This window comes from Actinopolymorpha alba DSM 45243 (assembly GCF_000373925.1).
GTDB classification, from domain to species: Bacteria; Actinomycetota; Actinomycetes; order Propionibacteriales; family Actinopolymorphaceae; genus Actinopolymorpha; species Actinopolymorpha alba.
Window position 1 is genome coordinate 1 of the sequence record NZ_KB892744.1, and the last position, 55881, is coordinate 55881.

56 protein-coding genes and 4 pseudogenes are annotated in these 55881 nt (G+C 66.1%); 31 read left to right on the forward strand and 29 right to left on the reverse strand.

What is annotated here, in order from left to right:
- Window positions 1-141: 141 nt before the first annotated feature.
- Together B141_RS0110180 and B141_RS0110185 are read left to right on the forward strand one after the other, a co-directional pair.
- Window positions 142-321 carry a hypothetical protein gene (locus B141_RS0110180; protein WP_020575057.1) on the forward strand — a complete coding sequence of 60 codons (180 nt, stop codon included), beginning with the start codon at window positions 142-144 and terminating at the stop codon, window positions 319-321.
- Between the two features lie 36 nt (window positions 322-357).
- Entirely contained in the window at window positions 358-969 is a 612-nt protein-coding gene (locus B141_RS0110185) for a hypothetical protein (RefSeq protein ID WP_020575058.1), read from the forward strand.
- Window positions 970-1085: 116 nt separating this feature from the next.
- Here B141_RS0110185 and B141_RS0110190 read toward each other — a convergent pair whose 3' ends face one another.
- A complete protein-coding gene (locus B141_RS0110190) occupies window positions 1086-1685 on the reverse strand; it encodes a TetR/AcrR family transcriptional regulator (RefSeq protein ID WP_020575059.1) in 600 nt (199 codons plus the stop codon).
- A gap of 138 nt (window positions 1686-1823) precedes the next feature.
- Window positions 1824-2705 (reverse strand): class I SAM-dependent methyltransferase, encoded by an 882-nt coding sequence (locus B141_RS0110200; protein ID WP_020575061.1) that lies wholly within the window; start codon window positions 2703-2705, stop codon window positions 1824-1826.
- A gap of 191 nt (window positions 2706-2896) precedes the next feature.
- Between B141_RS0110200 and B141_RS0110205 the strand changes: the two genes are divergently transcribed.
- Entirely contained in the window at window positions 2897-3610 is a 714-nt protein-coding gene (locus B141_RS0110205) for an aspartate/glutamate racemase family protein (RefSeq protein ID WP_020575062.1), read from the forward strand.
- A 382-nt stretch (window positions 3611-3992) separates the two neighbouring features.
- Window positions 3993-5132: an AbrB family transcriptional regulator gene (locus B141_RS39925; protein WP_063828587.1), complete on the forward strand. Its 1140-nt coding sequence runs from the start codon at window positions 3993-3995 to the stop codon at window positions 5130-5132.
- A gap of 58 nt (window positions 5133-5190) precedes the next feature.
- On the opposite strand, the gene B141_RS39930 is transcribed toward B141_RS39925, so the two are convergent.
- The 3 genes from B141_RS39930 to B141_RS0110225 form a co-directional block, all read right to left on the reverse strand.
- Entirely contained in the window at window positions 5191-6717 is a 1527-nt protein-coding gene (locus tag B141_RS39930; protein ID WP_020575064.1) for a sensor histidine kinase, read from the reverse strand.
- 97 nt (window positions 6718-6814) lie between these two features.
- Window positions 6815-7303, reverse strand: coding sequence for a pyridoxamine 5'-phosphate oxidase family protein (locus tag B141_RS0110220; RefSeq protein ID WP_020575065.1), 489 nt, complete (start codon window positions 7301-7303; stop codon window positions 6815-6817).
- The gene (locus tag B141_RS0110225; RefSeq protein ID WP_020575066.1) at window positions 7300-9126 is read right to left on the reverse strand and encodes a glycoside hydrolase family 13 protein; all 1827 of its coding nucleotides are present in this window, start codon (window positions 9124-9126) and stop codon (window positions 7300-7302) included. Before B141_RS0110225 ends, B141_RS0110220 begins: the two co-directional genes overlap by 4 nt.
- A gap of 435 nt (window positions 9127-9561) precedes the next feature.
- On the opposite strand from B141_RS0110225, the gene B141_RS0110230 reads away from it, so the two are divergent.
- Window positions 9562-10287, forward strand: coding sequence for a response regulator (locus B141_RS0110230; protein ID WP_020575067.1), 726 nt, complete (start codon window positions 9562-9564; stop codon window positions 10285-10287).
- Between the two features lie 26 nt (window positions 10288-10313).
- On the opposite strand, the gene B141_RS0110235 is transcribed toward B141_RS0110230, so the two are convergent.
- Together B141_RS0110235 and B141_RS52730 are read right to left on the reverse strand one after the other, a co-directional pair.
- On the reverse strand, window positions 10314-10745 hold the full coding sequence (locus tag B141_RS0110235; protein ID WP_237742669.1) for a LytR/AlgR family response regulator transcription factor: 432 nt from the start codon (window positions 10743-10745) through the stop codon (window positions 10314-10316).
- A 473-nt stretch (window positions 10746-11218) separates the two neighbouring features.
- Window positions 11219-11733, reverse strand: a pseudogene (locus B141_RS52730) (DDE-type integrase/transposase/recombinase); the annotation flags it as partial.
- A 488-nt stretch (window positions 11734-12221) separates the two neighbouring features.
- Here B141_RS52730 and B141_RS0110250 point away from each other — a divergent pair.
- Together B141_RS0110250 and B141_RS0110260 are read left to right on the forward strand one after the other, a co-directional pair.
- A complete protein-coding gene (locus B141_RS0110250; RefSeq protein WP_020575072.1) occupies window positions 12222-13961 on the forward strand; it encodes a hypothetical protein in 1740 nt (579 codons plus the stop codon).
- Between the two features lie 600 nt (window positions 13962-14561).
- On the forward strand, window positions 14562-14885 hold the full coding sequence (locus B141_RS0110260; RefSeq protein WP_026257080.1) for a hypothetical protein: 324 nt from the start codon (window positions 14562-14564) through the stop codon (window positions 14883-14885).
- Window positions 14886-14951: 66 nt separating this feature from the next.
- On the opposite strand, the gene B141_RS51365 is transcribed toward B141_RS0110260, so the two are convergent.
- The 3 genes and pseudogenes from B141_RS51365 to B141_RS52735 all read right to left on the reverse strand — a co-directional run.
- Window positions 14952-15938: a phosphoribosylaminoimidazolesuccinocarboxamide synthase gene (locus B141_RS51365; RefSeq protein WP_026257081.1), complete on the reverse strand. Its 987-nt coding sequence runs from the start codon at window positions 15936-15938 to the stop codon at window positions 14952-14954.
- A gap of 172 nt (window positions 15939-16110) precedes the next feature.
- Complete coding sequence (locus B141_RS51370; protein ID WP_020575076.1) at window positions 16111-16392, reverse strand: sulfotransferase family protein; 282 nt, start codon at window positions 16390-16392, stop codon at window positions 16111-16113.
- Between the two features lie 53 nt (window positions 16393-16445).
- A pseudogene (locus tag B141_RS52735) lies at window positions 16446-16712 on the reverse strand (histidine phosphatase family protein); the annotation flags it as partial.
- A 21-nt stretch (window positions 16713-16733) separates the two neighbouring features.
- Between B141_RS52735 and B141_RS49130 the strand changes: the two are divergent.
- From B141_RS49130 to B141_RS47220, 3 genes are all read left to right on the forward strand, one after another.
- Complete coding sequence (locus tag B141_RS49130) at window positions 16734-17111, forward strand: group II intron maturase-specific domain-containing protein (RefSeq protein WP_020575077.1); 378 nt, start codon at window positions 16734-16736, stop codon at window positions 17109-17111.
- Window positions 17112-17441: 330 nt separating this feature from the next.
- A complete protein-coding gene (locus B141_RS0110280) occupies window positions 17442-18284 on the forward strand; it encodes an alpha/beta fold hydrolase (RefSeq protein WP_020575078.1) in 843 nt (280 codons plus the stop codon).
- Window positions 18285-18336: 52 nt separating this feature from the next.
- Entirely contained in the window at window positions 18337-18504 is a 168-nt protein-coding gene (locus B141_RS47220; RefSeq protein WP_020575079.1) for a helix-turn-helix domain-containing protein, read from the forward strand.
- Between the two features lie 316 nt (window positions 18505-18820).
- Here the strand turns inward: B141_RS47220 and B141_RS52740 are convergent, their stop codons facing one another.
- The gene (locus tag B141_RS52740) at window positions 18821-18988 is read right to left on the reverse strand and encodes an ArsR family transcriptional regulator (protein ID WP_020575081.1); all 168 of its coding nucleotides are present in this window, start codon (window positions 18986-18988) and stop codon (window positions 18821-18823) included.
- A 72-nt stretch (window positions 18989-19060) separates the two neighbouring features.
- Here B141_RS52740 and B141_RS0110300 point away from each other — a divergent pair, with 72 nt between their 5' ends.
- Entirely contained in the window at window positions 19061-19978 is a 918-nt protein-coding gene (locus B141_RS0110300) for an ABC transporter substrate-binding protein (protein WP_420313584.1), read from the forward strand.
- Between the two features lie 127 nt (window positions 19979-20105).
- On the opposite strand, the gene B141_RS0110305 is transcribed toward B141_RS0110300, so the two are convergent.
- From B141_RS0110305 to B141_RS0110315, 3 genes are all read right to left on the reverse strand, one after another.
- On the reverse strand, window positions 20106-21206 hold the full coding sequence (locus B141_RS0110305; RefSeq protein WP_237742671.1) for an NAD(P)-binding domain-containing protein: 1101 nt from the start codon (window positions 21204-21206) through the stop codon (window positions 20106-20108).
- A 171-nt stretch (window positions 21207-21377) separates the two neighbouring features.
- Window positions 21378-22334, reverse strand: a complete 957-nt coding sequence (locus B141_RS0110310) for an NmrA/HSCARG family protein (RefSeq protein ID WP_020575084.1) — start codon at window positions 22332-22334, stop codon at window positions 21378-21380.
- Between the two features lie 52 nt (window positions 22335-22386).
- On the reverse strand, window positions 22387-22872 hold the full coding sequence (locus tag B141_RS0110315) for a MarR family winged helix-turn-helix transcriptional regulator (RefSeq protein ID WP_020575085.1): 486 nt from the start codon (window positions 22870-22872) through the stop codon (window positions 22387-22389).
- Between the two features lie 143 nt (window positions 22873-23015).
- On the opposite strand from B141_RS0110315, the gene B141_RS0110320 reads away from it, so the two are divergent.
- The 8 genes from B141_RS0110320 to B141_RS0110350 all read left to right on the forward strand — a co-directional run bounded on the left by B141_RS0110320 (window position 23016) and on the right by B141_RS0110350 (window position 29783).
- Window positions 23016-24086, forward strand: a complete 1071-nt coding sequence (locus B141_RS0110320) for an LLM class flavin-dependent oxidoreductase (RefSeq protein WP_020575086.1) — start codon at window positions 23016-23018, stop codon at window positions 24084-24086.
- A complete protein-coding gene (locus B141_RS0110325; RefSeq protein ID WP_026257082.1) occupies window positions 24083-24754 on the forward strand; it encodes an NADPH-dependent F420 reductase in 672 nt (223 codons plus the stop codon). Before B141_RS0110320 ends, B141_RS0110325 begins: the two co-directional genes overlap by 4 nt.
- Window positions 24751-25143 (forward strand): GNAT family N-acetyltransferase, encoded by a 393-nt coding sequence (locus B141_RS0110330; RefSeq protein WP_020575088.1) that lies wholly within the window; start codon window positions 24751-24753, stop codon window positions 25141-25143. The genes B141_RS0110325 and B141_RS0110330 overlap by 4 nt, the downstream gene beginning before the upstream one ends.
- Window positions 25144-25277: 134 nt before the next feature.
- Window positions 25278-26606 carry a glutaminase gene (locus tag B141_RS0110335; RefSeq protein WP_020575089.1) on the forward strand — a complete coding sequence of 443 codons (1329 nt, stop codon included), beginning with the start codon at window positions 25278-25280 and terminating at the stop codon, window positions 26604-26606.
- Between the two features lie 125 nt (window positions 26607-26731).
- Window positions 26732-27982 (forward strand): DUF2252 domain-containing protein, encoded by a 1251-nt coding sequence (locus tag B141_RS0110340; protein WP_020575090.1) that lies wholly within the window; start codon window positions 26732-26734, stop codon window positions 27980-27982.
- A gap of 66 nt (window positions 27983-28048) precedes the next feature.
- Window positions 28049-28303: a MerR family DNA-binding transcriptional regulator gene (locus B141_RS50585; protein ID WP_202805721.1), complete on the forward strand. Its 255-nt coding sequence runs from the start codon at window positions 28049-28051 to the stop codon at window positions 28301-28303.
- Complete coding sequence (locus tag B141_RS39945) at window positions 28300-28815, forward strand: hypothetical protein (RefSeq protein WP_202805722.1); 516 nt, start codon at window positions 28300-28302, stop codon at window positions 28813-28815. The genes B141_RS50585 and B141_RS39945 overlap by 4 nt, the downstream gene beginning before the upstream one ends.
- 212 nt (window positions 28816-29027) lie before the next feature.
- Window positions 29028-29783 carry a GOLPH3/VPS74 family protein gene (locus tag B141_RS0110350; RefSeq protein ID WP_084678214.1) on the forward strand — a complete coding sequence of 252 codons (756 nt, stop codon included), beginning with the start codon at window positions 29028-29030 and terminating at the stop codon, window positions 29781-29783.
- On the opposite strand, the gene B141_RS0110355 is transcribed toward B141_RS0110350, so the two are convergent.
- The gene (locus B141_RS0110355) at window positions 29780-30577 is read right to left on the reverse strand and encodes an SDR family oxidoreductase (RefSeq protein ID WP_202805723.1); all 798 of its coding nucleotides are present in this window, start codon (window positions 30575-30577) and stop codon (window positions 29780-29782) included. The genes B141_RS0110350 and B141_RS0110355 overlap by 4 nt on opposite strands.
- Window positions 30578-31244: 667 nt before the next feature.
- On the opposite strand from B141_RS0110355, the gene B141_RS0110360 reads away from it, so the two are divergent.
- Both B141_RS0110360 and B141_RS49140 read left to right on the forward strand, forming a co-directional pair.
- A complete protein-coding gene (locus B141_RS0110360; protein WP_020575093.1) occupies window positions 31245-34973 on the forward strand; it encodes an endo-1,4-beta-xylanase in 3729 nt (1242 codons plus the stop codon).
- A gap of 970 nt (window positions 34974-35943) precedes the next feature.
- Window positions 35944-36114, forward strand: a pseudogene (locus B141_RS49140) (IS481 family transposase); the annotation flags it as partial.
- On the opposite strand, the gene B141_RS39955 reads toward B141_RS49140, so the two are convergent.
- The 4 genes from B141_RS39955 to B141_RS0110385 form a co-directional block, all read right to left on the reverse strand.
- The gene (locus tag B141_RS39955; RefSeq protein WP_084678223.1) at window positions 36111-37124 is read right to left on the reverse strand and encodes a dienelactone hydrolase family protein; all 1014 of its coding nucleotides are present in this window, start codon (window positions 37122-37124) and stop codon (window positions 36111-36113) included. The pseudogene B141_RS49140 and the gene B141_RS39955 overlap by 4 nt on opposite strands.
- Window positions 37125-37191: 67 nt before the next feature.
- Window positions 37192-38088: a carbohydrate ABC transporter permease gene (locus tag B141_RS0110375; RefSeq protein WP_020575096.1), complete on the reverse strand. Its 897-nt coding sequence runs from the start codon at window positions 38086-38088 to the stop codon at window positions 37192-37194.
- Window positions 38088-39017 (reverse strand): carbohydrate ABC transporter permease, encoded by a 930-nt coding sequence (locus B141_RS0110380; RefSeq protein WP_020575097.1) that lies wholly within the window; start codon window positions 39015-39017, stop codon window positions 38088-38090. The genes B141_RS0110375 and B141_RS0110380 overlap by 1 nt, the downstream gene beginning before the upstream one ends.
- 75 nt (window positions 39018-39092) lie before the next feature.
- Window positions 39093-40583 carry an ABC transporter substrate-binding protein gene (locus B141_RS0110385; RefSeq protein WP_020575098.1) on the reverse strand — a complete coding sequence of 497 codons (1491 nt, stop codon included), beginning with the start codon at window positions 40581-40583 and terminating at the stop codon, window positions 39093-39095.
- Window positions 40584-40889: 306 nt separating this feature from the next.
- Here B141_RS0110385 and B141_RS39960 point away from each other — a divergent pair, with 306 nt between their 5' ends.
- From B141_RS39960 to B141_RS45435, 6 genes are all read left to right on the forward strand, one after another.
- The gene (locus tag B141_RS39960) at window positions 40890-41690 is read left to right on the forward strand and encodes a GntR family transcriptional regulator (RefSeq protein ID WP_020575099.1); all 801 of its coding nucleotides are present in this window, start codon (window positions 40890-40892) and stop codon (window positions 41688-41690) included.
- A gap of 291 nt (window positions 41691-41981) precedes the next feature.
- A complete protein-coding gene (locus B141_RS50590) occupies window positions 41982-42290 on the forward strand; it encodes a hypothetical protein (protein ID WP_020575100.1) in 309 nt (102 codons plus the stop codon).
- Window positions 42287-42961, forward strand: coding sequence for a sugar isomerase domain-containing protein (locus tag B141_RS39965; protein WP_020575101.1), 675 nt, complete (start codon window positions 42287-42289; stop codon window positions 42959-42961). Before B141_RS50590 ends, B141_RS39965 begins: the two co-directional genes overlap by 4 nt.
- Window positions 42958-44085 (forward strand): hypothetical protein, encoded by a 1128-nt coding sequence (locus tag B141_RS0110405; RefSeq protein ID WP_020575102.1) that lies wholly within the window; start codon window positions 42958-42960, stop codon window positions 44083-44085. Before B141_RS39965 ends, B141_RS0110405 begins: the two co-directional genes overlap by 4 nt.
- A 99-nt stretch (window positions 44086-44184) precedes the next feature.
- A complete protein-coding gene (locus tag B141_RS49150) occupies window positions 44185-44322 on the forward strand; it encodes a hypothetical protein (protein WP_020575103.1) in 138 nt (45 codons plus the stop codon).
- Between the two features lie 207 nt (window positions 44323-44529).
- Entirely contained in the window at window positions 44530-45486 is a 957-nt protein-coding gene (locus B141_RS45435; protein WP_020575105.1) for a BadF/BadG/BcrA/BcrD ATPase family protein, read from the forward strand.
- A gap of 444 nt (window positions 45487-45930) precedes the next feature.
- On the opposite strand, the gene B141_RS49155 is transcribed toward B141_RS45435, so the two are convergent.
- Genes B141_RS49155 through B141_RS0110435 form a run of 3 tightly spaced genes read right to left on the reverse strand, consistent with a single transcriptional unit; the run spans window position 45931 to window position 46883 of the window.
- The gene (locus B141_RS49155; protein WP_157180930.1) at window positions 45931-46308 is read right to left on the reverse strand and encodes a hypothetical protein; all 378 of its coding nucleotides are present in this window, start codon (window positions 46306-46308) and stop codon (window positions 45931-45933) included.
- On the reverse strand, window positions 46284-46673 hold the full coding sequence (locus B141_RS0110430; RefSeq protein WP_020575107.1) for a VOC family protein: 390 nt from the start codon (window positions 46671-46673) through the stop codon (window positions 46284-46286). Before B141_RS0110430 ends, B141_RS49155 begins: the two co-directional genes overlap by 25 nt.
- A 24-nt stretch (window positions 46674-46697) precedes the next feature.
- Window positions 46698-46883, reverse strand: coding sequence for a hypothetical protein (locus tag B141_RS0110435; protein WP_020575108.1), 186 nt, complete (start codon window positions 46881-46883; stop codon window positions 46698-46700).
- A 114-nt stretch (window positions 46884-46997) separates the two neighbouring features.
- On the opposite strand from B141_RS0110435, the gene B141_RS52215 reads away from it, so the two are divergent.
- Window positions 46998-47645: a TetR/AcrR family transcriptional regulator gene (locus B141_RS52215; RefSeq protein ID WP_020575109.1), complete on the forward strand. Its 648-nt coding sequence runs from the start codon at window positions 46998-47000 to the stop codon at window positions 47643-47645.
- 555 nt (window positions 47646-48200) lie between these two features.
- Here the strand turns inward: B141_RS52215 and B141_RS0110445 are convergent.
- Window positions 48201-48428 (reverse strand): hypothetical protein, encoded by a 228-nt coding sequence (locus B141_RS0110445; RefSeq protein ID WP_157180931.1) that lies wholly within the window; start codon window positions 48426-48428, stop codon window positions 48201-48203.
- 464 nt (window positions 48429-48892) lie between these two features.
- On the opposite strand from B141_RS0110445, the gene B141_RS52220 reads away from it, so the two are divergent.
- Window positions 48893-49027, forward strand: coding sequence for a hypothetical protein (locus B141_RS52220; protein WP_020575111.1), 135 nt, complete (start codon window positions 48893-48895; stop codon window positions 49025-49027).
- A 148-nt stretch (window positions 49028-49175) separates the two neighbouring features.
- Here B141_RS52220 and B141_RS0110455 read toward each other — a convergent pair whose 3' ends face one another.
- The 5 genes from B141_RS0110455 to B141_RS50595 form a co-directional block, all read right to left on the reverse strand.
- On the reverse strand, window positions 49176-50225 hold the full coding sequence (locus B141_RS0110455; RefSeq protein WP_020575112.1) for a LacI family DNA-binding transcriptional regulator: 1050 nt from the start codon (window positions 50223-50225) through the stop codon (window positions 49176-49178).
- A gap of 49 nt (window positions 50226-50274) precedes the next feature.
- A complete protein-coding gene (locus B141_RS0110460; protein ID WP_020575113.1) occupies window positions 50275-51195 on the reverse strand; it encodes a carbohydrate ABC transporter permease in 921 nt (306 codons plus the stop codon).
- Complete coding sequence (locus tag B141_RS0110465; protein ID WP_020575114.1) at window positions 51192-52181, reverse strand: carbohydrate ABC transporter permease; 990 nt, start codon at window positions 52179-52181, stop codon at window positions 51192-51194. Before B141_RS0110465 ends, B141_RS0110460 begins: the two co-directional genes overlap by 4 nt.
- Before the next feature lie 93 nt (window positions 52182-52274).
- Window positions 52275-53627 carry an ABC transporter substrate-binding protein gene (locus B141_RS0110470; RefSeq protein WP_020575115.1) on the reverse strand — a complete coding sequence of 451 codons (1353 nt, stop codon included), beginning with the start codon at window positions 53625-53627 and terminating at the stop codon, window positions 52275-52277.
- Window positions 53628-54015: 388 nt separating this feature from the next.
- Window positions 54016-54330 carry a VOC family protein gene (locus B141_RS50595; protein WP_020575116.1) on the reverse strand — a complete coding sequence of 105 codons (315 nt, stop codon included), beginning with the start codon at window positions 54328-54330 and terminating at the stop codon, window positions 54016-54018.
- Between the two features lie 32 nt (window positions 54331-54362).
- On the opposite strand from B141_RS50595, the gene B141_RS50600 reads away from it, so the two are divergent.
- Window positions 54363-54551, forward strand: coding sequence for a DnaB-like helicase C-terminal domain-containing protein (locus B141_RS50600; RefSeq protein ID WP_020575117.1), 189 nt, complete (start codon window positions 54363-54365; stop codon window positions 54549-54551).
- Between the two features lie 168 nt (window positions 54552-54719).
- Window positions 54720-54887, forward strand: a pseudogene (locus B141_RS52745) (IS30 family transposase); the annotation flags it as partial.
- Between the two features lie 28 nt (window positions 54888-54915).
- On the opposite strand, the gene B141_RS0110480 reads toward B141_RS52745, so the two are convergent.
- Window positions 54916-55257, reverse strand: a complete 342-nt coding sequence (locus B141_RS0110480; RefSeq protein WP_026257087.1) for a DUF3024 domain-containing protein — start codon at window positions 55255-55257, stop codon at window positions 54916-54918.
- Window positions 55258-55881 lie beyond the last annotated feature (624 nt).

Consider the following 55881-nt stretch of genomic DNA (forward strand, 5'->3'; position numbering starts at 1 on the left):
CCCCGCCAGCCGACACGCCCCCAACCGCCACCACCACAAAAAGCAACAGGCTCCAGGGCACGGAAAAGTCTCCACTGCCTCGCCGGATAAGCCTGCGGCCCCGGCGAGCCGGTCCGGGTCGGATGCCCAGGATCGCGAGAGGTGCAGCTCGACGTCGACGAACGCGTGCCCGCGTGGGGTGGCCAGGATCGCGAACACCACGAACGCGCACCGCGTCTGCGGCGGCTCGAACCAGCGACCAACCCGACACGTCAGCACGTCCAGTTCCCTCTCCCACCCGCCAACCACTACGCCGAGCGCCCATCGATCGGCGCCGACTGATCGCGGTGCCGACGCCATTGGGCCAGAATGCCTAGCATGGGCACTGACATCCACGGCGTTATCGAGTGCCGTCCCGAGTTCACGTTCGGCCCTGACGAGGACGACGCGTGGGAATGGGCCATCGATCTGAGTCTGCTGTACACAGGGCGGGACTATGACCTGTTCGGCTGCCTCTTCGGCGTTCAGAACTTTGCTGGATTCGTTCCAGTGGCCGCCGGACGAGGGCTCCCGACTGACGTCGCACCCCGTACACGCGATGCTGTTGAACAGTTCGGCAACGAAGCCCACTCCGCGAGTTGGCTGAATGGGAACGACCTGGCAGCCATTGACTGGAGCGAGTCCGCCATACGAGCCGACTCCAGGATCCACAGGTACGTACGCGCCACCGAAGACACGTGGGTGTACGACTCGAAGGCCGGCCAGGACCGTGAATGGGCCGATGCGACAGGTCATCGCCTGGATCAAGACGGTTCAGAATTCCCCGAGGGCACGGAGTGGCTTGTCGATGATCGTCTGTATCGAGTGGAACGCCTTTGCCGTCGTGACGCGATCGGCGACGAGTGGTTGCCCGTGTTCGAGGTCATGCGGGTTCTCGTCAGGCTGCATGGGTCAAACAACGTTCGGCTCGTCGTTTGGTTCGACGCCTAATCGCCCGACCGGATCTGCCGCGATGAGTGCTTCCCTCTGTCGCGGTTCACTGCCCTGGCTGCTGCCCTTGCGGGCGGCGCAGGGGCGCCGTCCTCGGGCCCGCCGGGCCGGTTAGATCAGCCGTCAGCCGCGGTGAGCGCGGACAGGACAGTCGCGGTCACAGTGTCACCGGCCCGGCGGGCGGACAGGCGGCCGGCGTTGACCTCTTCGGCTGCCTGATGCATGAGCCCGTAGATGGTCGCGATGAGCCACGTCTGCGGCAGGTCGGTACGGAACACACCCTCGTCCTGGCCGCGCGCGACGAGCTTCCTCATCTGGCCGAACAACGGCGCGTGCAGCGTGCGCAGCCGGGCCGGGGGCAGACTGGTTGCTGCGAACGTGTACAGCGTGCGGTAGCGGTCGAGCGTCCGCCACTGGGAGCGCACCAGCCTCGCCATGGCCTCTTTGGCCGTACCGTCATGCAGTTCGAGGTCTGCCATCAACAGCCTGGACTCCGCGATGCAACGCTCGACGACCGCCTCGAGCAACGCCTCGCGGGTCGGGAAGTGGGTGTAGAGGGTGACACGGCTGACGCCGGCCGCCCGGGCGAGGGCAGCCAGGTTGACCTCGCCGCCACGGAGGATCCGTTCCGTGGCGGCGTCGAGAATGGCGGCGACGTTGCGTTCGGCATCGGCCCTCAGACGGCGACGCGCTGCCGTGTCCGGCTCGCGAGTCATGCCGCGAGGATACGGCCGGGCGCGGAACCCTCCTCGACGGGGCCCAAACCGGCGAAGTAGCCGACGGTTAGCGCCACGACGAGGTCGAGGATGCCGCTCAGGCTCGCGAGGGTCATGGCCTAGATGTAGCCGGGTAGATCAGAAATGGCGGCCTCCAGAAGGACTCGTTCCGAGGGTGTCCCCGAGCGGGCGGGAGGCGGCGACCAGCCAGAAGCTGCCCGGCATCCGCACCCCTCCAGGTACCTCGTACGGACGAAGGGCCGCCGTGACCGCCGAGCGGACGCCCTCCGCGGGCCGGCCGGTCTGGTCGAGGTAGAAGCGGACGGGACCCATGCCGAGGACGAACTCAGCGGCGTCGGCGGCGTCGCTGCCGTACGTCATGTACACATCGATCCCGGTGGCGGTCACGGTCTCGAATCCGGCCCGACTCAGCAGGTCGTGGAGATGGTCGTGGTCGGCGAGCGAGAACATCCCGGGCTCTCGGGGTCCTGCCGGGCCGGGCGGTCGTCCAAGTAGGGCTGTCATGGGGGCGACGAACCAGTCCTGCCGATGGACGTCGCGGGGGCAGACGAAGACGAGACGGCCGCCGGGCCGCAGTGCCCGGCCGATGTTGGCGAAGGCGGTGACCGGATCGGAGAAAAACATGATCCCACCCCGGCTGATCGCGACGTCGAAACCCCCGGCCTCGAACGGATACACCTGCGCGTCGCCGTGTTCGAACCGAACGTTTGAGACGCCTTCGGCCGCAGCCGTCGCCCGTGCTTGGGCGAGCATCGGTGCGGAGAGGTCGACCCCTAAAGCGTGTCCTCGGTGTGCCCGCGCGGCCGCGAGTCTTGTGGACTGGCCGTTGCCGCAGCCGATGTCCAGCACGTGGTCCTGTTCACCGATCGCCGCCGCAGTGAGCAGGTGATGGTTCAACTCCTGGCTCACCGCGTCCCAACGCTGTTGGTGGGCAGCCCAGTGCTCGCCCTCGTAGCCGTTCCACGCCTCTGCCTGGTGGGTGTTCACGATGTGACCCATGGCTCTACCTTTCGTTTCCCGATCTACGTTCGTCCGAGCCAGCCGCCCTCCGCCGCCTGACGGACATCGAACTTACCTGAACGCTAGTGTAAAGGTTAGGAGAGGCGAGCAAGCAACTGAAACGACGACCTATCTGAACGCATATGTTAAGTTTCTTGACACAGTCACACGTGTGCTGAGAGGGACCGCGGATGCGAACGATCGGACTGATCGGTGGGATGAGCTGGGAGTCGTCCGCCGAGTACTACCGGATGATCAACGAGGAGACTCGCCACCGGTTGGGCGGCCACCACTGCGCGCCGAGTCTGCTGCTCACGCTCGACTTCGCCGAGATCGAGGCAATGCAACGTGCAGGCGACTGGGACGCGGCCGGCGCCCGGCTGGCGGCCGCCGCGCGCACCCTCGAGGCGGCCGGCGCCGACCTCGTCCTGCTCTGCACGAACACGATGCACCTGGTGGCCGACGCGATCACCAGTGCCGTGGGCATCGAGTTCGTCCACATCGTCGACGCGACCGCGGAACGCGTCGTCGAGGCCGGACACCGGCGGGTCGGGCTACTGGCCACCCGCTACACGATGGAGCACGGCTTCTACCACGACCGGATGCGCGCCCACGGCATCGAGGTGATCGTTCCGGACGAGCCCGATCGCACCCTCGTGCACGACGTGATCTACAAGGAACTCACGAGGAACCGGATCGAGAACTCCTCACGCCTCGCCTACCAGAAGGTCATGGCCCAGCTTGCCGAGCGCGGAGCCGAGGCGCTCGTCCTGGGCTGCACCGAGATCACGTTGCTGGTCAGCCAGGACGACTGCCCGGTTCCGATGTACGACACCACCCGCATCCACGTCGAGGCCGCCGTCGACCTCGCGCTCACGCCCGAGACTTTGCCAGTCGGGCCGTAGCCCCACGATCGCGCCGTATAGCTGGCTGACCTGGCCTTCCTTTGTTGCGCTTGCGAGCGATGTCCATTGCGCTTTCCATGAGTACGCCTCATCCATGCCACGCAAAGCGGACGAACGCCCTGGCCGCGTGCATCAGTACGCAAGGATGACGTGGACAGGCCGGTCGCATTGCCGCGCACTGCGCGGTATGTCTGGTCCTGTCGGCCTGGTGCCGGAGCCCGTTGGCGACCAGCCGCCCCATTCGCTACGTTCGTTGAGCTCAGCCCCTTCAGCAGCTGCGATCTCGGCTGGCCTGTGTCGCACTCAGCGCACCCGACACCTTCGAGCTAGAGGGGCCTGAGAGGGAGGTGGCGGTCGAGACCTCTCCGCGTACCCTGGGCGGGTGCGTCACCTCCGCCGCGCGGCAGTTCGAGCGTTCTCTGCGTCACGTTGGCGCTGGGCGACGTGGTTGGCTGTCACGGTGGTGGGTTGTGCGGCCGGAGAGGCCGCCGAACCAGTCGTACCCGCCGCGCACTTGCTGGTACCACTGATCGCTGGGGTCGCCGCGGCCGGCACCGGATTAGTCACCGCACAGGTCCCGCGCCGCATCAACCGGAGTAGCCAGGCGGTGCTCGGAGTGTTGATGGGGAGCTACCTCAGCCCGTTGGCCCTGCACCAGGCGGCCGGTGCGATGCTGCCGTTGGTCGCGGTGACCGCCGCGACCATCGTCCTCAGCCTGGGGGTGGCTGCCGGATTGAGCCGGGTGATCCGCATGGACGGAGCCACGGCCACCCTCGGTATGCTCCCGGGCGGCTCAGCCGCTGTGGTGTCGTGCGCGGAGGATCTGAACGCCGACTCGCGAACTGTCGCCTTGATGCAGTACATGCGGGTCGCCTCGGTTGCCATGACCGCGCCGATCCTGGTCCAGTGGCTGGTCACGTCCGGGGCACCCGTACCACATCCCCTCGCCGCAGCTCCTGCTCCCTGGCACCTGGTGACTGGTGCCGATCAGGACACTGGGCTCGTCCTGCTCGCGGTCGTCGCCCTCGGCGGCGCCTGGCTCGGCCGACGAATTCGGTTACCCAGCCCCGCACTGTTCGGCCCCATGCTTGCAACGGCTGCGTTGAGCTTCAGCCTGCCCGTCCACAGCATGGCCCCGACCGGAATACTCCGCGGCGCGATGTTCACCATCGTTGGTCTGGACGTCGGCCTCCGCTTCAACCGTTCGACCGTCGCCCGCCTGGGCCGCCTCCTCCCACTGATCATGGCCTGCACCCTTGCCGTGTGTGCCGCGTGCGCCGCCCTGGCCTGGCTCCTGTCCGGCCTGATCCACATTCCTCTGTCGGACGCCTACCTCGCCACCACCCCTGGGGGCATCAACGCCGTCTTGGCGATCGCCGTGACCACTCATGCCAACGTGTCCCTCATCTCGAGTGCGCAGAGTCTGCGTCTGCTCGCCATGGTGGTGCTCGCACCGCTCCTGATCCGGCTGATCACAGCGTTGCGTCCACAGCGGATGCGAGACGATCAGCAAGTGGAATGATCGAACCGCGACCGCTGCTTCGCATGTCGTCCGGCTTTCAGGGATCCATGTCCGGCCTCTACGGGGAGCTTGCCCCGACTGCCGGCACAGGCGGCGGCCCGCCGTCCGTCTGCTCGAGTGGTAGTGATACCTGGATCCTCGTGCCGTGGCCGGTAGGGCTGACGACGTCGATCGATCCTCCGAGAGCCTCAACCCTGTCGTACAACCCAATCAGACCCGAGCCACGCTGCGGTACTGCCCCACCGACACCGTCATCGCAGATGCGCAGCCGCAGTGTGCTGTCTCGCTCCTCGACGAAAACGGCCGCATGCGAGGCGTTGGCGTGCTTGATCGTGTTGGTGAGAGCCTCGGAAACGACGTAGTACGCCGCCACCTCCACCGGCGGCGAATACCGGGAGTCGGCATCGAGGCTGAGCTCGACCGGGACGGCCGAGCGCCGGGCAAGCGTCCGCAATGCCGGGCCGAGACCGCCCTGAGAGAGAATCGCCGGGTGAATACCCCGCGTTGTCTCGCGGAGTTCATCCAACACCTCGGTGATCTCGTCAGCGACCTGGCCGATGTCGCCCCGCAGTGCCGGCAACTCTGCCGGCACCGTTTCCTGGGTAAAGCGTAGTTCGAGTCCCAGCGAAACGAGCCGCTGTTGCACGCCGTCGTGCAGGTCCCGCTCGAGACGTCGCCGCATGTCATCTCCGGCTGCGACCACGCGTGCACGCGACGCAGCGAGCTGTTCACGGCTCTCGGCGTTCGCGATCGCGGTAGCGACGATCTCGGTGAACCTCGCGATCTGTGCCTCCGTGTCCGGCGGGAAGGGTTCGGCGTTCCTCGTCGACGCAGCGATCACCCCCCACAAGCTTCCGGCCACGACGATCGGGCAACCGACCGACGAGCGGATACCCAGTGCGCGCGATTCCTCCGCGATCGCACCCGTTGCGCCGACAAAGCTCTCGATCCGAACCGGGTCTCCGGTTTGTCGGACCTCGCGGGCGATGCTCAACCCTTCGAGCTCGAACCGCGTGCCGAGGGCCTGCTGCGCCGGCCCGCTGCTCCAGACGGCCACGCCGGTCACGGTCCCGTCCTCCTCGTAGCGCTCCAGACGGGCGAGATCGGCATTGCATTGCCGGCCGACCTCCCGGGCGACGGCTTCGAAGACCGCCGACGGCGAGACCGACTTCGCAGCCAGTGTCGCCACCCGGCGCAACGCGGACTGCTCCTCGGCCAGGCGTGCCGACTCCTCTGCCGCCCGCCGCATCCGGCCCGCCAACTGCCCCACGACGACGGCCGTGATGACGAAAACGATCAACACGACAAGGGTAAGCGGGTCACGAATCGTCAACGTGTGGATCGGAGGAACGAAAAGGTACTCATAGACCAGAGCGCTCAGGACTGCGGCCACTACCGCGAGCCCCGTGCCCCAAATGGTGGCGGCAGCCAAGATCACGAGTATGTAGAGTGCTTCGAGACCAACCCCCGGTAGGTATGGATCGAAGAACACGATCAAGCTAGCGAACGCAGCCACCAGCGCCGCGCTGACCAACAGCCCGCTCAACCAATGCAGGACGGGCAAACTCGCCGCGTACCGTGCCATCTCGTCGCATCCCCTTTAATGCAACGGTAACAGCAGTGGTTGCCAGGGGCTCCTGGAGCCGTCGGACCTCGAAGTGGGCGTCTCTCAGGCGTTGGTCTCAGACGGCCACGAACGGACCCGCGGGTGCCGTGAGGCTGAGGTAACGGCCCTCGATCGTGGTGAGCGGGACGCGAACGAACGTGACGGCATCGGGGCTCCGCCGTTGTATACCCAATCGTGACAGCCGGGCGATCTCGTTTGGTTCCTCCACGATCCTGGCTTGGCCGACGGCCGCGACATACCACCCGTGGTCGCCTTGGTCGATGTGGTCGACTTCGAGCGCCACAACCGAATTGCCGAGGGCGATGCCAAGCCTGGAATCCGAAGCGATCAGGAATACGGCAGCGTCCCTGTCGAGCCGGAAGTCCACGGGTTCGACCGCGGGGACCGCATTGTCGGTGAACACGATACGGCCGAGGCGCGCGTTCTCGAGCAGGCGTAGGCATTCGAGCAGCGGAATTCTCTCCGACGCCTCAACCCCATCCATGCGCTCGACGTCTGCCGTTGTCCAGGCCACGTCCCCCGCGGTGATGTGAGCGGTCTTCATCGGAGTTCCTCGTTGGTCCCGTCACTCGTAACCAGCCACCAGGCGGCGGTGTTGGCAGGCATCTTCTCGCCAACATCGGAGTCGCTGCGAAGTATCAGTTCGCCGTCGATGGGGGAGGCGATCGGCCGGTCGGAGCAGTTGACCACGCAGGCGAGGTCGCCGTGGGTGAATGCCAGAACGCCGGGCTCGCTCGGCAGCCACCGCAGCTCGCCAGCTGATTCGGGGGAATCATGCCGCGCGGCCGAGAGCTGGCGACGCAGGGCGATCGCTTTGCGATACAGCCGCAGTGTCGAGTCGCCGTCGCGCAGCTGCTCGTCCACGGAAAGGTCGGCGAACCAGGCGGGCTGCGGCAGCCACGGGGTGCTGGAAGCCGAGTCCGGGGAGAACCCGAGCGAGCCCTTACCAGAGGTCCACGGCAACGGGACCCGGCAGCCGTCCCGGCCGCGCCGTGCACCGCCGGAGCGGTGGAACATCGGGTCGGTCAGCAACTCGACCGGCAGGTCCACGACCTCGGGCAGGCCCAGCTCCTCACCCTGATACAAGTACGCCGACCCCGGTAGCGCGAGCATCAGCAGCGCGGCAGCCCGTGCGCGGGCCTTGCCAAGCTCGACATCGCCCGCATCAGCACCGGGAGCGCCACCGGCGTACCGCGTAACCGAACGCGGCATGTCGTGGTTGTTGAGCACCCAGGTCACCACCGAATCAGATGCGGCAACGGTGCCCAGCCCGCGATCGATCACCTTCGACAGCGACTGTTCGTTCCAGGCGGCGTGCAGGAAGTCGAAGAAGAACGTCTGGTGCAACTCGTCAGGCCGCTGGTACTGCGCCAGCTGCTCCGGGTCACGCAGACCAACCTCGCCGATCAGCGCCCGTTCCCTGCCGGTCCGTTCGGTGTACTCGTCGGCGATCGCCCGCCACCGGCGCCACACCTCGTGCACCTCCGCCTGGTTCCAGGCGTAAGGGTTGACCGGATCGCCGGTCAGCTCGTCGTCGATGGCCCTCTCGTGGTCCGGCAGCCCGTCCCGCTTGTGCAATCCGTGCGCGACATCGATCCGCAGACCGTCCACACCCCGGTCGAGCCAGAACCGCAGCACCCGCTCGAAGTAGGCAGAGACGTCGAGGTTCCGCCAGTTGAAGTCCGGCTGATCCTTGGAGAACGTGTGCAGATACCACTGACCCGGGGAACCGTCCGGCTCGCTCACCCGCTGCCAGGCCGACCCACCGAAGATCGAACGCCAGTTGTTCGGCGGCAGTTCACCATGTTCACCCCGACCGTCGGCGAAGTGGAAGCGGGTACGCTCCGGGCTTCCCGGCCCCGCAGCCAGCGCCGCGGCAAACCACGGATGCTCAACCGAGCAGTGATTCGGCACCACATCGATGATCACCCGCATGTGCAGCCGGTGAGCCTCACGCACCAGCCGGTCGAAAGACTCGAGGGTGCCGTAATCGGGATCCACCGCGCAGTAGTCGGCCACGTCATAACCGTGATCGCGCTGCGGCGAAGCGTAGAACGGGTTCAGCCAGAGCCCGTCGACTCCCAGATCCCGCAGGTAGGGAAGCTTCGCCCGTACACCGTACAGATCGCCGACACCGTCGCCGTCGGCATCATGAAAGCTGCGCACGTACACCTGGTAGATCACAGCGTTCCGCCACCAGCCCAGGTGGCGATCCACATCCTGAGGGCGACCCCGGACCGCCGTCACGTCGTCGGGGAAGTTGATGGAGCGCGGCCCGAATTCCGGAGAGCCGTCCTGGATCCAGGCGCGGCGATCCTCTAGCCAGCGTCGACGAGACGTGCGGCGCGATTTCGCTTGGAGAGTCATCGGGGACCGTCCTTTGGTCATCGGGACTCCGGACCTTCGGTGGGCGGGCCATTGGTCTACCCAATGAGAGCCTCTCGACTCAGCGGCACCGTGTCATCAGGGCAAGCCACCATCTGCGGTGGTGGCCTGCCGGGATCGCGGAGTACCTGCTGGCTGGAATGCGCCGGCGCGGCACCCGCGGAACGGCAGGGCCTGAAAGGCGCAAGGCGGGAGAGAAGCCCTGAATCCGGGAACCCCGAAGGACGGACAAAGGCAGGTAGCGCGGCGGAGCCGAGCCTCGTAACCGGGCAGTCGACTGACGGTACGCTGAACGCGTACGACGCACGGAGACTCACGGCGGCCGGGACGTCAGACCCTGCGGCCGACAGGGCAAAGGTCCCCAGCGTTCACTAAAAACGTCGCACTCCCGCCTGCCCTCTGTTCGCCGGTCGAGGCATGGCCGAGGTGACTGCCGGGATGACCATGGAAGGTCCAAACCACCCGAAGAGAAATGGCGACGGTCCGGTCGCGAGCCGGGGCCGTGTGGTCCTGGCCGACGACGATCTCCTGCTCCGCGAGGGTGTGGCAAGCCTGCTCGTCCGGTCAGGCTTCGAGGTGGTTGGACAGGTTGGCGATGGTTCGAGTCTCGTCGCCTTGGTTCGCGAAATGCGCCCAGACCTGGTCATTGTCGATATTCGGATGCCTCCCACCCACAGCTCCGAAGGGCTGGATGCGGCCCGTGTGATCCGGGGCGAACTCCCGGAGATCGGCATTCTGGTTCTCTCCGCCTACGTCGAGACCGACCACGCGATGGAGCTGCTGGGCAGCGGGCGCAGGGTCGGATACCTGCTGAAAAGTCGCGTCACCGACGTGCAGGAGTTCCTCGAAACTCTCGACCGGATCACCAAGGGCGGCTCGGTCGTCGACCCCGCGCTGGTGAACGAGCTCGTCGCGGCCCGGCGGAGGGACGATCCGCTGGCGGTCCTGAGCGTACGCGAGCGTGAGGTGCTGCACCTGATGGCGGAGGGGCGCTCGAATGCTGGCATTGCCCGCCAGCTGTGGGTGACCGAAGGCACCGTCGAGAAGCACGTCCAACACATTCTCACAAAGCTCGACCTGCCTGAGACCAGTGACGACCACCGCCGCGTGCTTGCGGTCATCACCTTCCTCGAGGGCCGCTAGGCCGTAGCGCGTGCTTCGGGACTGCCTTAGAGCCTGCCGTTCGTACACCCACTGCTTGGGCGGAGCAGATCGCGGATGGCCGTGGCAGAAAGTTCTGTTTTGTCCAGGAACCCCACAGCAGGGCTTGCCTCGATGAGGTCCTCGAAGTCCTCCTGGGCATGACCCGAGATAAAGATGATCTCCGGCCGACCGCCGTCCGCCACTGCTCCTTCGTCGACGCGCCGCGCAAGCTCGAAGCCGCTCTCACTGCCCAGGTTGATATCGAGCAGCAGAACGTCCGGTCGAAGCTCCTCGGTTCGGTGAAGCGCTTCGGCGCTTGTCGTGGCGACGCCGACGACGGCGATTCCCTGGCGTTCGAGCAAGGCACGTGCGACCTTGAGGAAGCGGGCGTCGTCATCGACGAGAAGGCACCGCATGTCCATGTCATCTACGATCCCAAGCTGTCCGCTGGAGCGCATTCCCGCTAGCCCGAACTTCTGTACGTGATCGCGGAGGCGTAGATCCCTTCGGGCCTGGCCCGCGTGGCCCGACGGAGATCAATACGTTGTGCTCGCGAGGCGGGCGTTCGCGGTCGGCAGCGCCACGACCTCTTCGACAAGATCGGCCGGCAGGTGGCGGCGTCGATCCTTTCTCTGTCGGACTGTTGTGAGATCTGGGGTAGATGAACTCTTTTGAAGTGAAGTAGGGCGAGTTGGGGCGTCTTGACTGTGACGATGACCCTTGCCGACCGGGCCGCGATGTCGATCGGCAGGGTCAGTGCGTGTGCGATCCTCGGGCGATCCCGGGCCACGTTGCACCGGCACCGCAATCCCGCGCCGCCCCGCCTGGGGCCGCGCCGCCCGTTCTGTCACCCGGCCGAACTGTCCCAGCCCGAGCTCGAGCAGGTGTTGGCCGTGCTGGACTCGCCCCGGTTCGCCGACAAGTCACCGGGCCAGGTGATCGAGGTGTACTGGGCGGATTCGTTGTGGTGCACAAGGCCGGACAGGTCGGCCTGGCCGTCCTTTGTGCGCCTCCAGATCGCCATCTCCAGCGCGTCCAGGACGAGTTGGGTCTTCTTGGTGGTGGCGGCTCGCCAGCCCAGGATGCCGCGGGAGAAGACGTCGAACACGAACGCCACGTAGACCATGCCGGTCCAGGTGGGCACGTAGGTGAAGTCGGCCACCCACAGCCGGTTCGGCGCCGGCGCGGTGAAGTTCGCCGCTCGCCAGCCACATCTTCCGGGCACCGAACACAGCCGTGAACCGTTGCCGCTCCCGCGTCTGCCCGATCAGTTCCTTCACCCGCTCATCGCGCTGTTCTCTCTTACTGGGTTGACGTCTCACCGCCTCGTAGTAGGTGGACGGGTCGGCGCCGCTCAGCGTTCTCCCGCTTCAGCCGCTTGATCACCGCATGCTCCTCGCTGCTCACCCCCGGCCGCTGCCCAGCATCGATCTCGGCCCGACGGACCATCCTGAGCCGCCATGACGCCGAGAATCGACAACATCGTGATCGCATGTTCCGACCCCGAGGCGCTCGTCGGGGTACAACATCGAACTGCTCGAGATGCAGCCCCTGCACCGACCACCTGACTGGATGGTGCTCGGACGCGAGTGCGGATATCCACGGTTAGCGTTCGATCTGGTCGAGGAACTCCACCCGCCCGCGATCTGAAGGGTGCCCTGCACCAACAAACCAGGCCGCACGCGACCACGCCCGGCCAGAACCCAGATGAAATCTCCGGCTGCCGCAACCACATGAATGGTTACTACCGGGCAAGACCGAAAGCGGTCGAGATGCGATCCGGAGGGGAGGCGACGGTCGCTGTGTCGCCTATCGTCGGCCACCGAAGCTCAAGGTGATCGGTACCTCGATGCCGCGAGCAAATTCCAGCCTGGTGGGTCCCGCACTCGCCCGCCTCTGAGCGGTCAGATAACTGACCTCACGAAGGAGGAGCCATGCACACCCCTATCTCAGGGGTTCCGGACGGGACCCACCCATCGCGCGTCGAAGGTGCTGGCGCACGCAGCCAGACCGGTGACGTGTCGCGACGGAAGCTCCTCTCTAACGCTGGCCTGGTCACGCTCGGCGGGATGATGATGTCCGCGGCCGGCAGCACGAGCCGGGCCCGTGCCGGCTCGGCCAACTCCGCTGGCGAGCCGGTCACCCTGATCGTGGATGCCGGGGCCCGGGGGCGGGCGATTCCCCGCGACTTCGCTGGCCTGAGTTTCGAGGTAGGTCCGCTGAGGTCCGGCAACGCCGGCGTACCTGGATACTTCTTCAGCGCGGCGAACACCGAGCTGGTCACCCTCTTCCGCAACGCGGGCATCAACAACCTCCGGGTCGGCGGCGGTTCAGTTGACCAGCAGATTCCGGTCGGCACCGGCAGCGACGGTTACACCGGCGTCGACCACCTGTTTGAGTTCGCCGCCGCGGCCGGGGCGAACGTGATCTACTCCGTACGCCTTCACAACCCGTCCAGCAAGCCCCTCCCGACCCTCATGTCGGACAACGCCAAAGCGGTCCAGTACATCTCCCAGCGCTACGACCGCCTGGTCAGCTCGTATTCGATCGGCAACGAACCCGACTGGCACTCGTTCCACATCGGCGACCCCGCGATCTACGAGACGACCCCGGACGTGCCAGGCACGGCGTACCCGTCTTACCTCACCCAATGGCGGCGGTTTGCCGACGCCATTCAGGAACTGGTGCCCGACGCCAGGTTCTCCGGACCGGACACCGGCAACTACGGCACTCGGGGCGGTGTGCCGTACGTGACGTACACCCCGGATGCTGCCACGGGTGTGTCCTGGACCGAACAATTCGCCGTCGACGACGGTGGCTCCGGCCGCATCAAGGACACCACCCAGCACCACTACGTCGGCGGCAGCCCCTTGAGTACGACCGCCGAGCAGGCGATTGACAACATGCTGTCGGCTGAATGGGTCGAGGACACCGACCTTGGGACGCAACCCGCCGGGGCCGAGTCCGCGACCTACGTGCCGTACCCCTGGTTCTACACGCACATCGTCGCGCCGACGCTGGCGGCTGGCCTGCCGTGCCGGCTGACCGAGGCCAACGACTACCTCACCGGGATTCCGGGTGCCAGCGACGCGTTCGCGTCCGCGCTGTGGACGCTGGACTATCTGCACTGGTGGGCGGCGCGCGGGGTGAGCGGGGTGAACTTCCACAACAAGCAGTGGCTCTACACCGACACGATCACCCCGGCGCTCGGAAGCTATACCCCGGAGCCCTCCTCGTGCCGAGCGCCCGGATGTGGCAACTACCGGGTCAGCCCGAAGGGGTACGGCATCAAGGCGTTCGACCTTGGTGCGCGCGGCGAGGTCAAGCCGGTGCGCGTGGCCAAACCGCCCGCCGTCAACGTCACCGCGTACGCGGTCGGTCGTGGCCGCGACCTCTACGTCACGCTGATCAACAAGACCTACGGAGCCGGTGCCGCGAATGTCCGGGCGACGATCGTGACGGGCGAGTTCCGGCCGTCCGAGGCCGCGTCCATCACGCTCACAGCGGGCGAGCCCGGAGACCCGTCGTCGCAGTCCGCGACAGTCGGCGGGGCCCCTATCACCAACGACGCGCCATGGCAGGGAAGGTGGACCCCGCTGAGCCTGGACGGTCAAGGCCGCATCGCGGTGACCGTCCAGGCCACCACCGCCACCGTCGTACGAATTCACCGGTAGCTACCAGTTGGGGGCCCCGTCACCCTCGAGGGCGAGCGGTGAGCGAGACTTGGTCCTGGACCCACGCATCCGTGCCATCGCCCCAGAGGCCAGCGAAGACCACCACGCTGGTGGCGTTTCCGGGGTTGAAGTCCACGCTCACCTTGGTCCCCTTGGCGTGGTACCGAAGGTACGACGACCTCGTCGCATAACCCCGGAATCTCCCGGTCCCGGGCGCCTGCGATTGTGGGGATCCTCGCGGTCAGGCCAAGGTCGCCTCGTGGCGCTACGCGCCTGCCTGGCGGCAGCACTGGACCTGTCCGCTGCTACCCACGGGATCAGCTTTGCGATTGGTACGTCGCCGATGGCTGGCTTGATGAGGCGCTCGGCGTACTCCCGGTACTTGTTCAGCGTTACCGGATCGGCTTCGTGTACCTCGAGCCACGCGTCCAGTGTGTAGCCGAGCGTCGCTCTGGTGGAGGCGTTGCGTTGTCGGTCGACCTTGGCGAGCAGTCTTGACCGGATCTTCTCGGCTTCACGCCGGTCTCGTGCTGACGATCGACGCCTGCGTAGACCCTGAGCTCATAGGAACCGCCACGTTTCCGGATGGATCGAGGTGGCGTGACGTTCCCAGATCACGGGCTCATCAACTACATCCAGGACAGCGTCTGCAACGAAGGGCGCGAACACATCGTCTTCCACATGAGAACCTCGCCCGAAGAATGCAAGAGAAGGCTGAAGAACAGGTTCCCCGGCCGCATCGAGGAGAAGGGGGTCGAGTTCCACAGAATGGTGTTCGACCGATACCTGACGTTGCTGCGGACAGATGAACTCCTGAACCAGTTCTGTGAGAGCAACGACATCTACTATGCGAACCTGGACGTCTTCTCTCCCGATGGGATGGAAGGGCTGATGTCCGTCATGAAAAATGGTCCACGACGTTGAATCATGCCGGCCGGTGCCTGGAAAGACCCGCCGGCTGAGAACCCCTGAGACGAGAGCCGTTCCCGTTTAGAAGTACTCAGGCAACTCCTTGGCCAGCGCGTCGTGGATACGAGCGCGCACGGAGACCGTTGGGTCCGGCTTCTCGAACTCCAGGCCGGTCAGGCGTTCGAACAAGGCGACATACTTGTTGCTGAACTCGATCAACGTCTCGGCGGGGATGTCCGGGATCGGGTCCTGGTAGGGGTCGCACTGGCTCACGATCCACAGCCGCAGGAATTCCTTGTCCAGACTGTCCGGCTCCTCGCCGACATCAAACCTGTCCTGATAGGTGTCGGCGATCCAGAATCGGCTGGAGTCCGGAGTGTGGATCTCATCGGCGACAACGATCATCCCGTCTTCATCAAGGCCGAACTCATACTTGGTGTCCACCAGGATGAGGCCCTTCTCGGCCGCCAGTTCCTGTCCACGGGCGAACAGAGCCAGGCTTCTCTCCGCCAGCTCGTGCCATTGCTCGGCCGTCACCAGCTGGGTCTCGAGGATCTCCGACTCGATGATCGGCGTGTCGTGCCCACCGTGGACCGGCTTCGTAGTCGGTGTGATGATAGGTCGAGCCAGCTTCTGGTTCTTCTTCATGCCATCGGGAAATTCGTGGCCATACAGCACCCTCTCGCCTCGGTCATACATGGGCCAAAGGCTGGTGTTGGTCGAACCGGTGAGGTAGGACCGCACGACGAGCTCGATCGGGAGCATGTCGAGATCTTTGACCATGACCACGTTCGAGTCTAGGTAAGAGATCACATGGTTTGGACAGACACCTGCGGTTTCATCGAACCAGTAGCGTGCTGTCTGGGTCAGCACCTGGCCCTTGTAAGGTACGGCGGCCAAGATGCGGTCGAACGCAGATTGACGGTCAGTCGAGATCAAAAGCCGTCGTCGATCCGACAACTGATAGGAATCCCGCACCTTGTTACGTTGGTAACCAGGAAGCTCGCTATATTCTGCGTCGATGAGACAATTGCCCATGAGTTTAAAATCGTTGGCCGGTCGGCTCATAAACTCGACACCTCGTGGATGGTCTTCGGTGCAGTCGTCCGTATCGTACCGGCTGCGCCGGAGGTCGCAGTAGCGACAGTCCGCCGTGGTCGCCACGGCCGGGCGGGGTCCGACTGCCGGAGGCACTCCCGACCGATGCCTACAGCCAGCGACGCAGGCGGTGCTCGCAGCGCTAGAGCTCCGGGTAGCCGTAGGTGCGCAGCACATCTCCGTAGAGGCGCCCGAACGTCCGCGTCTGCTCAGCGCTGAACACGTCACGCCACGCTCCGGCCTGGCCGCGGAAGAAGGTTCGAGCCGATGGGTCGAAGAGGCGGAGGTCCTGGTCTCTGGGCGCACTTCCCAAGAATTTACCGATGCGACGAACCGTCGCGCGTTGCTGGCTCTCGGTCCCGCCGCCATCCGTGCCCACGAGCTCCTCGAACGACACGTTCGCCACGGAAGGGTGGAACAGCATCCAGTTGTTTCGCCACCCTGGGGGAACGGTTTGCCGATGAAGTCGAGGTAGTCCCGCTTGCCGATATCGAAGTTCATGCCGGTGTACTGCGGACCGTTGTCGATCTGACGAAGGCGTTCGTCGACCACGATGGGGATCGACGTGGCGCTGAAGAGCATCTCGCACGTCTCCTTCTGACGTCGCATGGAGGATGTGTAGGCCGCCGCAGACGTGCCGCTCGTCCGGATCAAGCCGTTCACCAGAAGGACAAGGTCCCGTGTCTGCGTCCTGACCCAGAACCCGCCGACGATTCTGTCCTCGTCGCGGGCGAACGCCGCCATGCTGAGCAGCTGCGAGATCAGGTGGCCGAGGTACTGGCAACGCTTGGGCTTCGGCTGTCTGAGGAGAAGACCCGCGTGGTCCACACTGATGAGGGTTTCGACTTTCTCAGCTTTCACATCCGGCGGATGCGTAAGCGAGGAACCACGAAACGCTTCGTCTATACCAAGCCATCGACGAAGGCGATCGCTTCCGTCAAGGACAAGGTGAAAACCAAGACGCACAGATCAACCCTGCACATGGGCCTGGACGAGCTGCTGACCGGCTTGAACCAGGCTATGCGCGGGTGGGCGAACTACTACCGGCATGCGGTGTCCAAGAAGACCTTCAACAGCGTGGACTACTACGCCTGGCAGCGGGTCGCCGCTTGGATACACCGCAAGCATGGCCGGATGAGGTGACCCGCTACCGCTACCGCGGGGCAAGCATCCCGACCCCGTGGCCACCACCCAGACCGGCAGATACCCCAAGCTGACCAGATCGGCAACGGCACGTGGAGAGCCCGGTGCGTTGACCCCACCACAACCGGTGGCACATCGAACACTGGAGCCGATACCGCCGACGCCACCAGCACCGAGCCAAACTCTGCCACCACCGCCGACGAAACCAAATCACGATCTACGACTGTAGTACTAGGGAATACTTCTGCGTGGAGAACGTTCCTTCTCAAGGATGGGCAGTGAAGTGGGAGAACGGTCGTTCTCTACGCTGCGCAAAGGATGGGAATGATTATGAGCTATCTCACCGTCGGCGAAGAGAACTCGAACTCCGTCGAGCTGTACTACGAGGATCACGGCGCCGGTCAGCCGGTCGTCCTGATTCACGGATATCCCCTCAATGGAGACAGCTGGGAGTTGCAGTCGCGCGAGCTGCTCTCGGCCGGCTACCGCGTTATCACCTACGACAGGCGCGGCTTCGGACGCTCATCGAAGGTGGGCACGGGATACGACTACGACACCTTCGCCGCCGACCTGAACGCGGTGCTCGAGACCCTCGATCTGCAGGATGTGATCCTGGTCGGTTTCTCCATGGGCACCGGCGAGCTGGCACGGTACGTGCGCTCCTATGGTTCGGCCCGGGTCGCAAAGCTGGCGTTCCTCGCATCTCTCGAGCCGTTCCTCGTGCAGCGCGACGACAACCCCGAAGGCGTGCCGCAGCAGGTCTTCGACGGGATCGTCGAGGCCGCCCGCCGCGACCGCTACGCCTGGTACACGCAGTTCTACGAGAACTTCTACAACCTCGAGGAGACGCTCGGTGAACGGATCAGCGAGGAGGTGGTCCGCGCCAACTGGATCACCGCTGTCGGCAGCGCACCCGTCGCGGCGTACGCCGTTGTCCCGGCCTGGATCGAGGACTTCCGCCCGGACGTCGACGCCGTCCGCGAGGCGGGCCTGCCGACGCTGATCCTTCACGGGACGGCGGACAACATCCTGCCGATCGATGCCACAGGGCGACGCTTCCGCGAGCTGGTGCCCGCGGCCGAGTACGTCGAGATCGACGGCGCCCCGCACGGCCTGCTCTGGACTCACGCGGCCCAGGTAAACGAGACGCTGCTGCACTTCGTGAAGTCCTGAGAACGAAGGGTGTGCCCGCGCGGAGAGTTCTCCGCGCGGGCACCTTGGTGAGATGACCGAGAGAGACGTACGCACCCGCATCGTGGAGGCCGCGGACCGGCTGTTCTACGGTCGTGGCATCGGTCGGGTGGGCATGGACGCGGTGCGCGACGAGGCTGGCGCCTCGCTCAAGGCGATCTGCCGCGAGTTCCCGTCCAAAGAGGGTGGGGCCCTTCGTTGACATGGACTCGCGTATCGCAACCGACATCGCACGGGCCCGCGATCCTCGTGGGCGGGGCGTGGCAGCCGCTACTGCGCCGGTTGCCGTCCAGTCTGACTTGCCAACAGGGTGACTGCACGCATCGGTGTTAATCGCGACGCGAGAGGTCAATTCTCCGTCGAATCGGTTTGGTGGTCGTCGAGAAGCTTGATGATGCGTGCGCTGATGTTGCCGAGAGCAACGGTGCCAAGTTCGCCGAGGCCGTTGAAAAGCGGGTCGCGGATCTCGTGACGTTGAGAGCGAAGCACTCGGCCGACGAGCAGCCGCCCCTCGTTGGTCAGTGTGGCTTCGGATGCGCGACGCCCGCCGGTCGTGGGGCGGCTGTGACGAGCCCTTGGCGTTCGAGCGCGGTGAGAGCGTGGCTGATGCGGCTCTGGGAGAAGCGGAGGCTGTCGGCGAGGCTCTTCAGCGCCAGGGTCTGGTTGTCGGCGGCGCTGAGGAGCACAAGGAGCTTGAAGTGGCCGTGCGGGATTCCTCCGTCACGTTGCGCCTGCCGTTCGAGGGCGGCCTCGAGAAGGTGCCGATCGTCGCCGAACGCAACCGATATTTCGTGGGACTTATGGGACTCGGCGTTAACACAGAGCGGCAATACCCGAACTACTTCGCGATGATACCCACCGGACCAAACCCCAGCTCTGCGCTCACAGAAGGTTTCTTCGAACTCGCCGCCCGGCAGGTACCGCGTCCCTGCACCGTGGCCTTCGTTTCAGCGGACGCGGAATTCGCCTACAACCCCATCATCGGTGCTGCGGAGAACGCCAGAAAGTACGGATTCACCGTCGTCGACGAGGAAACCTATCAGCTGTCGACCAGCGAGTTCACTCCGATCATCGACTCCGTGGCCAGCAAGGACCCGGACCTGCTGCTGCTGTGCTCCTACCTCGACGACTCGATCGGCCTGGTCCAGGCGCTGCGCAGCAGCGACTGGACACCGAAGATGGTCGGCGGGGCCATGATCGGCCCTCAATCGACAGCGGTGAAAAGCGCACTCGGGCCGCTTCTGAACGGGCTGGTGAACTACGAGTACTGGCTACCCGTACCAAGCATGATGTTCACCGGCGTGGAGTCTCTCATGAAGACCTACCAGCTTCGGGCGCCAGCCGAGAACGCTGATCTGATCGGTTCCTACATGGCTCCCCAGGCGTACGCACAGATGCAGGTCATCGAACAAGCCGTCACCGCAACCGGAGGCCTGGACGATCAGGTGTTGGCGCAATACACCCGAAGGGAGTCGTTCGACACCGTTGTCGGTGCGGTCAAATTTGGGATAGGGGGCGAGTGGGAGCATCCCCGCGTCATCCAGGTGCAGTTTCAGAACGTCACCGACGCCGACTCGGAACAATTCAAGCACTCATACACGCAGGTCGTCGTCGCCCCAGCCGAATACACATCAGGCGAATTCCACTACCCCTATCCCGCAGGTGTTGCCGAATAGTGTTGTTCAAAGTAGAAGCAGGCGCCTCGCCGGCATGAGGCCATAGCTCGGACTTCGATCGGTAAAGGACGCAAAGGCGGAGCGGTGCGTACGAGTCATCGCTGCCGGCGCCGCCGGTCGATGGTGTTCAGCTGCTGACAATGGCCGGATGGAGATGTTTTGTCAGAGAGCGGACGGCGTCCCGGCCCGCACGGTTAGCGCCGACAGTGGATTGTGAGGGGCCGAACCCGATGAGATGTACCCGGGGGTCGGCAGCGACCTGGGTGCCTCGCATCTCGATCCCACCGCGCTCGTTGCGCAACGTCAGTGGGTCGAGGTGCCCGAGTGCCGCTCTGAATCCAGTCGCCCAGAGGATCGTGTCGACGGGGGTGAGTGTTCCATCCGCGTTTCGGACTCCCTCAGGTTCGATCTGTGTGAACATCGGTCGTCGGACGAGCGCGCCACGTTTCTTCGCGGCGAGTGCGTAGGGGGTCCAGGAGAGATGCGTGTAGGAGACGACGCTGCCGGTCAGGTTGCCTGCTTCGACGTCCGCGGTGACCTTGGAGATCACGTCACGCCCTTCGACCTCCGGGGCGAAGCCGCCGTCGCGGAAGATCGGTTCCCGGCGCGTGTACCAAAACACTTCCGCTACCTGGGAGATTTCTTCGAGTTGCTGGACGGCTGAGATTCCCCCACCTACGAGGGCGACCCGCTGCCCGGTGAACTCGTCTAGCGAGGTGTAGTCCTTGGTGTGGAGCTGACGCCCGGCGAAGCTCTCCTGCCCGGGATAGGCGGGCACCGTCGGGTTGGTCCATGTCCCGGTTGCGTTGATGACCGCTCGTGCCGCCCAGGTGCCGCTGTCGGAGTCGATCAGGAGTTCACCGTCGGGCTCGTCGTCGGCGCGGGTTGCCGATGTGACGGTGACGGGCCGCAGGATCGGCAACCGCATCTGCTGCTCGAACGCTGCGAAGTACGCGGGCACCGCCTGACGTGCCGGCGCGGCCGGATCAACGGGCGTCTGCCGAAACCCCGGCAGGTCGAAGATGCCGTTGACAGTCGCCATCGTGAGGGACTCCCACCGGTGCAGCCAAGCTCCACCGGGCCTGTCTTCGGCATCGAGTATCACGAAGCTGCGGTCGGCGCCGGGCTCGGCGAGCGCGCTGGCGAATCCGCGCCGGTTCAGGTGGTAGCCGGCTGACAGCCCCGCTTGTCCGGCACCGATCACAACCACGGTTGCTCGGCGGCTCACGCCGCATTCCGCTGCTGTGCCCATGCCGCTGGGCCGGAGCTCGGCATGGCCGGCATATCGGTCCCGCCTGGGCGACTCGTGACCAGAAGGCATGTCGGTGGCCGGGTCCGGGCAATGGGTCCGACAGCGAAGGTGCCGAACTGCATGGCTTGCTACCTCCCGTACGGTCCGTCAGCCGATCGCGGCCTTCAGCGCGTCGGCGTTCTCGGTCGCCCACGTACGGAAGTCCCGCAGGGCGGGGTTGAGGCGGCGGAGCTCGTCGAGGTCGCGGGCGCCGGTGAACTGGGCGTCGAAGTCGCCGTAGTACTGGAACATATTCGCGACCTCTAGCGCAGCGGGGATCGGGAACGTGCGGAACGTGTCATACGGGACGGCATCGAACCGGACGGTCTCGCCGATGACCTCGCCGAGGATGTCCGCGTACTCGGCGCCGGTGAGGTGGTCGCCGGCCAGGCTCACGGTCCGCCCGACATAGGTGTCTCCAGCGGCGAGGATGGCGAACGCGGTACGGCCGATGTCGTTGACGTCAACGCCGGCGAGGCGCTTGCCGGACTCGAGCGGGAGCGTGAGCGCGAGCACGCCGTCCTCCCCGCGGCGAGGCCCGACGCCGTCGATGAAGCCCTGGTAGAAGAACGTAGTGTTCAGGAATGTCGTGGGCACCCCGGCGTCGGTGAAGAAGCGGTTCCCTTCACCCTTGGCATCGAAATGGGGCACGTTGTAGGCGTCCTGCAGGACGGGCATGCGAGGGTCGCTGACCGGCAGCAGATCGCGGGTGTCCTCGAGAGTGGACCACACCACGTGGGAGAGCTTCGTGGATGCCGAGGCCGCGGCGAGGTTCGCGATCTCCTGCGTCTCCTGTGCGGCTGAACCGTGCGCCCAGAAGTTGGTGACGAAGAACGCCCCGTGGGCACCCGCGAACGCTGTCTCGAGAGTGGCTGGGTGGGTGAAGTCGGCGCGGACGACCGCCGCGCCGCGGGCGGCGAGTGCCAATGCGGCCGGGGACTGCGGATCGCGGGTGAGGGCGCGTACGGCGAAGCGCTGCTGCGGGTCCTCCAAGAGCGCGGTGATCGCACCCCCGCCCTGGGATCCGGTGGCACCGGCGACGACGATGATCGGCTTGCTGGTCATGAGGGCTCTCCTTGTCGAAGAGGTCGAACGATTGGACGACGAACGGGTGCGTTCAGGGCTGATCAGGGGCCGCGTCGAGGTTCAGGTGGCTGCGCATGGCCGCTGCGGCCTCGCCCAGATGGGCGAGTTGCTGAGGCGTGAACGCGTCGACGAAGACGTCCTTGATTGCCCGAAGGTGGGGGCGGGTGCTCGCGCGGAAGGCGCGGGAACCCTCCTCGGTGAGGACGACGCGCGCGCCGCGGGCGTCCTCCGCGCAGGGTTCGCGGCGCACCAGGCCTCGTTTCTCCATTCGGCCGAGCTGGCCGGACAGGCGGCTGCGTTCCCACTCGATGTGCGCGGCGAGCTCCGATGACCGCAACGCTTTCCCCTTCGCCTCATTCAGCGCGAGGAGCACCCTGTAGTCCCCACTCGACAGCTGCGAGTCCTGCTGCAGCCGGGACTCGATGCGGGCGCGAACGATCTCGAACGTCTCGATGTGTGCCCGCCAGATCGCGAGTTCTTCGCTCGTGGGGAGCCGTCGACTCGGCGCTGTGCCCATCGCCCCTCCTCGGTAGTTGACATGTGAACAATATGGCTACATGATTCACGTGTCAACTAGATGTGGAGGGTGTCGATCGCGCGGCATTCGCTCGGATTGATCGCCGAGACCGAGACTCAACGAAGACTTTGAAGGTGCACAAGATGGATGTTTCGCAGATCGAGTTCGGTATCGACAGCTTCGGAGACCGGCCCCGTGACGACCGGGGGGAGATCGTCTCGCACGCGCAGGCGATCCGCGCGGCGGTGACCGAGGCGATCCTGGCCGATCAGATCGGCATCGACGTGGTCGCGTTGGGCGAGCACCACCGGCCGGAGTATGCGATCTCAAGCCCGGAAACGGTGCTGGCAGGCATCGCGACCGCCACGAAGCGCATCCGGCTCGCCTCGGGGGTGACGGTGCTGTCTTCGGACGACCCGGTGCGCGTGTTCCAACGATTCGCGACCGTGGACGCGCTTTCCAGTGGCCGTGCCGAGGTGATCCTCGGACGGGGCTCGTTCACCGAGTCGTTCCCGCTGTTCGGGTACGACCTGAAGGACTACGAGGTTCTGTTCGAGGAGAAGATCCACCTGTTCCACCGACTCCTGGACGAGACGCCGGTCACCTGGGAAGGCACCACCCGTGCCGCTCTGCGCGATGCGGACGTGTACCCGAAGACCGATTCTGGACGTCTCAGTACCTGGGTGGGAGTCGGCGGGTCACCGCAGTCGGTGGTCCGCACCGCCCACTACGGGTTCCGGCTCATGCTCGCCATCATCGGCGGCGCTCCCGATCGGTTCGCTCCCTACGTTGACCTGTACCGGCGGGCGAGCGAGCAGCTTGGCACCACCGCACAGCCGGTCGGGATGCACTCGCCCGGCTTCGTCGCCGCCACCGACGATGAAGCCAAGGAGCTGTTCTACCCCGGGTACAGGGAGATCCGTGACCGGATCGGGGCGCTGCGCGGCTGGCCGCCGATCCATCGGCCAGAATTCGACGCCGAGGTGGAACGCGGTTCGCTGTATGTCGGCTCGGTCGAGACTGTCGCGGCGAAGATCGCCCACGCGATCCAGGTGCTGGATGCGGGCCGGTTCGACATGATCTACTCCGCCGTCGGCACCGTTTCCGCCAGCGCACGACTGCGTTCGGTCGAGTTGTACGGCACCCAGGTCATTCCCCGGGTCCGCGAGCTTCTGGCCGAACAGTCCGTCGTCGCGGCAGAGGCGACACGATGACCACCCCCGTGGCCACCATCGGGATCCTGGGGGCCGGAAAGGTCGGCACCGTCCTGGCGCGCCTGGCGGTCGCCGCCGGCTATCGGGTGCTCGTTTCCGGATCCGGTGACCCCGCCAAGATCGCGCTGACCATCGAGGTCCTCACCCCGGGCGCGACCGCCGTGTGGCCGGCCGAGGCCGCGGACGCTGCCGACGTGGTGATCCTCGCGCTCCCGCTCAGTAAGCACCGCAATCTCCCGGTCCCGGAGCTGCGAGGGAAGCTGGTCGTGGATGCGATGAACCACTGGTGGGAGATCGATGGTCCTCGCGACACGGTCGTTCCGCCGGGGATCTCCTCGAGCGAACTCGTACAGAAGTTTCTGACGGGCGCGCGAGTTGTCAAAGCGCTCAACCATATGGGCTACCACGATCTTGAGGATGAGGCTCACCACGGAGGCAGCCCTGGGCGTAAGGCGATCGCAATTGCCGGTGACTCGCCCGAGGATCTCGCTGTCGTGTCGGAGCTGATCGACGCGCTCGGGTTCAACGCGCTCCCCATCGGCGACCTCGCTGCGGGCGCTCGGCTCGAGCCCGGCACCCCTGCATTCGGAGCCAATGTCGACGCCGCCCAGCTTCGCGCTCTCACCAGCATCCCTGCTCCGGCGTCTTACGAAAGGACAGTGAGATGACTCAAGGATTGATCGACAACACCGGCGCCTCCGTTACGGTCAAGCTCGATATCGCTAGCCCGATCAGCTCCTACACCGTGAGCCTCACCAATGAATCACCTGTCGGCAGGGCCGACTTCGTCGACTCTCCCGATGTGGACGAAGACCGGATCTTCTTCCACACCGAGGTGAATCAGGAGTTTGGGGGACGAGGTCTGGCCGAGCTGCTGGTGCGTGAGGCCCTCGCAGACAGCATTCGCAAGAAGCTCACCGTCGTGCCCGTGTGCCCGCTGTTTGCTCGCCATCTGAGGATGCATGGCGATGAATTCGTCGCGAATGGCGGCGTGTTCCGCCAGCCGACACCTGCCGACATCGCACTGGTCACGCGCGCTGCACGGAGTGGGTCATGAGATCCAATCGCTCGCGCACATCGTCGTTGTGATCTGGTGGGGCGTCTACAGGCGCCAGGAAGGTACACGTAGGACGACGGCCGCAGCGCTGATGTCACAGCGCGGAGGTTGCACATCTGTATGGAGGAGGACGAATGCGGTCAGTCATTCCCGACTATCTGACCGAGGTACTCGGAGATGTAGAGACGGACACCTCCGGAGATCCAGCGGGGTACATCCCCGAGCTCGCAGCAGCGGATCCCGAGCGCCTCGGCGCGGTCTTCGCCACTGTTGACGGCGAGGTCTACGGCGCCGGTGACATCGATACCGAGTTCACGATCCAATCGATCTCCAAGCCGTTCACGTATGCATTGGCACTGTCTGATCGCGGATTCGATCCTGTGCTCGCCAAAGTCGGGGTTGAGCCATCGGGAGAGGCGTTCAACCAGATCTCCCTCGAAAGCGATACGGGGCGCCCCCTCAATCCAATGATCAACGCCGGTGCGATCACCGCTCACTCGCTGGCGGGCTCGGAGGACCTGAATCCGACAGAGCGCGTGGAGCGCGTGGTCCACGGCCTCTCGGCGTTCGCTGGTCGTCGGCTGACGATAGATGAGGTGGTGTGCGCGTCGGAACTGGAGCACGCGCACCGCAACCTCGCCATCGCACACATGCTCCGCAGCTACAACATCCTCACCGAGGACCCGAGGGCCATCGTCGACGGTTACATTCGCCAGTGCTCCGTGCTCGTCACGGCGCGAGATCTGGCCATAATGGCCGCGACGTTGGCCAACCGCGGGGTGAACCCTCTCTCGGGTGAGCAGGTGATACGCGAACCGGTGGTGCGTCAGGTGCTGAGCGTCATGGCCACCTGCGGAATGTATGACGCGGCCGGTGACTGGGCGACCCAGGTCGGCATTCCGGCGAAGAGCGGCGTGGCTGGGGGCCTGATCGGCGCGCTCCCCGGCCAGATCGGCATCGCAACGTTCTCACCACGACTGGATCCCCACGGGAACAGCGTTCGAGGAGTGTCGCTGTTCGAACGATTCTCCTCCGATATGGGTCTGCATGTGATGGAGGTCCCGGCCGCTGCGCGTGCGGTCGTACGATCCAACCACGTCGTCGGCAGCGGACCGAACGCGATCCGGGTCCTCCAACTGCAAGGTGGGATCCGCTTTGCCGGAGCCGAGAGAATCGTTCGAGAGACCGTGGAGACCGCGCCCGCGGAAGCCAGGGTCGTGCTGGACCTCACGATGGTCTATTCGATCGATGACGTGTCACGACGCATGTTGCTGGAGGTCGCGCGTCGGCTCACGCTGGACGGCCACGAGGTCTACCTCGTCGACCCGGAATCGATCATCCCCGACCCCGATCCCGGTGATGGCGGCCGAGTCACGGTCGTCAGCGACGTGGAACATGTCGTGAGTCCGCCGCACAAGGCGGCCCAGCGCAGCAGCCAGCCCGGAAGAGAGGCCGACGCATGAGCGGCGAGCCAGTCGCACGCGTTCGCGCATCAGGGAACGTCGCCGCGACCGCCCGCGACGGTCGTCGTGCGCGGAAGCAGGCACCGCGTCGAGCCGCGGCGCATTGGGACCCCAGCGTCCGTCACATGAGAGCCATCGACCGGCTGCGCGCACAAGAGGCCGTTCGCGACCCCGAGCTCCTGCCGTTGCGGTATGCCCGGATGGCGTTCTCGCCATGGACCTACTTGCGCGGTGCGGCCGCCGTCATGGCAGCCGATCTCGCTGCGGCACCGCACTCAGGATTGACGGTTCAGATGTGCGGCGACGCGCACATCCTCAATTTCGGGCTATGGGCCTCTCCTGAGCGACAACTGCTCTTCGACGCCCGCGACTTCGACGAAACCCTCCCGGGGCCCTTCGAGTGGGATCTGAAGCGTTTCGCGACCAGCATCTATGTGCTCGCAGACTCGGAACAGCTCCAGGGCTCGTGTGGCGAAGACGCAGCCGCCGCAGCGGTCGAAGGCTACCGCAAGGCGATGCGAAGGTACGCCCGGATGGGGGAGCTGGATGTCTGGTACGACCTGATCACGTCAGATGTGCCGTTGAGAGGTCTGACCTCAGAGTTCGCCGAAGCCGCCTCTCGCGCCATTGAGAAGCAGTCGAGGAAGCGGACACATCACGGGGTGGCACAGCAACTCGTCTCCGAAGAGAACGGGCGGCACCGCATCATCTTGGATCCGATGAAGCGCATAGACGAAGGTCTGAGCCACGAGCAGCGGGTCCGGGCCTATGAACAGGTCTACGACACATACCTTGCCTCGATTCCGCCCCACCTGCGTCGACTCGTCGATCGATTCAAACGCGTCGATTCCGTACGGCAGATCGTGGGCGTGGGCAGCGTCGGTATGCGCGTCTGGCTACACCTGCTGGAAGGCGATAGCGGCCTACAGCCGTTGTTCTCCCAGGCCAAGCAGGCAACAGCATCGGTCTACGAGGAGTTCCTGGGTCCCAGCGAGTTCACGAACCACGGCGAGCGCGTCGTCGTCGGCCAACGCCTCATGCAGTCAGCAAGCGACATCTTCCTCGGCCATATGCGCGTTGACGGCAAGGACTACTACGTACGCCAGTTTCGCGACATGAAGATCATCCCCAGCGGAAAGCAGATATCGGGATACCTACCCCAGTTCGCTGCGGCTTGCGGCCACGCGTTGGCAAAGTCGCATGCTCGCAGCGGCGACCCCGAAGCGATCGCCGGCTACATCGGCAAAGGGAATGCTTTCGCTGACGGCATCCTCCGCTATGCCCGCGCCTACGCCGAGCAGACCCACACGGATCACGCTGATCTACTCACCGCTATCGCGAACAACGAGGTGAGGGCCGCTGAACGCGGATGGTAGAGCGTGTGCGGCATTCCGGTGAGCACTCATAGGCGCTCTGCCTCTGCGAGCGCAGGAGGATACGACATGTCGTGGAGCACGCGCGAGCTCGCTGATCTGGCGGGCACGACGGTGAATACCGTTCGCCACTACCACCGTCTCGGTCTGCTCGATGAACCGGAGCGCCGGTACAACGGATACAAGCAGTACGAGGTGCGGCATCTGGTGAGTCTCTTGCGCATCCGGATCTCGGTGTACCACTCTCGCAGATCGGTGCTGTCAGTGCGGGGGGTGACAGCGCAGCGGATGCTTTGCGCGACCTCGACGCGGAACTGCAGATGAGCATTGAGCACTTGCAGAAGGCCCGGGCGGATATCGCAGCGATCCTTCGCGACCAAGCGCCAGCAGACGTACCCGCTGGGTTCGAGTCCGTGGCATCTCGACTGTCCGAGGCGGACAGCTCGGTGATCCACATCTACACGCAGCTATACGACGAGCGTGCATTGGCGGACGTTCAGAAGATGGTGGAGGCCGACACCGACGATGTCGCTGTGGACATCGACCGTTTGCCGGCGGACGCGGATGAGGAGACGCGGCAGCGTCTGGTCGAGAGGCTCGCGTCGACTCTCGCGCGGAATCTCATCGACTATCCCTGGTTGAGCGACCCTGCTTCGCGCCTGTCCAAGAGCGGATACGTCACGGCGCAGACGTTCGTGGACGCCGTGCGGGAGCTGTACAACCCTGCGCAGCTGGACGTGCTCGCCCGTGCCAACACCCTCGCGAACGACCAAGTGCGCGCCATGCGGGAGGAGAGTAGAAAGGCGGCCGGGGAACGCACTCCTCACGGGGCTTGACCCTGTTGCGAGAACACGGTCTTTACTGAACCCACGTCGAGGTCACCCTCGTCGACTCGGCGAGTGAGGACATCCCGTTTGTGATCCCCATCGAGAACCCTGCGCGATGACCTCGTGGCCCGTCGGAGTGGGTGGCGCCAGATCGATCGTCGCGGGGCTCGCCACGGCTGCCGAGAACTACGGTCGATGACGCGATGAGAAGGGAATTCGCAATGACTGAACAGTACGGAGACCCGAGTCCGGCTTCTTCGGGGGAGCCGGACGAGACAGTAACACTTGGGAAGCCGACGTTGGCGGAGGATCTCCTCCTGCTTCTGTTCCAGCCGAATTCCGGTCTGCAGTCTGGCACCGGAAGCATCGCGGGGGAGGGCACGCTCTTCTATGTGCTCGCCGGGGCGGTGCTCGCCGACCTCGGGCTTGGCGACCACGTCCGGACCGGTACCGGGCGGATGGGAACGACGACAGTGGAGGCTGTCGCTGACAACCCGCCGTCGGATCACCTTCTCCGCGCGAGCTGGGAGTATGTCGCCGACAAGCCTCGGGGAGTGCAGACCGTCCTTGCCGCGACGGGGCCGACCTTGCGTGAACCGCTGCTGGATCGACTCATCGAGCGCGGAGACCTGCGCCGCAGCACGCGCAAGGCACTCGGCCTGTTCCACACCTCAGTGCTCGCGGAAGGCGACAGCGGGCGCCGTGATGGACTGCTCGCCGACGTCCGTGCCGTGCTCGTCGACGGCGCGGAACCCACGCCCCGCGTCGTGGCGCTCGCCGCGCTCCTTAACGGCAGCGGAACTCTGCCACAGTTCGACCGAGACATCCCGTGGACCTCACTGGTCATCGCCCGCGCCGAGGAACTCAAGAACGGAAACTGGGGTGCCGGCGCTGCGGCTGAGGCTGTGGCGCGCACCGTCACCGCGACCATCGTCAACAACGTCATCATCGCCGCAGCCGTGCTCCCGCGCGGCTAGCTGCGGATGTTGTTGAGCACTGCTTCCGGGATCGCGGTGGCGCCAGTGTTGATTTCGAGGATCTGGCGGCGAATCCGGGGCTCGTGGACGATCTCTGTCAGCGTCGCAGCCACGTCGTCACGACTGATCTGGTCGTGGAGTTCGGCCGGCCCCATTGACACGCTCCCGTGCCCGGGCTCGTCGGTTAGGAGCGACGGCCGGAGAATGACCCAGTCAAGGCCGGTGCGTGTGAGCGACACGTCGGCCCGTTTCTTCACGGCGAAGTAGTATTCGACGTCGTCATCGAGGTCGCGTTCGCGCCAAGACTCCGGATACACCGAAACGAGAACGAATCGCCGCACGTCTGCCAGAAGGGCCGCTTCCGCGGCTCGTTCCACTCCCTCACCGTCGACCGCGGCGGTGACGTCTCGGCTTCCCCCGTTGGAGCCTGCGCTGTAGACGATCACGTCCTGACCGGTGAACGCTTCGGCAAGTTCGTCGACGGTCAGAGTCGCGAGATCGCCGATGACAGTTCGGATGCCGAGATCCTGGAGAGGGTGCTGCTGCTCAGGTCTCCGAACGAGCCCGGTCACATCGTCGCCGTGAGCGGCGAGTTTTCGAGCGAGCAACCCTCCGACAGCTCCGGTGATACCCACCACGAATACTCGCATCGCTTCACTACTCTCTCGGGATGCCTCAGCAGACCACAGCGGTCCCGTTCTAAAAACGTCGCGAGCTCCTGGCGCATTCCCCGTACCTGCTGGCTCGATCACCACGGCAGAGCTGATTCCCGGCGCACGGGCGCCGAGGTTCATCTGGAAGGGGTGTCGACGACGCGGAAGATGACCCGGCCCGATCGCCGCGGAGCTCCCGCTTCTAGGCCCCGTAGGGGAAGTGTTCGTCTGCACCGGGTCATCGCGCTGGGACGCGCAGCGTCATCGCAGGCCAACAGCCGATTCCGCCGTACACCCAGCCGTCGGCGGCTGCGGCGACGTGCACTGGGTATTCGTCAGGGAATAACGCGCGCTCATCCCGTGCCTTTCTGCCGGCGGAGTACGACTAGGTCTGCGGCGAACAGACGCTGAGATCGAGGACGGGCGAGGACGGAAGACCGGGGAGCGCGCGCGGAATGGCGATGCTGCCAGCAGGTCGCCGCGCAGTGCAATGACAAGGACCGGGTTACGCCTATATTGCGCCGACGTATTGCTGTTGGACCGGTCCAGTGCTACGTTCCGGATCAACGTGGGACCAGTCCAACAGCGACTGATCCCACACCGTGCGGCGAGGCGTGAGACCGGCGATCGGAGCTGAGGTGTCGCGGATATGACCCGACTGACGATTCGCGACATCGCTCGCTTTGCACCTTCGAGCGTTTTCACGCGACCTGGTGCGGTCGCGTAGCCAGCAATTCCTCTCACGCACCGCGGTCCGCCCCTGCTTTAGAGCCTAAGGCGCATACCAACCTGCCGGAAAGGAAGGGACATGAATCGACCTGCCCTCCGGACCACCGAATCCGGGCCGCCGCCCGCCCACAGCGAGCCGCCTACCCACGTGAAGAAGTCTCGCCGCACCGCTCGCCAGGCAAGGAGATCTGGCCTGCTCGCCACCCTCCTCCTGGTCGCGGTGACCGCCCTGCAGGCGGCTACTCCGTCCGCGGCCGCGGACGAACCCGTCGAGGTCATGCCCGCAAACTCCCTTGCTGCGTTCACCGAGGTGAAGGGCGACCCGGCGCCCATCACGGAGATCGTCCCGATTTCAGGTAATCCGACCATCGACCGGGCGTTGCGGATCAACGTGACCGGCAGCCCGAGGAGTGGCGGCCTGGACGGGGAGTACGAGATCACGCTGGCCGCGCCCACGGGTACGGCGCTACGCGCCGGCGATGCCCTCCTCGCGACGTTCTGGGCGCGGTCGGTGGAGTCCGAGTCCGACGACGGGGCCGGCTACGCGACGTTCGTGTTCGAGCGCAACGGGGGCAACCACGCGAAGTCGGCGGTCGCGGCGTTGAAGCTCACCAGCGAGTGGCAGCGGTTCGAGTTTCCGTTCCGGGTGGTCGAGAACTACGCACCAGGCGAGGCCCACGTCTCGCTGTGGCTCGGCTACGGCCCCCAGGTGCTCGAGCTGGCGAACGTATCGGTGCTCGACTACGGGCAGGGTGAGCCGGCTGGATTCCCCTCGGTGACCTACGCCGGCCGGGAGGCGAAGGCTCCATGGCGAGCGGACGCGAACGACCGCATCGACCAGTACCGCAAGGGCGACTTGCGGGTCAACGTTGTCGACACCACGGGCCGACCGGTCCCTGATGCCGCGGTGAACGTGAAGATGCTTGAGCACGCGTTCAACTTCGGCAGCGCCGCCTCCGCGCAGACGTTGGCCAGCGACAGCGCCGACGCGCGTACCCACCGCGCGAAGATCAGTACGGACGTCAACCAGGTGACGTTCGGCAACGATCTCAAGTGGAACTACTGGGAGAACGAGGCGCACCGCACCCAGTACACCCTGCCAGGGTTGGACTGGCTGCGGTCGAAGGACATGTACGTGCACGGCCACACCCTGGTGTGGGGGTCGTGGGGGCTGATGCCGCCGGACGTGCGGCAGCTCGCGGACGATCCCGCCGCGCTGCGGGCCCGGATCGACGGGCACATCACTGACGAGGTGTCCGCGCTGAACGGCCGCGTTGACGCCTGGGATGTCGTGAACGAGCCGTACTCCGAGCACAACGTCACCGACATTCTCGGCCAGGACGAGATCGCCCGCTGGTTCCAGCTGGCCAGGGCCGCCGACCCGGACGCTCACCTGTTCCTCAACGAGTACGACATCCTCGAGAAGAACGGCTGGACCAAGCGCAAGCAGGACTACTTCTACAACCTGGTCTCCTCGTTGTTGGCGAAGGGTGCCCCGATCGACGCCCTCGGCATCCAGGGGCACTTCACCGACCTCCAGCCGACGCCGCCGGCGGACCTGCTGCCGATCCTCGACCGGTTCGCCTCGCTCGGACTACCGATCGAGATCACCGAGTTCGACATCGTAGGCCGGAGCACCACCTGGATCGACGAGCAACTGCAGGCCGACTACACCCGCGACTTCCTGACCCTGGCGTTCAGCCACCCGAAGGTCGACGCCGTCAGCACGTTCGGCATCTGGGAGCCCAACATCTGGCACCCGAAGGCCGCGTTCTACCGGCCGGACTGGTCGATCAAGCCGAACGGCCAGGCATGGCGTGACCTGATCTACCGGCAGTGGTGGACCAACGCACAAGGAACGACGAACGCGTCCGGCACGTACACCACTCGCGGCTTCCTCGGCGACTACCTGCTCACGGTGACCGTCGACGGTGTCGCGAAGCAGCAACGCGTCTCGATGCCGACCAACGCCGGCACGACCGTCACCGTCGTCGCCGACGGCATCCCCTCCACGCCGCGCGACGAGATCGCGAGCCTGATCCGAGGCGGCGGGTTCGAGCACGGCACGGCCGGCTGGCAGCCGCTCGCCGGCGCGCCGCAGGCCAGCAACGACGCCCACAGTGGCAGCGGCGCCGTGCGGATCGGCGACGCGGGCAACGGCAGTGGAGTCATCCAGGACGTCATCGACATGAAGCCTGGCACCAGCTACCTGCTCAGCGCCTGGGCGAAGTCGAGCGGCACCGGCAACCAGTGTTACGTCGGAGTCCGCGGCGGAGCGAGCCCCGGCCAGGCGAGCTTCCAGTACACCCTCAACTACCGCGAAGAATCGGCCTACCAGCAGCAGATCGCCGCGTTCACCCCACCGGCCGACACCACCTGGACGCAGGCGTTCGTCTGGCAGAACGCCGAGGTCCCCGGCACACCGACTTGCACGGTCGACGACGTGACGCTGACCGAGACGGTCGGGACCCCACCGCCCCCACCCGCGCCGCCGTTCATCGGGCCCAAGCTTCCCGGTAACGCCAACGTGCTGACGAACGGCGACCTCGAGCAGGGCAGCACCACGGGGTGGTACTGCCTAGGACCCTGCACCCTGTCGCTGGCCAGTAACCCAACCCACGGCGGATCGGGCGCACTCGCCGTCACCAACCGGGGCGAGACCTGGGCGGGCGCAGCGCGAGGTGTGACGGTCGGCAACGGCGGCCGCTACGACGCCTCGGCCTGGATACGCCTGAAGAACCCCGGCAGCGACACCGTGGACGTCGCGCTCAAGGTGAACACCTCGACCGGAAGTACGACGTTCCGGCTGGGGTCGGCCAGGGTCACCGACACCGCGTGGACCCAGATCAGCGCCAGCAACGTCCCGGTCCAGTTCACCGGGTCGTTCCAGTCAGGTGAACTGTGGATCAGTACCCGCAGCGGCAGTAGCAAGGCCGACCTGCTGATCGACGACGCCAGCTTCAGTGCGCGCTCGGCCCCGCCAGCCGGCCTCGACCTGCTGGTGAACGGCGACGCCGAGAACGCCGCGAACAACTGGTACTGCTTCTCGCCCTGCGCCGCCAGCCCGGTGCCGAGCCCCGTGCACAGCGGGTCGGGCGCGCTGCGAATCACCAACCGGACCTACGAGTGGGCTGGTCCCGCCCAGGGGGTGCACCGGCCCGACGCCGGAGTCGCGCTCACCAACGGCGCGCGTTACAAGACGTCGGCCTGGCTCCGGCTGGCCGACGGGGCACCGGACACGACGGCATTGATCAAGCTCAAGCTGTGGTTCGCCGACGGCACGTCCACGACCCTGCCGCTGGCCGAAGGGCCGATCACCGCGGGGCAGTGGCGTGAGGTGAGCGCGAACGACGTCCCTGTGACGTGGACCGGAACGCTCGACCGGGCCGAGTGGTGGATCAGTACGACCACTGGCGCGAGCGACCTGTACGTCGACGACGCCGCTCTGCAGCCGGCCGGCGCGTCCGAGACCGCTGTCAACCCGGTCATACCTCGGGAGGTGTGCCTGGTCCGGAGCCCCGGCAACACCAAGACGGTGTACTTCGGCTACATCAACGGGAACAGCTTCGGGCTGCCCGTACCGGTCGGCACCAGCAACCAGATCAGCCCGGCACCCGGCGACCGCGGCCAGCCGGTCACCTTCCTGCCTGGCCCCCGGCTGCGCCGAGCACCGGTCGCCCTCCCGGCCGGCCGCAGCGTGACCTGGCTGCTCTCCGGCCAGTCCCTCACCGCGACAGTGGCGACACCCCCGTGCTCCGGGCCGAGTGCGGGAGTACACCCGACGTCTCCCTCCCACCAGCATCGTTAATCGTCGAAGGAGTAGGCGAAAGCCTGGGTCGGATCAGAACGGATGTGACGGCAAGTAGCAGCACGATGGCTCCCCGGACGCCGGGGAGCCATCGTGCATGGAGGACAGGCACGGGACACAGACAAGCGAAGGGGGTCCCTGCGAATCGTGCGATCGGTGCCGCCTCGCTGGCGGTCGCCATCCTCGGGTCGCCTGGATGCGCCGCGAGCGCGGCGCCCGATCCGCGGCTCAGCACCCGGAAAGCCCCGCGCCACCCGAAGGGCACTCGCAGTGGAAAAGGACATGACCGTGCACGAGGGGACCTCCTGCCGTACGTCAACCTGTTCCCCACCTACGCGAATGCGAAGCAGTTGGGAACGCCGACCTATCAGGACTATCTCGACCGATACGTCGGTGACGTCGATCCCGCCTTCCTCTCTTTCGACCACTACGCGTTGTTCAAGCCGAGTGGGGTGCGGGACGACTCCTTCTACAACTGGGTCCTGGTGCGGAACAAGGCGCTCCAGTCGAGTCTGCCCTCCTGGGTCTTCATCCTGGCCTGCGAACACCTCGCGTACCGACTGCCCACCGAGGCCGAACTTCACTGGCAGACCAACGTCAGCCTCGCCTACGGCTGCAAGGGGATCCAGTACTTCACGTACTGGACTCCCGAGCCTCCGGAGGTCTTCCAGCAGGCGTTGATCTCCAGGGAGGGTGAACGAACGCCTCTCTACGACGCCGCGGCGCGGATCAACAACGACTACCTACGTCCCGTGGGCAGGCAGCTTCTCCCGCCCACCTCCGAGTCGGTCACGCACTTCGGTGAGGCGACGCCGCCGATGGGTGTGGAGATCTTCCACGGTGACTCATGGGTCTCCTCCGCGAGTGGAAGCGCGGTGATCCTCGGCCGGTTCTTCGATCGTCCCGCGCAGGAGAGGCGGTGGCTCCTGGTCGTCAACAGGTCCTTCGGCCGTGGACGGGTTCTCCCGGCGAAGAACTCCTCTACGCCCGCGTCTGGACCAGCGAAACCCAACGCGCCAAGGCGATCCAGGTGTGGAATATCCACTACAACTACCATCGAGCCCACACCGCCGCCGACGACCAACCACCCGCCTCACGCCTCCGGCAGACCGTCACCAACGTCATGACCCAGATCACCTAGCGGCCTTCACGCAGGTTGCGGTCCATGAAGGCGTACGCCGCGTGTCTGACGTGTTCGGGGAAGTCGTGCCCGCCATGGCCGATCCAGCTGATCATCTGGTCGCCCGCGCCGAGTCCGTCGTACACCTGGTGCGCCCGGTCCAGTCCCGCGACACACTCGCGCCAATGCGGGAAGTATTCGTCGCCGACCGCCAGATAGGAGAACAGCGGCCGAGGAGCCACCAGCGCCAGGATCTCCGAGAATTCGAACGGCACCACACCGTCGTCGAGCAGCGGGTTCAGCGCCGGGAGATGACTGAACCAGTCGCGCTCGCCCCAGCGGTATCGATCGGCGTCACCGGCGAACGTGGCGAAGCCGCAACTCGACACGACGGCGGCGACCCGCGGGTCCGCCCCGGCGAGGAACCACGCGTTGTACCCGCCCAAGGAGTGCCCGATCGCGCCCAGGCGTTCCGGGTCGACGCCCCCGACGGCCGCGAGCACGCTGAGTGCCTGACGGTGGTCGGCGATCATCTTGCCGACCGGACTCAGATCCGGGTGCGTCGCGACGAATCCGGCGGTGCGGAACGGTTCCGATCCCGGCGCCACCCGTTCCCCCGCGGTGATCGTGTCGGGGGTCAGTACGACGTAGCCGCGCTCGACGAGTTCGAGCGCGTATCTCCGGTTGTCGCGCCCGTGCTCGGTGGCGATGTCGTCCTTGCCGTCCTCCGATGTCGGGTGCAGCGCAAGGATTCCCGGCCGAACCCCTGTCGGCCCGGAGGTCGGTTCGGCCGGGACGAGCAGCAGCGCCGGAACCTGGTCGCCGTCCGCGGTGTCGTACCGCAGGTGGATCCGCGTGTGCGAACCGCGGTCCTCGCGGCCGGTCTCGTCCCATCGGGGCGCGATCGGATCCGGCACCCGGCCGACGAGCGCATTCCACCGCGCGTTGATCTCGGCCCGGGTGGCGGGCCAGTTCTCCATCGGGATCGGCGGCGGCCCCGAGGCGTGCAGATCGGCGAGCGAGTACGTCATCGCAGGCCAACGATGCGCGGGCGTGGGCAGTACGGCGTCCGCGCAGGTCATGTGCTTTTGGGGCACATCATCCTTTGACGGCACCTTTGGCGGCTTCCATGATCTGGCGTTGCAGGATGAGGAAGAAGACGATGATCGGGATGACGGAGATGACGGTCCCGGCGCTCATCAGCCGCAGGTCGACCCCACCGATGCCCTTGAGGTAGGCGACGCCCAGCGACACCGGGTAGAGGTTCTGGTCGCTCAACACCACCAGTGGCCAGAGGAAGTCGTTCCAGACGTTGATGAACCCGAAGATCGCCACGATCGCCAGGGTGGGACGCGTCACCGGGAGCATGACGTGCCAGAAGACCCGCCACTCGTTGCACCCGTCGATGCGGGCGGCGTCGGCGAGCTCCCTCGGCACCGAGGTGAACGCCTGCCGCAGCAGGAAGATCGCGAACACCGTGAGGAGATTGGGCAGCACCACACCCGCATAGGTGTTCACCAGACCGAGCTGGTTGACGATCAGGTACTGCGGGATCAGCATCACCTCCATCGGCAGGAACATGGCGGCGACCAGCCCGAAGAAGATCAGCGTCCGCCCCCGGAATCTCATCGTGGCCAGGGGGTACGCCGTCAGGGCGCTGATCACCACGTTGGCCGGGACGATCAACACGATCAACAGGAACGAGTTCAGCAGGTACCGCGGGAACTCGATGGTCGTCCAGGCCCGGACGAAGGCGTCGACGATCGGGGGCCGGGGAATCAGGTCCGGCGGGTTGCTGAACACGTCCTGGTGCCCGGGTTTCAACGCTGTCGACAGCAGGACGACGAACGGGAGGACGAACACGACGCCGATCGCCACCAGCAACAGGTACAACCCGATGCGACGGATGACGCGACTCGCCGGGAGCCGGGTACGGTTGTTGGTCGGAACGGCCTGCGCCGTCTCCACGGGGCCGGTCCCCACGCTGGCGGCCATCAGTCCTCCGCCTTCTTCCCGAGACGGTAGTTGAAGGTCGACAGCACGACCAGGAAGAGCGCCATCACCAGGGCCGCGGCACTCGCGTACCCCATCCGGTGTCCCTCGAAGGCCTGTTGGTAGATGAAGTACCCGAGCGATGCGGTCCGGTTGCCCGGCCCACCATCGGTCAGCATGTAAACCGAGGTGAAGATCTGCATCGCCCCCATCATCTCGAGCGTCAGCGCGACCGCCATGAACGGCCGGATCAGGGGCAGCGTCACGTGCCGCAGCCGGCCCCATGCGCCTGCACCGTCGACGGTGGCGGCCTCGTACAGGTCGCTCGGGATGGACTGGAGTCCGGCCAGGAAGATCATCATGTACGTGCCGGTCCCCTTCCAACCCTCGACGAAGATCAACGCACCCTGGGCGGTGTCGTGGTTCGTGAGGAAGTGGATGGGTTCGTCGATCAGGCCGATGGTCCGCAGCACACCGTTGATCACGCCCAGGTCGTCGTACACGAAGTTCCAGGCGACCGCGATCGCCACCATGGACGTGACCACCGGAAGGAAGTAGATCGTCCGGAAGAAGTGGATCGCCCGCATCTTCCGGTTGACCAGGATCGCCAGCAGCAGGGGCAACACGACCGTGAACGGGATCATGCCGACGAGGTACACCAGCGAGTTGCGGAAGGTCTCCCAGAACTCACTGCTGGAGAGCAGGCGTTCGAAGTTGGCCAGACCGATGAATTCCGGTGGATCGATGATGTCGTACTTGTAGAACGCCAACTGGACCGCCGAGCTCGCCGGCCACACGACGAACACGGCGAAGAGGAGCATCCCGGGAATGAGGAACAGGTACGGCGTCACCCACCGCTGCCCGATCGGCCGTTCGATGGGCCCCAGCCGAAGCCGGGATCGTCGGCTCGGGGCCGAGGATTGTGTCGTCACGATGCATCCTGGTCTCTCGCTGGTGGCCACTGAGGCTGCCCTCGACCTCACCGTTGGAGGTCGAGGGCTGGGGGCTCAGCCGGCCAGGATGGTGTCCCACTTCTTGGCCAGGTCCGCGAGCGCCGCCGTGGCGTCCGCCTTACCACCCAGGTAGGCCTTCATCCCCTCGTTGAACACCTTGGTCAGCTCGGAGTCGTGCTTGGTGCCGTACGACACGTAGGTGGTGTCGGGCAGCTCGGTGGCGATCATCTCCTTGGCCTTGTCGTCCAGCGGGCTCCCGGTCTTCTCCTTGAAGAACGGGTCCGCGATGGCCTTGAGCGACGACGGGTAGATCGGCACCAGCTTGCAGAAGTCGACCTGGTTCTTGGCGTTGGTGACAAACTGGATGAAGGCCGCCGCTGCTGCGGGGTTCTTCGACCCGGACGGTACGACGAGCGTCTGCATCCCGTCGAGCAGGAAGTTTCCCTGCGAGGTCGTCGGTGCCGGGGCCAGTTCGAGGTCGGCGTACGCCTTCGGTGCGTTCTTCTTCAGGAACGCCAGGATGTACGGAGTGCTGATCGTGAAACCGATCTGGCCCGAGTCGATCCACTGCGGTGGGACGTTGGCCGACGACGTCGACCCCGGAGCGAGACCCTTCTTCACGTAGGTGTCCTTGTAGCGCTGGATGATCGCGGCGGCCTCCGGTGTGCTGAAGGCGGCGGACTTCTTGTCGTCGGAGATCATCGTGACGCCGTGGTAGCGCATCACCGTGTCCGACGGGATCATCGTGGTCCCGTAGACATGGGTGGTGTCGTAGATCTGCTGGGCCAGCTCGAGCACCTGGGAGTAGTCCTTGGGCGACTTGGCGTAGTCGAAGCCGGTCACCTTCGCCATCACGGACTTGCGGAAGAACATGATCGGGGCGCCGCCGTGGTACCACGGGATCGCCGCCTGCTTCCCGTCGATCTTGAACGGGTTGAGCATGCCGGGCACGTAGTCCGCGAACTGGTCCGCCGGAAGCAGGGTGCCGAGGTCCGACAACTTGCCGGCGGCTCCGGCGACCAGCTTGTTGGTGATGTTCACCGCATCCGGGACGTTCGACGACGCCAGTGCGGCCAGGAACTTCGCGTCGATCTGATCGCCGGGCACATCGACCCAGTCGATCTTGACGCCCGGGTGCGCCGTCTCGAACTCCTTGATCATCCCGGTGATGTAGTCGGAGTACACCTCCTTGAGGTTGATCGTCCAGAACACGACCTTGCCCGTGATCACGGTCGCGGACGGCGTCGCCGCGGCGCTGGGCGACAAGGAAGCGGAGCTGCCCTTGTTGGCCCCGGACGTACCTGGCGCGCAGGCGCTCAGGCCGAGGGCCACCGCAGCGGCACCCGCTCCGGTCAACAACCGGCGGCGATTGAGGGTGACCCGCTCGAGGTGGCCCGACGGACCTTGCGGCTGGGACATGAGCAACCTCCCGAAGTTGACGTGGTGCAATGCTTGACGGCGTACGACGACTGGCGGAGGCGAACGGTGCACGGTGGGATCGTCACCGACCTCGGCGCCGACCAGCGTGCGGATGACTGTGGGCATGAGTGGACTAGTCCAAAAACGTCGGTAATGCTGCTCTGCCCAACTTGGTCTGTCAAGCATCGTGATCTCGCCGTGACCTCTGCGCCGCTGCCACGGAGTCGCAGACGCTCGAAGTACGTCGCGAGTGGGAACGGTGCTAGATCGAACGCGTCATCGACGGGGACCGCAGCGGCGCGGCTCGCGTTATCCTCCCAGGCGGGACGATCGCCCGGCCATCGCCGGAACAGTCCTGCCGGCCAGGTTTGGTGCTGGTCCAGTCCAACGGCATCCGGCGCCCACCAGGCGCCGGGAGGAGGAATCGTCACGGTGGCCAACCGCAGCGAACCGTTCGACCCCACAGCGTACGGACTTCCCGCACAACTGGACGAGGACCAGCCCAAGGGCGATCAGCTGCGGGAGGCATTGGAAAGCCTGGCCGCCCACCTCGGTCCCGGCGCACCCCTGCCATCGGAACGGCAACTTGCGGACGCCTTCGGCGTCGCCCGCATGACGGTCCGCGGGGAGGTCCGCCGACTGGCTGCGGACGGCGTCATCCGGCTCCGCGCCCGCGCCGCCGCCATCGTCGCCGACCCGGCCGCGCCGCGGTACACGGTCGGCTATTCCTTCGCCCACGAGCTGGCGCGGCGCGGTAAACAGGCGGGCTCGATCGTCCAGGAGCACAACATCCTGCGAGTCACTCCCCGGCTCGCCGAACTGCTCGAGGTGCCCGCCGGGACCCGGGCGTTGCGGCTGGTCCGGGTGCGCACCGCCGACGGCCAGCCGACCGGCGTCGAGCGGCCCACGCTGTCGCTGGAACGCTTCCCCGGCCTGGAGGACGTGGACTTCGAGCACGCCTCCCTGTACGAGACGATCCGCGACCGCTGGGGGGCGGAGCCCAGCAGCGTCCAGGCCCACGTCACCGCAGTTCACCCGTCAGCGGACGACGCGGAGCTGCTCGGGATCGACGACGCGGTCCCGTGTTTGCTGGTGACGCTCGTGCAGCGGGACACGTCCGGTCAGGTGATCGAGGCCGGCCGGTCGATCTACCGGGGCGACCGTTACGACCTGGACATCAGCCGCCGCGCCACCACGCTGCCGATGCCGGCAGCGAAGACCGACCTGGCGTAGCCATCGCCTGCGGCGGCGCGGGCCACCACCGGGCCGACCCGCGGCAGGGCCACCGAGAGCGGCGGCGCCACCACCTCTCGACAGATGCGGGACTGGGTCTTGCATTACCTCACCCCGGCGCTATTTTTGGACTAGTCCAACTGCCGCCGATGGCCGCAGCGATCCGGATCTCTGTTTTCGCGCACCCCAAGAACGGACCTTCGATGACGACACCCCTGCCCGCCCCGAGGCCGGCGGATTTCCCACCACTGGAGTTTCCGTCGTTCACCGACGTCGCCGGCCGGACGCTGGGTGGCCAGGAGATCGAGGCCGTTACCGCTGTTCGCCGACAAGGGATGGCCGCGGGATACCGGCGAGCAAACCCACCTGTTCTTCGGCGTCAACTACCGGATGACCAAGCTGCAGGCCGCCGTCAACCGCGCAGTTACTGTTCGGCAGCGATGCAACCCTGATCGATCCCGCGTCGCACTGGGCCGGTACGCCGATGCCGGCCCGAGCCCGGAATCGGCGGAACTCATCTTCTGGCGCAACGCCAGCGCGCTGTTCGGCCTGAGCGTCGAGGGCTCCGGCTACACGCATTCCAGGGAGGTATCCGCATGACGACTCCGTCCGCGAACGCATTCTTCGCGGCTGCAACAGATGTGCTCACCACCGCGATCGCGACCCAACGCGATGTGGTCGTGGAGGCGGGCCGGCGGATCGCTGCGACGATCGATGCCGGCGGCAAGTGGTGGGTGTTCGGCACCGGTCACTCGCATCTACTGGTGGAGGAACTGTGGGGCCGGGCCGGCGGGATGACGGATCTGCATCCCATCCTGGAACCGTCGCTGATGCTCCACGAGGGTTTGCTCAAGAGCAGCTTGCTGGAACAGCAGTCGGGGCTTGCCGAGGTATTGCTCCAGCTGTACCCCATGGCGCCGGGCGACCTGCTGTTGGCGATCTCCAATTCCGGGCGAAACGCGGTGCCGGTGGAGGTGGCGACCCTCGCTCGGGAGCGCGGCGTGCAGGTGATCGCGCTGACCTCGCTGGCCCATTCGCGGTCGGTCACCTCTCGTGCGCCGTCCGGGAAGCGGCTGTTTGAGGTCGCCGACCTGGTGATCGACAACTGCGGCGTTCCCGGTGATGCCGTCATCGAGCACTCCCCGCACCCCGTCGGCGCGACATCAACCATCGTCGGAGCGATGCTGCTGCAGGCGTTGTCGGTGGAGGTCATCGGCGAGCTCGAACGGCGCGGCCGGCCGGCTTCGACACTGTTGAGTCTGAACGCGTGAGCGGGGCGGCGATGTGGACCATCACCATCGGTTCAGTGGTCGTCACCCCGTCCCGGCAGGTGCCGCTCGGGGGTTTCGTGGCCCGGGTGGGGAACAGCACCGGCATCCTGGACGATCTGGAAGCCAACCTGATCGTGCTGACCGGTGCCGACGCGCACACGATCGCCTGGGTCGCCATCGATGCGCTGGCAGTGATGCCGGAACTCCGGACGGTCGTGGTGGATGCGGTCGTCGCGCTGACGAACTGCACCGCCGACCAGGTGGTGGTGACGGCCTCGCACACCCATTCGGCGCCGTCCGGGTGGGTGGGGCAGATCCTGCCCGCCCTGCCCGCACCCGTCGATGACGAACTGCTCGCCGACCTGGGCGCCGCGATCGCCGGCATGCCGCTTCGTTCGACCACGGTGCGGCTGGAGACCTTCAGCGCGGCGATCGATGGCGTCGGTTCGAATCGTGCCCGTCCGGACGGTCCGTTCGACCCGACCAGTGTGGCCGTGATGGCTCGCGACGACACCGGTGTCCCGGTGGCGCTGCTCTACGATTTCGCCTGCCATCCCACGGTTCTCGGCCCGGACAGTCGGGTGATCTCGGCGGACTGGGTGGGCGCAGCCCGGCGCGCCCTGCGCCGAGGGCTGGGCGCTGATGATCTCCCGGTTGTGTTCGCCCAGGGCTGCGCCGGTGACGTCAGCACCCGGTTCTACCGACAGGGCCGCCTGCCACCCGAGGTCGACCGGCTCGGATCGCGGGTCGCAGAGTGGCTGCTCGCTGCCGCCGGGCGCGCGGAACCCTTGGCGGGCAACGGGATCCGACTCCGGCACGACGTGATCGAGCTTCCGTCCCGATGGGCGCCCGACTCGACGGTGACGGTCCCGATCTCGTCGGTGGATATCGGCGTACGGCGCTGGCTGACCGTTCCGGGCGAGGTGGTGGCGTCCTTCGGGATCGATATCACCGCCGCCCTTCCGCGCACACGGCTGGTCAGTTGCACCGATGGGTACATCGGGTATCTGGCGGACGCGAACTGCCATGCCGACGGCAGTTACGAGGCGTCGGCGTCCCCGTTGACGCTGTCCGACACGCTCGAGGTGTTCCGCCGGGTGGAGAAGCTGGGCAGGGACCAATGACCCTTCCCGACAGGACCCCCGTCCGGGTCGGCATCGTCGGCACCGACAACTCGCACAGCGACACCCCCACTTGTCTCCGGCGCCGGGATCGACACGATCGTGGACGCCGCGATGCTGGTCGAGCCCGCCACGAGGACGGCGCCGTTCCACGTGACCGAGGTGTGGCCGCACCGCGTCGACACGGCCGACATCGAACTCGACCCGACTATCTGCTCCCTGGCCTGGAACAGATCGTGACCTTGTTGCGCACCGGGGTGACACCACTGTCGGTGGCGGAACTGCGCACCCCGGTCGATGTGCTGGGCCGGATCGCCGACCAATAGCCATCGAGCCGTAGCGACGGCGCCGACCTTCCGGTGACAAGGTCGAGGTCACGGTCGATTCACTTGCCGCGACCGGAATCGGACGGTAGGAGCTACTGAGGATTGTCGAGGAACCAATCGGATGGTCGAAACGATGAAGAACCCCGTCGAGTCCGACAGTCGGGCGGACGGGCACGCTGTCGTGGACGTCGGCAAATCGGCGACGAGGATCCGTCTCCAGAGCCGCGGCATCACCGTCATCGGGCCGGGCGCCGCACCGGAATTCGCCGGTGCCCCCGACTCCGGGCAACGACTCTTCGAGGTGGTGCGGTCGACCTGGGCGGGCGCGGTCTGCACGTCGCGGATCACGCAGCTCACGATCGGAAGCACATTCCTGCCCGATGCCGTCGGCATCGCCGATGCCGTGGGGCGCCTGGCGGACCTGTTCCCCGGCGCCCGGATCTCCGTGTTCGCCGACGGCGTACTCTGCCACGCCGCGGCGCTGGGCGGGCCGGGCAGCGTCGTCAGCGCCGGAACCGGCGTCACGGTCGTCGGCGCGGACACCGAAGACCAGTTGTACCAACGGGATTCCTGGGGTCCCGACCTCGGCGACCGCGGCAGCGCCGCGGAGATCGGCCGGGCCGGGCTGCGGCTCGCCTGCTCCGCGATCGACGGGGTGATGGCAGCGCCCCAACTGGTGTCCGCAGCCACCCGATGGCTGGGACGCCGACTGGAGACTTCGGCTGCCATCGACCTGCTGGCCAGACCCGACCGGGTGGAGCGGCTGGCGAACTTCGCGATGACGGTCTGCGATCTCGCCGCCGACGGTGACCGGCAGGCGCACGAACTGATCGAGCATGCGACGGCCGAGGTCGCGGTGACGTGTGCGGCGATGGCACGGCGCATCGGCGATCCCTCAGTGGTGCTCCTCGGGAGGCTCACCGAGATCCCGGTGTACCGGGAACTCCTCGGCACCGCACTCGCCGGCGCCGGACTGCAGGAGCGGCAACCGGTTTCGGCGGTCCTCGACGTATCGCCCGATACGGTCAACCGCAGGCAGTACCAACGGTGGGCCGGACGCTCACCGCTCCCCGATTGATCGCCGACGACGGGTCCGGCACCCCCGCGGCACCGTCGATCGTCGCTTCGACGAGCCCCGACGGCGAGCGCCGAACTGGCTGACCCAGGACTAGCCCTGATCGACGGGGCTCTACGGCGCTTGCCACCGCGCGCTACTGGATCGATGAAGAGCCAGAGTTTGTTTCACACAAGGGTGTTTCCGAGTCATCTGCACCGACCGAGAGATGGATCGAGGTGCGCGGTGCGCTGGCTGTTGACAGGGTGCACCCAGGATGATGACTTGGGCTATCCCAGATTCCGCAAGTGCAGCCCTTCTTACCGCCGGCGCGCGGTGTACCTGGATCGGCGGCCCGTGCAGCGACGCCAAGCCGCGGCGCACTCAAGCGCAAGGAGCCCTCATGACGAAACCCCTTCTCCGTCGCCTGGCGATGGCGACCAGCACGATATGCGCTGCGAGTGCTGTTCACCGGCGCATCCAACGGCGGCATCGCCGCCGACGTCGACCACCCCCACCGAGGCCAGCGGCAAGCGGGGCAAGCTCGTTGTCGGCCTGCGCGAGCGCGTCAACGCCCTCGGCGGGCTTGCCGACCAGGGAGCAGAACTCGACGCGCTGCGGCGCCCACGCCTGCTCGGTGAGCAGGAACGACGCCGGATCGGCGTACCGGCGATCTCCTCGACCCCGGGAAGCGGTTTCTCCTGTTCGAGGGGGAAGTGACGTGGCGAGTGCGTTCCCGCACATCGCGGTGACGCTCAGCTGGGTGTCGCCCGTGGCCGGATCGGGCGACACGTCTTTGGGGCCTTCGTCGTGGGGGCGGGTCAGTGGTGTTCGGGGGCGACCCATTCGACGAACTGGACGATCACGCCGTTGGGGTCGGTGACCTGGAACAAGGCTTCGCCCCAGGGCTCCTGGCGCAGCGGCATGGTGATCTGTGCCCCGGCGTCGCGCAGCCGCTTTTCCTGCTCGGCCAGGCCGCCGGCGAGGGTGAAAGCGAGGATCAGACCGCCGGCACGCTGGTCGCGTTGCTCGGGCGGCAGCACCTCGATGCCGCGGGCGAGCAGGACGATGTCGACCGCGTCGTCGCGCGACAGGGAGGCGAAGCCGTCGGCGGCCTGCTGGACGGTGTAGCCCAGGTAGGTGGTGAAGAACGTCTGGGAGGCGGCGACGTCGTCGACAGTCAGCGAGACAGTGGAAGCGATGAACTGCACGGGATCTCCTCTGGTGCGGTGGGGTCAGTAGCTGCGGCGCCGGGGGATGATGCGCATGCCCCGAACTTGCTGCGACGCACGGATGCTGTGGTCGGTCGGCGGACGACGCAGTTCGGCGCCGTGCAGCGGGGCTCGCTCGGGCTGCTGCGACCGGGGCACACGAGCGAACTCGACCACGGGCGCGGCGGCGTCGCGGGTGTGTTTGCGCATGGGCGTCCTCCTCGGACTCGGCGTTCCTCCGTCATAAATTTATGACGGATGTAAATTTAGCCCAAGGCGTCCAAGGGTGTCAACATAAAGATGCTACGAGGGTAAGATTGCGTCATGGCTATCCAGACTCCCGCCCCGGCCGCCGGGCTGCGCGAGACCAAGAAGCACGAGACCAGGCAGCTCATCTCCGACCACGCGACCCGGCTGTTCATCGCACAGGGCTTCGAGCAGACGACCATCGCCGAGATCGCCGCCGCCGCCCGCGTCGCCAAGAAGACCGTCACCAACTACTTCCCGCGTAAGGAAGACCTGGCCTTGGACCATCAGGAGGAGTTCGCCGCCTCCCTGGCCCGTGCCGTCACCGCACGACGCCGAGGGGAATCAGCGCTGGCCGCGCTGCGCCGCGCATTCGCCGACGCCGTGGCCGCCCAGGACCCGGTCGCCGGATTCTCCGGCCAGGAGTTCGCCCGCATGATCGCCGACAGCCCCACCCTGACCGCCTGCCTGCGCGGCCTGCACGACCAGCGTGAACACCAGCTCGCCCAGGTGCTCGCCGACGTCACTGCCGCTCAGTCCGACGACATCACCGTGCAGACTGCCGCCGCCCTGCTGGGCACTGTCCACGGCGTGCTGTTTCACCGCATCCAGACCCTCACCCTCGCCGGACACTCCAACGACCAGATCGCCCACACCATCGCCGCCGAAGCCACCCAAGCCTTCGACTTGCTGGAGCCCGCCCTGGCCGACTACGCCTCCGCCTGATGTGAGTCATCGGGCCTGAAGTTCGGGCAGGCTCGGCGCCGGGCAGTCGCTGGCGGCGACCCGGCGAGGGGTACCCGATCGAGTCGCGGCCGCGTCGCTTGGCCTCGGGCAGCCCATAGTGGCGGCGCACGCATAGGGCTGCTTCGCGACCGTGGTCCCAGGCTGCCGCCTCGGGGCTGCTCGCCAGGCGCGAGCGGTTCGGTCGAGATGCCGTACACGCGGCCGGTGCCACGGCGTGACCTGCACACATGCCGGTGCGACCCATGTGACGGGCTTCCTGGGCGTCGTGCATCCGTCGACGGGACTGCTCGGCCTCGTCGGTGGCTGAGTGGTACGACCTCGCCGCTTTCGTGAGGGGGCGCGGATCTTCTCCACGATCGACGGGCTCAAGCACCGGCATCTCTGAGTTCTCGGCTCACGGTCGAAGAAGTCATCTGAGCGCCTTCGGCGCACTCACCGTCGAGAGTCCTTGCCATCCAGCCCTCACGCCACAGGAAGGCAGCCACATGAGCACACGGACCCAGCATTCGCTAGGTCTTGACCACGCCTGCGCGGCTAGCGGAGCAGCCTCCAGGTCTCCGAGTAGAGCTGAGCGAGTCGCGCCCGCGAGTAGCCGATCGCCACCATCGCCAGACCGAACGGGAGAATGGCCACTCCGATGAAGATGATCGCAAGAAGCCCAGAGTCGATGCTTCCTTCAGGGCTGAGCAACGCTTTGATCGCTGCGGTGAGTAGGACCAAGGAGACGAAGAGCACACTGAATGCACCTCCCAGCGGAGTCATCCAGTGGATGGCCGGAATGGGCCAACGACTGCCCACGGGGCGTGCTCGAAGCACCGTCAACTGTAGGTCAAACCTATCGGTGAGCTCCCGGTGGAGTCTCAACTCAGCCCGAACGTGACGGAGTACTCGCGCCCAGTAAGCCAGGTGGAGGCACAAGAGCCCGCCAAGAACTACAGCGCCCACCACAACGCCCCCTGTGGTCCGATGGCGGGTCGGATCGTTCGTCAAGGCGTGCGGAAGGAGGAGCTGCCCGAAGATCGGCACGATCGTGGTGCTTCCCAGCCAAAGAAGGAATCCCAGCCACGGTTTGATTCGCGGAGCGAGCAACTGCGGTGACCGGAGACAGCCGATTAGCGCCCCGGCCTCGGTATCGGACGCTGAAGTCACGGGAGTCGAAGGTAGCGCATCATCAGAGCCCTTCTCAGCCAACTGCTCGTTGGGTTGGCATCCGGGTCGAGGCCGCCATGCTGATGTTCTACGACCTCGACACCCGCGAGCTGCTGCGCACCCGACCCAACCCGCTCACTGCCGCCGAGATCCGCCGGCTCCGTTGGCCGGGCCGGCACGGTGATGCCTGGGTCACCGTCCTAGGTTGGTAGCTCTTCGGGATGCTTACCAACGCAATCGATCCCGCGTGATCTGGACGACGGCGGACGCCCGCAGATGATCTTCAGCGGCCTCCGGATCAGAACATCGGCGTGTGGCTCTGCGGACCCTTAAGGCCGTGTCCCGTGGGGAAGGCCGACGTCACACCCTGCGCTCAATGTCATACGACGCGGTACCAGGCTGCCGCGACGGCGGTGCTGTTGTCGCCCGGACGACGAGGGTAGTGGGCACGGTGACGACGCGTGGAGTGGCGGGTGGGTGGGGGAGGAGTTGCTCGATCAGCAGCGTGGCCGCGAGCCGACCCTGTTCGCGGACCGGCTGGGCCACCGTGGTCAGGTTGAACAGCCGCGCCATATCGTGATTGTCGACTCCGACGACGGACAGGTCGGCCGGCACGTCGAGGTGCTCCGCGCGCGCGGCGTGCATGACGCCCATCGCGATCTCGTCCGATGCGGCGACGACGGCGGTGGGCGGGTCGTCGTGCCGCGCGAGCGCGGGAAAGCAGGAGAGCCCGCCGTCGATCGTGAAGGTGGCCGGAAACATGAGGCTCGCGTCGACCGGCAGGTCGCTCGCCTGCAGGGCGCGGATGTACCCCTCCTGGCGGGAGGCGGCGACCGGATAGCCGAAGTGGTCGCGTGGGTTCCCGCCGACGAAGGCGATCCGCCGGTGCCCCAGGTCGAGCAGATGCCGGGTCGCCTTCTCACCCACGCCGACCTCGTCGATCCGAACCCCGGAAAGCCCCGGCATGGTTGGACCGATGGTCGTGACGGGACGTCGGAACTCGGCCAGGGCGGAGGCCTCGTCGGAGGGCAGGGGGAGGCTCAACGCCAGCAACGCGTCAACCCTCTTGCGCAGCAGGTGGGGATTGATCGACCGGCGGTCGGCTCCCTCGACACCGCCCAGGTCGTAGAGCAGGACGTCGTACCCGTGCTCGACCAGGACCTGGCCGGCGCCAGCCAGGATGTTCGAGAAGTACCACTGCCCGGCCCAGGGGGCCACGACGCCGATGGTGCCGGTCCGACCGGTGGGGAGTCCCGCGGCGCTGGGTGACGGGACATAGCCGAGCTCGGCGGCGGCCGCGCAGACTGCCGACCGGGTCGCTTCGGACACGCCAGGCAGGCCGCGCAGGGCCCGAGACACGGTGGCCACCGAGACTCCGACCTTGTTCGCCACGTCTGTGATGCTGCTCATCACCACGGTCCCTGTCGTACCGCCGTTGTCACGTGCTCGCCCGCGAACCCTAACCCTTGACGCTGCCGGCCAGCAGGCCGCGCACAAAGTAGCGCTGCAAGCTGAGGAATACCAGCAGGGGGACGATCATGGCAACGAACGCGCCGGCTGACAACAGGTGCCAGGCGGTTCCTCGGGTGCCCGAGAGCTCGGCGATCCGGACCGTCAGTGGGGCGACGTTCTGCGTTCCGCCGGCGAAGGTGAGGGCGACGAGCAGGTCGTTCCACACCCAGAGGAACTGGAAGATCCCGAACGCCGCGATGGCGGGGACCAGGAGCGGTAGCAGGACCCGGAAGAAGATCTGCACGTGACCCGCGCCGTCGACCCGGGCGGCTTCGACGAGGGAACGCGGGATGTCCTTCATGAAGTTGTGCAGCAGGAAGATCGCGAGCGGTAACGCGAAGATGGAGTGCGAGAGCCAGACGGTCCAGTACGACCCGGCGAGGCTGAGATCGACGTAGGTCTGCAGCAGCGGGATCAGCGTCACCTGGATGGGGACGATCTGGAGGGCGAACACCGCGACGAACAGGAAGTCGCGGCCCCGAAAGTCGATCCAGGCGAACGCGTACGCCGCGAGCAGCGCGAGGGTGATCGGGATGACCACGGACGGAATCGTGATGACGATCGAATTGACGAAGAACGTCGACAGCTGGGTGCTTCCGCCAAACAGCACCTCGGTGTAGTTCTTGAGCGTGAGCTGAGGATCGCTGAAGAACGTCCACCAGCCGGTCGTCTTGATCTGTTGCTCGGGCCGGAACGACGAGAGCAGCAGCCCGAACGTTGGTACTGTCCAAAGAATCGCCACAGCGATCGAGATCGCCGTCGCCCACGGGGAGGAGAGCCTCGTCTTGGCCTGCTCAGCGCGCTGGGCCGTCCGGGCCACGCGCCGCGCCGTCCGGGGCCGGGAAAGGCTGTCAGGAGTCGCCGTCATCGGATCTCCTCGGACAGGCGCAGTTGGCGGATGTTGTAGATGACGATCGGGATGACGAGGATGAAGAGCACCACGGCCAGAGCCGCGCCGATTCCGGCGTTGAACTGCCGGAAGCTCTGCATGTAGAACTCGTTGGCCACGACACTCGTCCCGAACTGGCCGCCGGTCATGGTGCGGACGATGTCGAAGATCTTGAGGGTCCCCATCGCGATCGTCGTCACGACGACGACCAGCGCCGGCCGGATGGCGGGGACGGTCACGTGGCGGAAGAGCCGTATGCCGGTCGCGCCGTCGATCCGGGCGGCTTCCACGATGTCGTCGGGAATGGCTTTGATCGCGGCCGACAGGACCGTCATCGCGAAGCCCGCCTGGATCCAGATCATCACGATGAGAAGGAAGAAGGTGTTCCACGGCGCGGTGATGAGGAACTGGTGAGGATCCATGCCCAGCCAGACCCTGATCTGGTTGGCCAACCCGATCTGGTGGACGCCCTGCTGGTCCGGACGGAACTCGTAGACGAACTTCCAGATGATTCCGGCGCCCACCATCGAGATCGCCATCGGGAGGAAAATCAGCCCTTTGGCCAGCGCCTCGAACCGCGTGCGGTCGACGAGAACGGCGTATACCAGCCCGATCAACGTCGAGGCCAGTGGGACGACGAGCAGCCAGACGAAGGTGTTGCGCAGGACGATCTGGAAGCCTTCCTGCGTGAAGATCGTGAGGTAGTTGTCGACACCGACGAAACCGGTGCTCGTCCGGTCGAAGAACGACTGGTAGATCGTCCGCAGGCCGGGATAGATCAGACCGAATCCCAGCATGAGTCCGGCCGGACCGCAGAAGGCGAGTGCTATCAGCCAGTTCGGCACCCGCCGGGGGCGGTCGACGGCGAACAGGATGATCGCCATCACCGCGGCGAACAGAACAATGGCGAAGGCCATCACGAGCAGCTTTTCACCAGTGGTGCTCGCGTCGAGAATCCAGCTCACTCTCCGCGCCTCTCTGCGAGAGTGCCGGCCCGGTGGGGCGTCGGTGAGGACTCATCGATCCGCACCGCGGCCCACCGGACCGGCGTTGCTCCGCTACTTCGGCCAGGACCTTTCGATCGCGTTGAGAACCTGCTTGTCAGGTTTGTTGTTGGCGATCCAGTTGGTCATCTCGGTCCAGAAGCTGCCCGCGCCGACCTCGCCGGGCATCAGGTCGGACCCGTCGAACCGGAACACCGCATTGGGGTCCTGCAGGAGCTGCACCGAGAGTTTGTTGACCGGTGTGTCGACGTTGGCGATGTCGAGTCCGGTGTTTGCCGAGATCCAGTTGCCTTCCTTCGCCTTGAGGTTGGCCCACTCCGGCGAGGACAAGAACTCCTGGAATGCGACCACCTCCGGCCGGTCGGAGAACGCCACCGCGAATTCGCCACCACCGAGCACGGGCTTCCCGAACTTCTTGTTGATCGGCGGCAGGTAGAACGCGTACACGTCGCCGTCCTTCCCGACCTTGGTGCCCTCGGGCCAGTTCGCCTGGTAGAACGATGCCTGCCGGTGCAGGAAGCAGGTGCCGTCGAGGATCGGCAGGCCGGCGTCCTGGAACGTCGTGGACGCGACGCTGGTCACATCGCCCAGACCGCCGTTGACGTAGTCGGGGTTCTTCAGGATCGAGCCGACCTTCGCAAGGACGGCGGCCACCTTCGGGTCGTTGAACGGGATCTTGTGGGTCACCCACTGGTTGTAGACGTCGGGACCGTACATGCGGAGCATGACGTCTTCCATCCAGTCGGTCGCCGGCCAGCCGGTCGCCTCGCCCGAGCCGATGCCGGCGCACCACGGCTTGCCGCCATCCTTCACGATCTGGTCGGACAACGCGATCATGTCGTCCCAGGTCTGCGGAACCTGGTAGCCCTTCTTGGCGAACTGCTTCGGGGAGTACCACACGAACGACTTCACGTTGGCGCCGATGGGCGCCGCGTAGAACGCGCCGTCGACCGTGCCGTAGCTCTTCCAGTCCTTGCCGAAGTACTTGTCAACGTTGTCGACGACGCCCTTGGACGCCGGTTTGACGGCCTTGGTGTCGCGGACGAGGGTCTGCAACAGCCCGGGCTGCGGGACGTACGCGATATCAGGCGCGTTCCCGCTCTTCGCCCGCACGACGACCTGTGCCTCGAACTCCTTCGAGCCCTCATAGACGACCTTCGCGCCCGTGCACTGCTCGAACGGTTTGTAGGAGTTGATGTGGGGCTGATCTTCCGGTGCGACGATCGAGGTGTAGACGGTGATCTGCTTACCGGACAGGTCGCCGTACTTCTTGTACGGCTTGCAGTCGACGTTCGCCGCTTGGTCGGCGGTGGTGGAGCCGGTGCCGCCACAGGCGACGGCGCCGAGCGTGAGTACCGCCACCCCGACTGTCGCGGTGATGCCGCGACATGCCAGTCGGTTGGCCATCCTGGCGACCTTCCTCTCTCCCGGCCAGGTCGGGCGACCTTCCGTGCCCGAGTTCCTGACAGGAGAACGAAAACGTTTTCGTAGCTAAAAAGCAAGTCCGAATTTGGATTCACCGCCGACGCAACTGCGGCGCGTGCGGGTGCCAGTGCGGGCGGTCACCGTCGTGTCCGTTATCGCCCACCCTGCGCCTCGCGGTACCCGTCGGTCAGGGCGGAAAAGGAGGACCGCCAGCAGCTCGAGCCAGGCCACGTCGCGGCTGCACCAGCTACCGTCGCAGGTCCAGGTCCCGCCACGGGTCGGTGCACGGTCGAACGGTTGAATGCGCGAGCTGGGCGTCGGTGGGGCATGCGCGCCGCGGAAGCGCCCCCTGCGCCGCTGTTGCGGGCGGTCAGCGCTGGTCGCGGCGCAGCGGATGGTCGCCGGGGACCTGGATGAGGATGAGCCGGGTGCCGTCTGGGTCCTGGATCGTCATCTCGATCAGGCCCCAGGGCTCACACCGGCGAGGCGCCACCACGTCGACCCCGGCCTCGACCAGGCGGGCGTGTTCGGCCGCCACGTCGCGAACCTGCAGCCAGATCGCGAGGTTCGCCGGCGGAGGAGCCGTCGACGTGTCCGAAACCTCCAGCAGCCCAGTACCGAGAAAGAACACGATTCCTGGACGGTCCGGCGGTCCGAACTGCCGATAGATCGCCAGGCCGAGCACGTCCGGTAGAACCGCTGGCTGCGCATCAGGACGTGGGTCGGCGCGAGCAGGACGCCGACGTGGTGATCCTGCTGCACAGGGACGACTACTACAACAACGACGAACGCCCCGGCGAGGCCGACCTGATCGTCGCCAAGAACCGCTCGGGACCAGCAGGAACCCACTCGGTCGCGGCGGCCCTGCACCAGTCGCCATTCCGCCTCATGGCAAGCGCGGCTTGACCCTCCAGGGGTTAGGAACCGTTCGGGGTTTCGTGAGTATGCGTGATCAAATGGCTGCGCTCGTGAGTGGCTGGGGTTGGTGTCGGTGGCTGCCGGGTGGGTGTGAGTGTGGGGAGGCCGGAGGTTCCGGAGGGTTGGGTGGTGCAGGCGTACCGGTATGCAGCCGGGATGAACGGGCTCCTGCGCGACTATTTCCCCAAGGGCACCGACCTGCGCCACGTCACACCCGGGGAACTCAAGCGGGTGGCTGACGGGGTCAACACCCGACCGCGCAAGAGCCTCGACTGGGCCCGGCCCTCTGACTTGATCGCCGACGCGATCACCTCGGCCACCGCGTATGCGGCTGGGACGGACTTTCCCGGCGTCAACCCCAAAAGATTGCCATCGGGTCGCGATCGACTTCCGCGAGCAGGTCCTCGACGCTCTGGCTCGCGGGCACCCGGTCGTACTCGTGAAAGCGCAGGTGGCGATCGCGCCAATACAGCGACCACAACCCCGTGGACTTCGTGTAACGCAGCCGCGCGATCGGGAACCGAGTCCACTCAACACCCACGTCCTCCCGCCACGGCGGACGGCACTCCACGATCGTCACGTGACGCTCGGCGACGTCCAACTCGACCCGAACCTGGTCACGCACCTGCGCGGGCACACGGTCTCGACACCACCGCTGAACCCGGGCAACGTCCGTCTCCGGCAAACCCAACATGCCACTAGTCTGCAGACCAGACGAGATCAACACAGACCCGCCGTGTTGCGACGTTGACTGGAATCTGCCCGAGAAACCGGGCCAAGACTCGCGAGAGAAGTCACATGCCGCTCGTTCTGTAGCGCGCCTCGCGCTTCGAGTCGGTGACGACGAGTCGATCCACGACACGATCCTCGACCTCTACAGCCGAGGCGAGGCAGCCGATGCGGTCACTGTGGCGGCCGAGCTGCAACGCCGAGGTGAGGTTGCCAGGCCGCAGCGGAAGGTGACCTGCCGCGAATGCCGGGAAGCCGGACGCACCGCCCGAGTGATCGAGGGGGAGACCAGTGCTTGACCTCCAGCCACGCACCGACACCGCCGAGGTGCGGTGGGAGTACCAGCCACACGCCGGACTTTCAGCTGCCCAACGTCACGGTGATCGACCGGACCGACCCGCGTGAGGTGTAGGGCGGGCGGGACTCGAACCCGCGACCCAGGGATTATGAGAGGGACGCCCGGTCGTGAGCGAGTGGTCTCACGCCTGCTGTCCCGACCATGCGCCTGTCAGAAGCGTCACGGATGCATCCGAACGACAGCATTTCATTGACAGAACCATAGACAGACCTGCCACTCCACGCTGGCGCC

Excerpts from the sequence above, each read along its gene's own strand:
- B141_RS0110185 (WP_020575058.1), top strand. The coding sequence starts at position 358 with ATGGGCACTGACATCCACGGCGTTATCGAGTGCCGTCCCGAGTTCACG.
- B141_RS0110190 (WP_020575059.1), bottom strand. The coding sequence starts at position 1,685 with ATGACTCGCGAGCCGGACACGGCAGCGCGTCGCCGTCTGAGGGCCGAT.
- B141_RS0110200 (WP_020575061.1), bottom strand. The coding sequence starts at position 2,705 with ATGGGTCACATCGTGAACACCCACCAGGCAGAGGCGTGGAACGGCTAC.
- B141_RS0110205 (WP_020575062.1), top strand. The coding sequence starts at position 2,897 with ATGCGAACGATCGGACTGATCGGTGGGATGAGCTGGGAGTCGTCCGCC.
- B141_RS39930 (WP_020575064.1), bottom strand. The coding sequence starts at position 6,717 with ATGGCACGGTACGCGGCGAGTTTGCCCGTCCTGCATTGGTTGAGCGGG.
- B141_RS0110220 (WP_020575065.1), bottom strand. The coding sequence starts at position 7,303 with ATGAAGACCGCTCACATCACCGCGGGGGACGTGGCCTGGACAACGGCA.
- B141_RS0110225 (WP_020575066.1), bottom strand. The coding sequence starts at position 9,126 with ATGACTCTCCAAGCGAAATCGCGCCGCACGTCTCGTCGACGCTGGCTA.
- B141_RS0110230 (WP_020575067.1), top strand. The coding sequence starts at position 9,562 with ATGGCCGAGGTGACTGCCGGGATGACCATGGAAGGTCCAAACCACCCG.
- B141_RS0110235 (WP_237742669.1), bottom strand. The coding sequence starts at position 10,745 with ATGCGCTCCAGCGGACAGCTTGGGATCGTAGATGACATGGACATGCGG.
- B141_RS0110250 (WP_020575072.1), top strand. The coding sequence starts at position 12,222 with ATGCACACCCCTATCTCAGGGGTTCCGGACGGGACCCACCCATCGCGC.
- B141_RS51365 (WP_026257081.1), bottom strand. The coding sequence starts at position 15,938 with ATGAGCCGACCGGCCAACGATTTTAAACTCATGGGCAATTGTCTCATC.
- B141_RS51370 (WP_020575076.1), bottom strand. The coding sequence starts at position 16,392 with ATGCTGTTCCACCCTTCCGTGGCGAACGTGTCGTTCGAGGAGCTCGTG.
- B141_RS0110280 (WP_020575078.1), top strand. The coding sequence starts at position 17,442 with ATGAGCTATCTCACCGTCGGCGAAGAGAACTCGAACTCCGTCGAGCTG.
- B141_RS47220 (WP_020575079.1), top strand. The coding sequence starts at position 18,337 with ATGACCGAGAGAGACGTACGCACCCGCATCGTGGAGGCCGCGGACCGG.
- B141_RS0110310 (WP_020575084.1), bottom strand. The coding sequence starts at position 22,334 with ATGACCAGCAAGCCGATCATCGTCGTCGCCGGTGCCACCGGATCCCAG.
- B141_RS0110315 (WP_020575085.1), bottom strand. The coding sequence starts at position 22,872 with ATGGGCACAGCGCCGAGTCGACGGCTCCCCACGAGCGAAGAACTCGCG.
- B141_RS0110320 (WP_020575086.1), top strand. The coding sequence starts at position 23,016 with ATGGATGTTTCGCAGATCGAGTTCGGTATCGACAGCTTCGGAGACCGG.
- B141_RS0110325 (WP_026257082.1), top strand. The coding sequence starts at position 24,083 with ATGACCACCCCCGTGGCCACCATCGGGATCCTGGGGGCCGGAAAGGTC.
- B141_RS0110330 (WP_020575088.1), top strand. The coding sequence starts at position 24,751 with ATGACTCAAGGATTGATCGACAACACCGGCGCCTCCGTTACGGTCAAG.
- B141_RS0110335 (WP_020575089.1), top strand. The coding sequence starts at position 25,278 with ATGCGGTCAGTCATTCCCGACTATCTGACCGAGGTACTCGGAGATGTA.
- B141_RS0110340 (WP_020575090.1), top strand. The coding sequence starts at position 26,732 with ATGAGAGCCATCGACCGGCTGCGCGCACAAGAGGCCGTTCGCGACCCC.
- B141_RS50585 (WP_202805721.1), top strand. The coding sequence starts at position 28,049 with ATGTCGTGGAGCACGCGCGAGCTCGCTGATCTGGCGGGCACGACGGTG.
- B141_RS39945 (WP_202805722.1), top strand. The coding sequence starts at position 28,300 with ATGAGCATTGAGCACTTGCAGAAGGCCCGGGCGGATATCGCAGCGATC.
- B141_RS0110350 (WP_084678214.1), top strand. The coding sequence starts at position 29,028 with ATGACTGAACAGTACGGAGACCCGAGTCCGGCTTCTTCGGGGGAGCCG.
- B141_RS0110355 (WP_202805723.1), bottom strand. The coding sequence starts at position 30,577 with ATGAACCTCGGCGCCCGTGCGCCGGGAATCAGCTCTGCCGTGGTGATC.
- B141_RS0110360 (WP_020575093.1), top strand. The coding sequence starts at position 31,245 with ATGAATCGACCTGCCCTCCGGACCACCGAATCCGGGCCGCCGCCCGCC.
- B141_RS39955 (WP_084678223.1), bottom strand. The coding sequence starts at position 37,124 with ATGACGTACTCGCTCGCCGATCTGCACGCCTCGGGGCCGCCGCCGATC.
- B141_RS0110375 (WP_020575096.1), bottom strand. The coding sequence starts at position 38,088 with ATGGCCGCCAGCGTGGGGACCGGCCCCGTGGAGACGGCGCAGGCCGTT.
- B141_RS0110385 (WP_020575098.1), bottom strand. The coding sequence starts at position 40,583 with ATGCCCACAGTCATCCGCACGCTGGTCGGCGCCGAGGTCGGTGACGAT.
- B141_RS39965 (WP_020575101.1), top strand. The coding sequence starts at position 42,287 with ATGACGACTCCGTCCGCGAACGCATTCTTCGCGGCTGCAACAGATGTG.
- B141_RS45435 (WP_020575105.1), top strand. The coding sequence starts at position 44,530 with ATGGTCGAAACGATGAAGAACCCCGTCGAGTCCGACAGTCGGGCGGAC.
- B141_RS49155 (WP_157180930.1), bottom strand. The coding sequence starts at position 46,308 with ATGGGTCGCCCCCGAACACCACTGACCCGCCCCCACGACGAAGGCCCC.
- B141_RS0110435 (WP_020575108.1), bottom strand. The coding sequence starts at position 46,883 with ATGCGCAAACACACCCGCGACGCCGCCGCGCCCGTGGTCGAGTTCGCT.
- B141_RS52215 (WP_020575109.1), top strand. The coding sequence starts at position 46,998 with ATGGCTATCCAGACTCCCGCCCCGGCCGCCGGGCTGCGCGAGACCAAG.
- B141_RS0110445 (WP_157180931.1), bottom strand. The coding sequence starts at position 48,428 with ATGACTCCGCTGGGAGGTGCATTCAGTGTGCTCTTCGTCTCCTTGGTC.
- B141_RS52220 (WP_020575111.1), top strand. The coding sequence starts at position 48,893 with ATGCTGATGTTCTACGACCTCGACACCCGCGAGCTGCTGCGCACCCGA.
- B141_RS0110455 (WP_020575112.1), bottom strand. The coding sequence starts at position 50,225 with ATGAGCAGCATCACAGACGTGGCGAACAAGGTCGGAGTCTCGGTGGCC.
- B141_RS0110460 (WP_020575113.1), bottom strand. The coding sequence starts at position 51,195 with ATGACGGCGACTCCTGACAGCCTTTCCCGGCCCCGGACGGCGCGGCGC.
- B141_RS0110470 (WP_020575115.1), bottom strand. The coding sequence starts at position 53,627 with ATGGCCAACCGACTGGCATGTCGCGGCATCACCGCGACAGTCGGGGTG.
- B141_RS0110480 (WP_026257087.1), bottom strand. The coding sequence starts at position 55,257 with ATGTTGGGTTTGCCGGAGACGGACGTTGCCCGGGTTCAGCGGTGGTGT.